We start from the raw sequence: 56596 nt of genomic DNA, 5'->3' as shown, positions 1-56596 counted from the left end.
GGTACCAGCGGCGCAGCTCGGTCGACGGGGTGACGGACTTGGGCCACTCGTCGACGCGGGCGTCCGCCTTCGCCAGGCCGCGCGGCCACAGCCGGTCGACGAGGACCCGCGTACCGTCACCGGGCTCCGGGGGCTCGTAGACCCGCCGGAGCTGGGGGTGGTGGGCAGCTCTGGTCATGCTTCCAGGCTAGGTTCGCCGCCTGCCGGTCGGTTGGTCGGTTACTCCGATGCGGCTGTCCGGTGGGTGCTCACAGGGCGCGGCGGAGGAGAGGGAGGAGGCGGTCCCAGTGGCGCCGCAGTCCGGCGGGGTCGAAGGCGTCGGTGTCGGACATGGTGAACCCGTGGACGGTGCCGGGGTAGATCTCGGAGGTGTAGTCGACCTTCGCGGCGTCCAAGGACCGGTTGAGTTCATCCAGGGCCTCAGGTGTCAGGTCGCTTTCGGCGTGGCCGAAGTGGACCTGGGCGGTGATCTTGGCGAGGGTGTCGGGCCCGGCGGCGCCCACGGGGGCGTGGAAGGCGGCGAGGGCGGCCACCTGGCCGGGGTGGGCCGCGGCGGTGCGTGTCGCCAGGAGGCCGCCAATACAGTAGCCGGTCACGGCGACCGGCCCGGCGGCGACCTCGGGCCGGGTGGTGAGGAACCTCAGGTAGGCGTCGGCGTCGCTCCGTACGCGTTCCTCGGTGTGCGCCTCGAGCAGGGGCATCAGTCGGGCTATGAGCGCGGTCCGGGCCTCTTCTCCGATGTGCTCGGGAAGGTCGACCAGCGGTGCCGGGCCGTGGCGGTAGAAGAAGTTGGGGACGAGGACGTAGTACCCGTATCCGGCCAGTTCGCGCGCCATCTCCCGCAGCACGGGCCGGATGCCGAAGCCGTCGGCGTACATCAGCACCCCCGGATGCCGCTCGCCGTCGTCGGGGAAGGCGGCGAAGGCGTCGGCTTGGCCGTCCGTGGTGGGAATCAGCAGTGTCTTGGTGGGCATGACGTCTCCTGTCGTGGTTGATGTGTCGAGCTTGTGATCAACACGACGGAGGCGGAGCACGTGCGGCGCTCAGAAGAGCACCGGGTCACCAATCCGTGTGTGGCGCAGGGCCGTCCCGGTATGCATGGCCGCGAGCCTAGCCCACCGGGATGCGGCAAGGCGAGAGACGGCTGGTCGGCAACGACCCTAGGCCGTACGCCGCTTGAACAGCACGCCCGAGGCGGCCACCGAGGCGGCGAGGATGCCCGCGCACCACGCGAGCGCCACCCACCCCGTCGAGCCCACCGGCTGCCCGAGCAGCAGTCCCCGTACCGCCTCGATGACGTGGGTGACGGGCTGGTGGGCGGCGAAGCCCTGGAGCCACGACGGCATGGTGTCGGTCGGGACGAAGGCGCTGCTCGGGTAGGGCAGGAAGCTCACGAAGAAGGTGAAGCCCCCTGCCGCTTCCGGGGACTTGACGAGCAGGCCCACCGCGGCGGACAGCCAGGAGAGTGCCGCGATGTAGGCGACCAGGAGGCCGATCGCGGCGAGCCAGGCGCCCGGGCCGGCCGAGGGGCGGAAGCCGATCGCGAAGGCGAGGGCGAAGACCAGGGCGGTGGCGATCAGGTTGCGGGCCGTGGAGGCGACGACGTGGCCCGCGAGGATGGGGGTGCCGCCGATGTCGAGGGAGCGGAAGCGGTCGATGATGCCGCCCTTGAGGTCCTCGGTGACGGCCACCGCGGTGCCGGCGGAGCCGAAGCCGGCGCACAGCAGCAGGACGCCGGGAACGACGTAGGTGACGTACTCGGTACCGGTGTCGATGGCGCCGCCGAAGAAGTACACGAAGATCAGGAGCAGCATGACCGGGAGCGCCATGGCCATGATCAGGGCGTCGACGTTGCGGCGACTGAGCCGGACGGAGCGCCCGGCCATGATGAGTGCGTCAGACATGGTTGGGCTCCCGGTGCGCGGGCTTCGTGAGGGTCAGGAAGACGTCGTCGAGGGTGGCCGTGTGCAGCGAGAACCGTTCGATCGCCGTGCCGTCGGGGTCCAACGCGTCGAGCAGCGCCCGCACCTGGGGCGCGCCGCCGTCGGTGGGGAAGCCCAGGGTGCGGGTCTCGGGCTCGCTGTACGCCGCTCGGGGTGCCAGGCGCAGATAGGCGGCCGGGTCGGCCAGGACGACGTCGAGGCGGTGGCCGGCGACGCGGCTCTTCAGTTCCTCGGAGGTGCCCTGGGCGACCAGCTCGCCGCCGTGCAGCACGGCGATACGGTCCGCCAACCGGTCGGCCTCCTCCAGGTACTGGGTGGTCAGGAAGACCGTCGTGCCTCGCGCCGCCAGCTCGCGCACCACGCTCCACAGTTCCTGGCGGCCGCGCGGGTCGAGGCCCGTCGTGGGCTCGTCCAGGAAGACCACGTCGGGTTGACCCACGAGGGATGCGGCCAGGTCGAGGCGGCGCCGCATGCCGCCCGAGTACGTCTTGACCAGACGGTCGGTGGCGGCGGCGAGGTCGAAGCGGTCGAGGAGTTCAGCGGCGCGGGCGCGTGCGGCGGCGCGGGACGTGCGGGCGGGGCCGGAGGTACGGGCGAGGCGGGCCATCATCCGAAGGTTCTCCGCGGCGGTCTGCATCTCGTCGACCGCTGCGAACTGGCCGGTGAGGCTGATCGCGCGGCGGGCGCGGGCCCGCTCGGTGCGCACGTCGTACCCGGCCACCTTGGCGGTGCCCGCGTCGGCCTCGGTGAGCGTGGCCAGGATGCGCACGATGGTGGTCTTGCCCGCGCCGTTCGGGCCGAGCAGGGCGTGCACGGTGCCGCGGGGCACCGTCAGGTCGAGGCCCCGCAGGACCTCGCGCTTTCCGTAGGTCTTGCGGAGGCCGACGGCCTCGATGGCGGGTGGTGCGTCGGGCATGGCCTCGCCTCTCCACGATTGCCTACTGCGTACGGGATACGCATTTCTGTGTAAGGGTTACGCAGAATAGGATGTGCGTCAAGGCCGGAGGCCCGAGGAGCAGCCCCGGGTGCGCGGAGGGGCCGGGTGCGGAGAGGGAGGCGGCGAGGATGGCGGCGGCGGACGAGGACACTGGACTGCCCGCGAGCCTCGCGACGGCCTGGGGCTTCAAGGCCCGCCCCTCGAAGGGGCCGAAGCCCGGCCTCAGCCTGGACCGCATCGTGGCCGCGGCGGTGGGCGTCGCGGCCGCCGAGGGCGTCGGGGCAGTGTCGATGGGACGCGTCGCCAAGGAGTTGGGCGTCTCGCCGATGTCGCTCTACCGGTACGTCGGCGCCAAGGACGAGCTCTACATCCTGATGCAGGAGGCGGTCACGCCCCCGCCACCCGAACCGCTGCCCGACGGGGCGGGGTGGCGCGCGCGGCTGACCCGGTGGGCGCGGGCGCAGCGCGCGGTCTTCCACGAGAACCTGTGGCTGTTGCGGATCCCGATCTCCGGGCCGCCCGCGAGCCCGAAGTCGGTGGCGTGGATGGAGTACGGCCTCGCGGCCCTCGACGGCACCGGGCTCGACGAGGGCACGAAACTCGGCGTGATCATGCTGGTCGGCGGCTATGTGCGCAACGAGGCGACGCTGATGTCCGACCTGGACGCCGCGTTCACGGCGAGCGGCCACGCCCCCGACGAGGTCATGCGCCGCTACCAGCGCACCCTCGCCGCTCTCACCGACCCCGAACGCCACCCGTCCGTCACGCGCGTCCTCGCATCCGGGGCCCTGGACCAGGCGGACGAGCCGGACGCGGACTTCGAGTTCGGACTCGCAGTCGTACTCGACGGGGTGGCGGCGCTGATCGCACGCTGCGGCTAGGGCCTGTCCGGCGGATCTTGCCCCTGCCCAGGGCCGTAGGATCAGCTGATAGGGCATCCGGGCTGGGGGTGCTGGAGGGGTGTCAGGTATGTGGGCAGTGGGGGGCGCGGCAGGCCGGCGGGCCGTTATTGCCGAATCCGACCGTGAACAGTGGGACTCTGAGCCGCTCGAACGAGTTGGCCCTCTCCTGTTCGGCGTGAGCCTGGCTGACGCGATCGCTGTGATGCAAGCGTGGGGTTACACCTCCGATGCCTCGCCGATGGGGAACTTCGGTCCGCTCGAGCAGGTGCGCGCACAGTTCCGTAAGGCAGACGCATGTGCCGGCCGAGTGGATGTTGTGGCCTACTTCGTCGACTCCATCGGTTTGACCTGCGTCGTTGTGGACGCTCGGACGGGTCCGCAGGTGACCCTGGAGGGCATTCGGCTGGTAGGCCGGAAGCCTTCTGAGCTCGCGCACGAGATCAGTGCACACCTGGAGGAACTCGGCAAGGCCATCGAGATCACCCCGGAGGGCGAGCTCAGCTCTCCGGAGTGGGGAATGGTGCCGCGTGCCCAGCGAGCCGGCGATGTCCTTCTGACGCGCGCGGTGTTCGGCAGGCCCAACTCCTGGGCCAACACCATGTTCGACTGCATTCCGGCTGATGAATGGGTGGGGCACCGTGTAGTCGGTTCCTTCGGGTAGACCAGAGTCCTTCGGGTGTCTATGGCTTGAGTCGGCGACGGACCGAGGCGATGGTGACCGTGCCGTGGAAGACGTAGGCGAGTTTGGTGTGGACTCGCTCGGGGCTGTCGCCAGCAAGCGATGAGCAGGGCAGCGGCGCTGTCCGGGCCGACGCCACGGACTTCCAGCAAGTCCGGCGTGCTGTCTTCGACGGCTTGGGCTACCCGCTTGTTGAGATCGTCGATCTCTGGCCAGTACGCAGCGGAGTGGACCGCGACGAAACTCCGCTGGGGTCTCGCCGCCGGCGCGGCCGCGCGAATCCCAAGCTGGCGCAGTGCCTCTGGCGTCGCCACCGCCACCACCCCGAGGCGGGAGCCGGCCTCCCGGTACGTGGCCGACGACGCACGAAACGTGTACCTCCAGCACGGCGGCCGCCGCGCCAGCTCCCTGGAGGAGGTCCGGTTCACGGAGATCGAGCACCTGGAGTTCGGGTTGTAGCAGCCCGCGCCCCGGTCACCCTCAAGCCGCCGCGCCCGCCCCGCCCATATTGGCGCGCCCCTGTCGAGCATGCAGCCTGAAGCCCCGGCTGAGGGCGGCGCCAACGAGACGTCAAGGACATGTTTACGGCACTCGTGTCTGATCGAGCGGACCCACACGCTGTCGGCGACCAGCACGTGACCACAGGCAAGGGGGGACTGTGCTCCGGATTCATTTCAGCAGTGCCGATCTCGGACGGCTTCGGCTGGCTGCGCAACCGGACGTGATGTGGGAGACCATCCTGAGTCTTCACCAACTCGTCCTACCGGACCCCTTCTTCGCGCCCTGGAACCGTCTCGCCCGCAAGGCGCTGGTGGACACGGGAGCGGGCCGGGACGTGCACCTCCTGACGACGCTCGCCCCCATCAGCTCCTACTTCCCCGACTTCCTGACGCCACCGGGACACAGCACCGACTTTGACGGCGCCGTCGATGAGGTGCTGTCCACCGACAGGGGGCGCCTGCGCCCCGAGATCGACAGACTCGCGGCCTCGCACTCGCGTCCGCCGGCATGGCTTGACGACATCGGCGCCGGACGCCCTCGTGCCCTGCGCCGGCTCGGTAGCGCCTTGCGCCGCTATCACGCCACCGTCCTGGCCCCGTACGCCCCCGAAGGAGCGGAGCGCGCCGGTCGCGAGGCGACCCGCCATGCACAGCGGACCCTCGAGCAGGGCGGCGAAGCCCTGTTGAGCGGCTTAGGGCCGGGTTTGCGCTGGCGGCCGCCGGTCCTGGAAGTGGTCTATCCGGTGGACCAGACGCTCGAGCTCGACGGGCGTGGTCTGCTGTTGGTTCCCAGCTTCTTCTGCCACAACCATCCGATCGCGTTCGCGGATCCCGGACTGCCACCCGTCCTCGTCTACCCCGTCGCCCGTAGTCCGCTCTGGATTCCACGGGCGGCGAATGGCGAACCGAACGGCCAAGGACTTGACGATCTGATCGGCCCGACCCGCGCCGCCGCGCTGCGTTTCCTCGACACCGGCCACAGCACCACCACACTCGCGGCCAGCCTGTGTACGTCCATCGCCACGGCCAGTCGTCACGCCGCCGTGCTACGCCGAGCGGGTCTGGTGGCCACCGAGCGTCTGGGCTCCTCCGTCGTGCATACGCGTACGGCCCTGGGGACGGCGCTGGTGCACGGCGGCTGACCACGAGAGAACCCGGCGGCGGGCGCGGCGCAAGCCTTTTGCAGCCGAGCGTAAAGGGTTCGGCCCCGCGCCCGGAATACGTAGCGTCTCTCTCAGGACACCCCGGCCCCGGGTACGGAGAAGGGCAGCGGGCGTCTGAAGCTCGCGTCGGCAGCAGTCGCCTCCCGGCAGACGGCCGCCGCTAGTTCGGGATCGATTCAAGAGGATTTCCGACACCGGAAGGAAGAATGAGAGACATGACATTGGCATTAGCGTGGTCCCTGCGGAAGAGCGCGGTGGCGGCCGGCATGACGGCGATGGTGGCGATCGCGCCCGTGCTCGCCGCGACCGATGCTCAGGCGCTGGGCAACAACCGTTCGGTCTCGCGCAGCTGCGGCACCAACTATGTGTCCAGCGGCTTCACGGGAAGCTACAGCTGGGCGCAGACCACGAAGTCGTCGGGGGACTGCGCCGGCCGGCTCAGCGCGGCCCTGGTGCGGAGCGACGGGTACTGGACGACGCGCAAGTACGGCTCCAGCAGCTCCGCGTACGCCACCAACACCTCCACCAGCTCCGCGAGGAACGGCTTGCACTGGGGCTGCGACTCCTGCAACGTCACCTACTCCTGACACATGCGTAGGGCGACGATCATCGTCGCGGTGATTCTGGCCGCCGTTTCGGGCTGCGCTCCGGCAGGCTCGAGCGGTGGCCAGGACAACCCCGGCGACATACCTCTGCCCGGACAGGAATGGGCTCTGAAGGACGGAATGGTCACAGCCGCCGAATACCGTACGGCGATGGGTCGGTTCGTCGCCTGCGTCGAGGACGCCGGGTACCCCGTCAGCGATCCCGTGCTCAGCCCGGCGGACAACCTCACGTTGATCTACACCATCACTCCCAGCGGGGAGCCGGAGGTTTACAACGCGGCCGTACAGACCTGCAATCTTGCCCACCTGTCCATTGTCGAGCCCACATTCGTCGAGGCGAATTCCCAGGTTATGGACGAACCGCTGACGGCGGCAATCAGTGACTGCCTGCAACGGCGGGGCGTGACGCTGACGACCAGGGAACGGAACCTCGCCGATTTCGCCGATGCGGCCAAGGAGGAGGCGAAGGTCGTCGACTGCGTGACAGGAGAATGGGCGAAGGTCTATCCCACGCTGCCGGCCGAGGTGCCACTTCGTTTCTGAGAGGGCGTTCGAAGGAGGCATGCCGGCTGACGCCGCCGTGGACGCTCCCCCTGAACTCATCCCGATAGGAGTTCCTCCTCCGATACGACCGGGGGCAGCGGTTCACAGGCCGAGTGCCAGGCAGGGGGGAGGGCGGCGACGCCCGTGCGAGCGGCGATCACCCCGCCCGCGACAGCGCGGGTGGTGTCGATGTCGCCGCGCCCTGCGACCGTGGACCACAGGCCCTCGTGGAGGTCGTCGAGGCGCCCCGCCGCGCCCCACAGGGCGTAGGGGACGGTATCGGGCCCGGACATCCTGTAGCCGGAGCCCAGTACCTCCGCGGCATGCCGGACCGAGGTGCGTGCCGACAATCCGGGCCGCGACCCGCACTCCCTTGAGTAGCATGACGTTTCGTACCGCGCACGAGAGAGCGTTCTGCGCAACGGCGTCCGGTCGGGTCGCCCACCGCGTCAAGGGCTTCCCGGAGATGCGGCGGGAACCGGCCGCCAGGTGGGGGGAGTTGAGCTGTGACCCGTGACCCGTCCGTGGCCGAGCAGCTCCCCGACGATACGCGCGAGGGCGTGCGTGAGCGGACTCCCAAGGGCGCGGCCGGCTCGATCCGGTCCGTGGACCGCGCGGTCAGCGTGCTGGAGATCCTCGCGCGCCACGGCGAGGCCGGTGTCACCGACATCGCCGACGAGCTGGACGTGCACAAGTCGACGGCGTTCCGGCTGCTCGGGGCGCTGGAGAACCGGGGCCTGGTCGCGCAGGCGCAGGACCGCGGCAAGTACTTCCTGGGGGCCGGTGTCCTGCGCCTGGCGGGGGCGGCGGCCGTCCGGCTGGACATCTCGCAGGAGGGCGCGCCGGTCTGCCGGGAGCTCGCCGACGAGCTGGGCGAGACGGTCAACATCGCGGTGCTGGACGACGACGCGGCCGTCAACATCACGCAGGCACGCGGTCCCGCGGCCGTCACGGCGCAGAACTGGCTGGGCAGGCGCACCCCGCTGCACGCCACCTCCAGCGGCAAGGTGCTCCTCGCCCACCTGCCGGCGACCCTGCGCGAGGGGCTGCTGGCGCGGGCGCTGCCGCGGTTCACCGAGCACACGGTGACCAGCTCCGGGAGGCTGCGCGCCGAGCTGGAGGCGGTGCGCCGGCAGGGGTTCGCCCTCGTCACGGAGGAGCTGGAGCTCGGGCTGAACGCCGTGGCCGCGCCGGTACGGGCGCACGACGGCAGGGTCATCGGCGCGCTGAGCGTGTCGGGGCCGGCGTACCGGCTGGAGCGGGGCCGGCTGCCGGAGCTGGCGCGGCGCACGGTGACGGCGGCCGACGAGCTGTCCCGGCGCATGGGGTACGGCTTCTGAGCCCTGAAACCGGCGCGGCACCCGATGCTTTTGCGCGCCGTTCGCCCCGGCCTCTTGACGGTCTGTCGGCGCCGTTCCCAGTATGTTCCTCGCCGCGCAACCCATCGCGCACTGTGCAACAGCAGAGGAGTGCTGTCGTGCCCCCTGAGCCCTCGGATCCCTCAGATCCCTCAGATCCCTCAGAGCCTCCTCAACCCCACGAGGTCCGTGCCGTCGTCGCCGTGAAGAAGGGCGCGCCCGCCGGCGTACGCGCCGAACGGGTCGTCACCACGGGCACCTTCAGCCTCGACGGCGAGACCTTCGACGTCGACACCAACGTGTGGCTCGTCGGCGACGACGACGAGGTGCTCGTCATCGACGCCGCGCACGACGCCCGGGCGATCGCGGCCGCCGTCGGGGGCCGCCGGGTCACCGCCATCGTGTGCACGCACGGCCATGACGACCACATCGGCGCGGCGCCCGCCCTCGCGCACGCCACCGGGGCGCCCGTCCTGCTGCACGCCGCCGACCGGGCGCTGTGGGACACGGTGCACCCGCAGCGCGCGCCGGACGGCGCGCTGCGCGACGGGCAGCGGCTGCTGGTCGCCGGGGTCGCGGCGCGGGTGCTGCACACCCCGGGTCACACCTGGGGCAGCTGCGTGGTCCATGTGCCTTTCCTGGACGCGGTGTTCACCGGAGACACCCTGTTCCACGGCGGGCCGGGCGCGACCGGCCGCTCGTACTCCGACCGGGCGACGATCATGGCGTCCCTCCGCAGGAGGCTGCTACCCCTGTCCGGCGCCACCGTCGTGCACACCGGGCACGGCCGCGACACCACGATCGCCGCCGAGCGGCCGCACGTCCCGGCAGTCGTCTGACACCCCCAACTCCTAGGAGGGGCATGTCCAGCACGTCACCCGCCCACCCCCGAGTCGTCGTCATCGGCGCCGGCATCGTCGGCTGCTCCCTCGCCGACGAACTGACCGCCCGCGGCTGGACCGACGTCACCGTCCTGGAGCAGGGGCCGCTCCCCGCCCCCGGCGGCTCGACCTCCCACGCGCCCGGGCTGGTCTTCCAGACCAACCCGTCCAAGACGCTCACCGGGTTCGCCGCGTACACCGTCGAGAAGTTCGGCGCCCTGGAGGCCGACGGGACGCCCTGCTTCGACTGGGTCGGCGGCCTGGAGCTGGCCACCACCGAGGAGCGCCTCGCCGAGCTGCACCGCAGGGCCGGGCTCGCCGCCTCCTGGGGCGTGCGCGGCGAGGTGGTCCCGGCGTCCCGCTGCAAGGAGCTGTGGCCGCTGCTCGACGAGACGAAGGTCCTCGGCGGGTTCCACACACCCGACGACGGGCTCGCCCGCGCCGTCCTCGCCTGCCGCGCGCAGACGGCGCGCGCCGAGCGGCGCGGCGCCCGCTTCCTCGGCCGGCACACCGTGACGGGCATCGAGCGCGAGAACGGCCGGGTCTCCGCCGTCGTCACCGACCGGGGCACCTTCCCGGCCGACCACGTCGTGTCGGCGGCCGGTTTCTGGGGCCCGGTCATCGGCCGGATGGCGGGCGTCGACGTGCCGCTCCTGCCCCTCGCCCACCAGTACGCGCGCACCAGGCCCCTGCCCGCCCTGGCCGGCGCGCGCGCCGAGGCCTCCCGGCCGATCCTGCGCTTCCAGGACCGCGACCTGTACGTGCGCGAGCACGCGGACCGGCTCGGCATCGGCAGCTACGCGCACCGGCCGATGCCCGTCGACCCCTTCACCGTCCCGGCGTACGACGACGCGCCGGTCATGCCCTCGTCGTTCCCCTTCACGCCCGACGACTTCGCGCCGAGCTGGGCGGACTGCCGGTGGCTGCTGCCCGCCCTCGCGGACAGCGCGATCGAGGAGGGCTTCAACGGGGTCTTCTCCTTCACGCCCGACGGCATGCCGCTCCTCGGTGAGTCGCGCGCGCTGCGCGGCTTCTGGCTCGCCGAGGCGGTGTGGGTCACGCACGCGGCGGGCGCCGCGAAGGCGGTCGCCGAGTGGATGGTCGACGGGCGGCCGGCGGCCGACGTCCACGAGTGCGACCTCACCCGCTTCGAGGAGGCGCAGCGCTCCCCCGCGTACGTGGAGGAGCGCGGCGCCCGGCAGTTCGTCGAGGTGTACGACGTCATCCACCCGCTGCAGCCGGCGGAGCAGCCGCGGCCGCTACGCGTGAGCCCCTTCCACGAGCGGCAACGGCAGCTCGGCGCGTACTTCCTGGAGGGCGGCGGCTGGGAGCGCCCGCACTGGTACGAGGCCAACGCCCCGCTCGCCGCGACGATGGAGCTCCCCGAGCGGGACGCCTGGTCGGCGCGGTACTGGTCGCCGATCGCGGCCGCCGAGGCGCGGGTGACGCGCGAACGGGTCGCGCTGTACGACATGACGCCGCTGCGGCGCCTGGAGGTCTCCGGGCCCGGCGCGCTCGCCTTCCTCCAGCGCATGACGACCAACAACCTCGCCAAGAAGCCGGGCGCGGTGACGTACACGCTGCTCCTGGACGAGACCGGCGGCATCCGCTCCGACCTCACCGTGGCGCGGCTCGCGGAGGACCGGTTCCAGATCGGGGCCAACAGCCCGGCCGACGAGGACTGGCTGCTGCGGCACGCCCCCGGTGACATACGGATCCGCGACCTCACCTCCGGCACCTGCTGCGTCGGCGTGTGGGGCCCGCTCGCCCGGGACCTCGTGCAGCCGCTGACCCGCGACGACTTCTCCCACCGGGGCTTCGGCTACTTCCGCGCCAAGCGGGCGTACGTCGGGCACGTCCCGGTGACGGCGATGCGTCTGAGTTACGTCGGCGAGCTGGGCTGGGAGCTGTACACCAGCGCCGACCTGGGGCTGCGGCTCTGGGACACGCTGTGGGAGGCCGGGCAGGAGCACGGCGTCGTCGCCGCCGGGCGGTCCGCGTTCACCAGCCTGCGCCTGGAGAAGGGCTACCGGGCCTGGGGCGTCGACATGACCGACGAGCACACCCCGTACGAGGCGGGGCTCGGTTTCGCCGTGCGCATGGACAAGGGCGACTTCATCGGGCGCGAGGCCCTGAAACGCGCGGGTGCACCCCGCAGGAGGCTCACCGCGCTGCTCCTCGACGACCCGGCGGCCGTCGTCCTCGGCAAGGAGCCGGTGTACGTCGACGGGGCCCCGGCCGGATACGTGACGAGCGCCGCGTACGGCTACACGCTCGGCCGCTGCGTCGCGTACGCCTGGCTGCCCCCGCTCGCGGCGGGCACGGCCGTGCACGTGGAGTACCTCGGACAGAAGGTGCCGGCGACGGTCGCGGAAGAGCCGCTGTTCGACCCGGAGATGAGCCGTATCCGCCGCTGAGCCCGAGGAGACCGGGATGTCACCCACCTTCGACGTGATCGTGGTCGGCCTCGGCGGCATGGGCAGCGCCGCCGCCCACCACCTGTCCGCGCGCGGGGCCCGCGTACTGGGCCTGGAGAGGTTCGGACCCGTCCACGCCAGGGGTTCCAGCCACGGCGGTTCGCGCATCACGCGCCAGTCGTACTTCGAGGACCCCGCCTACGTACCGCTGCTGCTGCGCGCGTACGAGCTCTACGAGCGGCTGGAGCGCGACACCGGACGGGACATCGCGACCCTGTGCGGCGGGCTGATGCTGGGCCGCCCCGGGGCGCGTACCGTCGCGGGCTCGCGGCTCTCGGCCGAGCGGTGGGGCCTGCCGCACGAGATGCTCGACGCCAAGGAGATCCGCCGCCGCTTCCCGACGCTGACGCCGGGCGAGGACGACGTGGCGCTGTACGAGGCGCGGGCCGGGCTGCTGCGGCCCGAGAACACCGTCGCGGCCCATCTGGGGCTGGCCGGCCACGCAGGCGCCGAGCTCCACTTCGAGGAGCCGCTGCTGCGGTGGGAGCCGTACCGTGACGGCGTACGCGTCCACACCGCCGAGGACACGTACACGGCGGGGCAGTTGGTGATGTGCCCGGGCGCGTGGGCGCCCGGGCTGCTCACGGACCTCGGGGTGCCGTTCAGGATCGAGCGGCAGGTCATGTACTGGTTCCGGCCGCGCGGCGCCGCCGAAGCGTTCCTGCCCGAGAACCACCCCGTCTACATCTGGGAGGACGCGGAAGGCGTCCAGATCTACGGCTTCCCGGCGATCGACGGGCCGGAGCTCGGCGCCAAGGTGGCGTTCTTCCGCAAAGGCACCGTCTGCACGCCGGAGACCGTCGAGCGGACCGTGCACGACCACGAGGTCGCGGCCATGGCCGAGCAGGCGGGGCGTCTCCTGCCGGACCTGCCGGGCCGCTTCCTCAAGGCCGCGACCTGCATGTACTCCAACACGCCCGACGAGCACTTCGTGATCGCGCGCCACCCCCGGCACCCGGAGTCGGTGACCGTCGCCTGCGGCTTCTCCGGGCACGGGTTCAAGTTCGTGCCCGTCGTCGGCGAGATCCTCGCCGATCTGGCGCTGACCGGCGCCACCGCGCACCCGATCGAGCTCTTCGACCCCCGGCGTCTCGCCACGATGTCCTAGGAGCCCGCCGTGCCCCCGACACCCCTCTCCCCCAGCCTGATCGCCACCCTGCCCGGCGCCTCCTACACCGACCCGGACGTCTTCCGGCGGGAGCAGGAGCGGCTCTTCGAAGCGATGTGGTTCTGCGCGGTGCGCAGCGCGGACCTCGAGAGACCGGGCGCCTTCCGGACCGTCCAGGTCGGCCGCGAAAGCGTGATCGTCACCCGGAACCGGGCCGGCGAGCTGCGCGCGTTCCTCAACGTCTGCCGCCACCGGGGCGCCCGCCTCTGCCTGGAGGAGTCCGGCGACGTGCGCCGCACCCTCCGGTGCGCGTACCACGCGTGGACGTACGACCTGGACGGCAGACTGGTGGCCGCGCCGCACCTGGCGAGGATGCCGGACATCGACCGCGTCGCGTACGGCCTGGTGACCGTGCACCTGCGCGAGTGGCTGGGCTACGCCTGGGTGTGCCTGGCCGGCGAGCCGCCGTCCTTCGAGGAGACCGTGATCGGCGCGGCGGTGGAGCGGCTCGGCGACGCCGCCTCCATCGAGCGGTACCGCACCGAGGAGCTCGCGCTCGGCCGCCGCATCACGTACGACGTGAAGGCGAACTGGAAGCTGATCGTCGAGAACTTCATGGAGTGCTACCACTGCGCGACGATCCACCCGGAACTCGTCGGGGTGCTGCCGGAGTTCGCCGGGGGCTACGCCGCGCAGTACTACGTCGGCCACGGTGCCGCCTTCGGCGAGGACGTCAAAGGCTTCACGGTCGACGGCGGCGAGGGGTTCGGCACCCTGCCCGAGGTCACCCCGGAGCAGGACCGGCGGTACTACGCGATCACCGTGAAGCCGACGGTCTTCGTCAACCTGGTCCCGGACCACGTGATCCTGCACCGGATGTTCCCGCTGGCCGAGGACCGCACGGTCGTCGAGTGCGACTGGCTGTACGCGCCCGAGGTCGTGGCCTCCGGCGCGGACGTGTCCGCGTCGGTGGAGCTGTTCCACCGGGTGAATCTGCAGGACTTCGCGGTGTGCGAACGCACCCAGCCGGCGATGGCGTCGCGCGCCTACCGCGACGGCGGCGTCCTCGTCCCGAGCGAGCACCACATCTCCCTCTTCCACGCCTGGCTGCTGGAGAAGACGGGGGGCTCCGGTGCCTGACCTGCCCACCGGCGGCGCGGACGACGACGCCGCACTCGCGGAGTTCGGCTACCGCGCGGGACTCACGCGTACCCTCGGCTCGTTCCACACCTTCGCCGCCGGCATCTCGTACATCTCCATCCTCACCGGCACCTTCCAGCTCTTCTACTTCGGTTACGCGAGCGGCGGGCCCGCCTACTGGTGGTCCTGGCCGATGGTGTTCGCCGGCCAGTTCATGGTGGCGCTGTGCTTCGCGGAGCTCGCGGCCCGCCATCCGGTGGCCGGGTCCATCTACAACTGGGCCAAGCGGCTGGGCAATCCGCACATCGGCTGGCTCGCCGGGTGGATGATGCTCATCGCCTCCATCGTGTCGATCGCGGCCGTGGCCCTCGCCTACCAGCTGACGCTGCCGCGCATCTCGTCGGCGTTCCAGTTCGTGGGCGACGGGACGGGCAGGTACGACGTGGCGGCCAACGCGGTCCTGCTCGCCGCCGTCCTCATCCTCTTCACCACCCTCGTCAACGCCTTCGGCGTGAAGCTGATGGCGCGGATCAACACCGCGGGCGTCTTCCTCGAACTGATCGCCACGGTGGTGCTGATCGCGCTGCTCGCGGTCAACGTCGTACGCGGCCCGCAGGTCGTGACCGAGACGGCCGGGACCGGCGCGGGGCAGCCCTTCGGCTACCTCGGCGCGTTCCTCATCGCCTCGCTCGCCTCCGCTTACGTCATGTACGGCTTCGACACGGCCGCGTCGCTGGGCGAGGAGTCGCTCGACCCGTCGCGCAACGCGCCCCGGGCCGTGCTCCGGGCGATCGTCGCCTCCTTCGTGCTGGGCGGGCTGGTGCTGCTGCTGGCGCTGATGAGCGTGTCGAGCCTGCGGGGCGAGAAGCTGTCGACGGAGGGGCTCCAGTACGTGGTGCTGGACGTGCTCGGGCCGACGGCCGGCAAGGCGATGCTGTGGTGCGTGCTCGTCGCCGTCACGGTGTGCGCGCTCGCCGTGCACACGGCGGCCGTCCGGCTCGCCTTCGCGATGGCCCGGGACACCAACCTCCCGGCGTCCGCGCGGCTGGCGAAGGTGAGCCCGCGCTTCGGTACGCCGGTGCTGCCGACCGTGCTCATCGGGGTGCTGGCGCTGGCGGTGCTGCTCGTCAACATCCGCCAACCGCAGATCTTCACGGTGGTCACCGGCATCGGCATCGTCATGATCTACCTGGCCTATCTGCTGGTGACGGGGCCGATGCTGGTGGCGCGGCTGCGCGGCCGGTGGCAGCCGGCCGAGGGGAGGTTCTCGCTCGGCCGCTGGGGCCTGCCGGTGAACGTCCTCGCCGTGCTGTGGGGCGCGGCGATGACCCTCAACCTGATCTGGCCGCGCGCCGCCGTCTACAACGCGACCGCGCCGTACCACTGGTACCTGCGGTGGGGCGCGGTGCTGTTCGTCGGGGCCATCGCCGCGGGCGGCTTCGCCTACTACTGGTGCGTCCAGCGGCACCGTACGGGCGTCCTGGCGGAGCACGCCGCCGACCGACCGCAGGTGTCCGCGGCGCCGAAGGAGGCCACGCTCTCATGACCGCTCCCCTGCCCGGCCAGGAGTTCGACTACGTCGTCGTCGGCGGCGGTACGGCGGGCAGCGTCGTCGCCGCCCGGCTCAGCGAGGACCCGTCCGTCACGGTGTGCCTCCTGGAGGCGGGCCCGAGCGACGTCGGCGACGAGGACGTCCTGCGCCTGGAGCGCTGGATGGGCCTGCTGGAGTCCGGCTACGACTGGGACTACCCCGTCGAGCCGCAGGAGCGCGGCAACAGCTTCCTGCGCCACGCCCGCGCCAAGGTCCTCGGCGGCTGCTCCTCGCACAACTCGTGCATCGCCTTCTGGGCCCCGGCGGAGGACCTGGACGACTGGGCGGCGGCGGGCTGCCGGGGCTGGGGCGCGGCGGACCTCTTCCCGCTCTACCGGCGCCTGGAGAACAACGACGCCCCCGGCGACCACCACGGCCGTACGGGCCCGGTGAGACTGCGCACCCTCAAGGGCGGCGACCCGTGCGGCGCGGCGCTGCTGGAGGCGTGCGCGCAGGCGGGCATCCCGACGACCCCGTTCAACACGGGGCGGACGGTGGTGCGGGGCGCGGGCTGGTTCCAGGTCAACGCCGACGAGGACAACATCCGCCAGTCGTCGTCCGTGGCGTACCTGCACCCGGTCATGGGCAAGCGGCCCAACCTGGAGGTACGCACCGGGGTGCGGGCCAGGAAGCTGGTCTTCGAGGGCCACCGCTGCGCCGGCGCCGCCTACCTGGACCCGGACCTGGTCCACACCCGTACCGTACGGGCCCGGCGCGAGGTCGTCGTCTCGTGCGGAGCCATCGACTCGCCGAAGCTGCTCATGCTGTCGGGCATCGGCCCGGCGGAGCACCTGCGGGAGGTGGGCGTGGAGGTGCTGGTCGACGCGCCGGGGGTCGGGGCGAACCTCCAGGACCATCCGGAGGGCGTGATCATGTGGGAGGCGAAGCGGGCGATGCCGGCCGCGTCCACGCAGTGGTGGGAGGCGGGCGTCTTCTACGACACCGAGCCGGGTCTGGACCGGCCGGACCTGATGTTCCACTACGGCGCGGTGCCCTTCGACCTCCACACCGTCCGCCAGGGCTACCCGACGTCCGAGAACGCCTTCTGCCTCACGCCCAACGTGACCCGGGCCCGCTCGCGGGGCACCGTGCGGCTGCGGTCCCGCGACTTCCGGGACAAGCCGAGGGTCGACCCCCGCTACTTCACGCACGAGCACGACGTGCGGGTGATGACGTACGGGCTGAGGCTCGCCCGCCGCATCGCCGCCCAGCCGGCACTGGCGGGGTGGGCGGGCGCCGAGCTGGCGCCGGGGCCGGACGTCCGCGGCGACGACGAGCTGCTCGCCTACATCCGCGCGACCCACAACACCGTCTACCACCCCGCCTGCACCGTGCGGATGGGTGCGGCGGGCGACCCGCTGGCCCCGCTCGACGCCCGGCTGCGGGTGAAGGGCGTGGCGGGGCTGCGGGTCGCCGACGGCTCGGTCATGCCGGACCTGGTGACGGTCAATCCGTGCGTCACGACGATGGCGATCGGCGAGAAGTGCGCGGACCTGCTCAGGGAAGACCGCTGAGGGGTCCGGGGGGTCCCGTGGTCAGGCGCGCTGCCACACCACGGGGGCCGCCGCGGGGTTCCAGCCGGACTGCGCCTGGTGCGACTGGATGCAGCGGTAGGTGACGCCGTCGTAGGTGACCTGGTCACCGGGCGCGTACACCTTGCCGGCGGCCCAGGTGCCGCCCGACTTGCCGGCCTCGCCCGGCTGGCTGGCGGTGGTCTTCAGCGTCAGCCCGTAGGCCTGGAGGATCGGGTTGATGGGCTGGTGGTAGGTGGTGCCGCCCGAGGTGCAGTTCCCGGAGCCGCCGGAGGTGACGCCCTGGGCCTGGCTGCCGGAGAGGTACGCGCCGCCCGAGTCGCCGGGCTCGGCGCACACGGTGGTGCGGGTCATGCCCGTGACGGTGCCCTGGGGGTAGGTGACGCTGGTGCTGTGCTGCTCGACGGTGCCGCAGTGCCAGCCGGTGGTGGAGCCCGAGCGGCAGATGGAGGCGCCGACGAGGGCCTCGGTGGAGCCGGTGACCTCGACGTTCTTCTCGGCCTCGCCCTTGACGTACGGGGTCCCGGTCCAGTCGGCGTTCGTGGCCACCCACGCCATGTCGTTCTCGGGGAACTTGGAGGCTTTGAAGGCGCCCTGGGCGGCCTTGTTGTGGCCGGTGGTCTCGTTCCCCTCCTTGCCGCAGTGCCCGGCGGTGGCGAAGCCCTGCTGGGTGCCGGAGGTGACCGAGAAGCCGATGGAGCAGCGGGCGGCGCCGATGTAGTACGCGTCACCGCCGCGCAGGTCGTGCGCCAGGGGCTGCGGCCGCTCGTCCGTGGTCCGTACGCGCACCAGGGCGCGGTCGAGACCGGAGGCGGTGAGGAGCGCCTCCGCGGCGGCGGCCTCGGCGGCCTCCAGCGTCACCGTGTTCGTGCGCACGTCGACGTACCAGACGGGCGCGTCGAGCGTCCTGGTAGTCGTGGCGGCCTGGTCCAGCTTGGCCTTGGCGGCTTCGAGCTCGGCGAGCCCGTACCGTACGACCTCGGCCTCGGCCCCGCCGGCCTTGATGGTGGCGACGTCGGCGGAGTCCGTGGTGGCGACGGTGACGGTGGCGGAGGTGGCGCCGCGTACCCAGGCGCCCGCGAAGCGCGTGCCGAGCGCGGCGCGCAGGCGGCCCGCGATGGCCCCGGCCTCGGCCTCGTTGACCAGGCGCGCGCGGGCCTGCGCGTCGGTGAGGCCGAGGTCGCGCTGGAGGGCGCGGAGCACTTCGGGCGAGGGTCTGTCGGCGCCGAGGAGCGCGGCGGCCGACTGGACAGTGGAGGAGGGTCCGGCGGGTGGCGTGGGCGTTTCGGACGCGACCGCGGCGGGCAGCCCGGTCAGCACGAGCGCGCCGGCCGCGACGAGGGCGGCGGTGCACGCGGCTGTGGCGTGTCGGTGGAGCATCAGGTGTCACCTCGGTTTCGGTGGGGGAAAGGCCCGATCCGTAGGTGTTGCCGAAAGCCCCGCAGGAAATGTCGGGTTGTCGGTTGATTAGGTGGTACGGGAGACACGGGCCCGCCATGCGGCGTAACCGCCGCGCGCCCGCGGCCCCGGAACGGCCGGGTGCGTCCCGGGGGGATGGCGCGGTGGCGGGCGCGCGGCGGGAGCGGGGACCCGCGCGCGGCCCCTCGTACGAGTGAGCAGGCCCTCCGGGGCGGGGCTCAGGGGGTGCTCAGTTCGTAGAAGCCCCGGCCGAAGGTGGCGGCGACGAGCCGGTGGTTGCGGGGGTCGTACTCGATGTCGTCGACGGGGACCCGGGGCATGCCGCGGCCGAGCCGCAGCCAGTGGCCCCGGCCGGAGGGGCTGGTGAACACGCCCTGGTCGGTGCCGATGTGGAGGGCGCCGCCGCGGGCGACGACCAGGTCGTTGACGGGCGCGGCCGGGAGGTTCCCGGACAGGTCCCGCCAGTGGCGGCCGCCGTCGGTGGAGGCGTATACGTGCGGCAGCGGGGAGCCCGCGCGGTAGCCGGAGTGGGTGGTCCAGACGCGGTCGGGGTCGGCCGGGTCGACGACCACGCGGGTCACCCACGGCCGGCCCTCGGCGAGCTTGGTCCAGGTCGCTCCGAGGTCCCGGGTGACCCAGACGCGGCCGTCGTCGGTGCCCGCGTACAGGGTGCGTCCGTCGTTCGCGGGGGCCAGGGAGGTGATGGTGCCGTAATTGGGGTAGGCGGGGTCGGTGCCGGGGCCGCCGGACAGGTCGGGGCTGATGGGGCGCCAGGTCGCGCCGCCGTCGGTGGAGCGGTTGACGACCTCGGAACCGTAGTACAGGATCCGCGGGTCGCGCGGGTCGAAGACGACGGGCGTGAACCAGTTGCGCCGCTTGAAGGTGGTCTTGTCGGCGAAGTACGTGAGGGTGTCGCCGCCGTCGGTGGAGCGGAAGCAGTTGCCGTACTGGTAGCAGGCGAAGACGTTGTCGCGGTCGGTGGGGTTGATGAGGTTCTCCTCGCCGTCGCCGCCGAGGTACTCGTTGAAGCCGTCGCCGTCCCCGCCCCACGACCGCAGGGAGCCGTTGTCCTGGGCGCCGCCGGAGATCCGGGTGACGTCCTGCGGGGTGATGGCGGCGCTGTACAGCTGGGTGTACGGCTCGTGCCGGGCCTTGACCCAGCCCCCGTCGCCGTCGGTGTCGGAGCGGTAGACGCCGCCGTCGTTGCCCAGGTAGACGCGGCCGGGCCGGCGCGGGTCCCACACCATGGCGTGGTGGTCGACGTGGATGCTCGTGTCGTCGCCGGTCCAGGTGGAGCCGCCGTCCTTCGTCGTCATCAGCGCGACCCCGGCGACGTGGACGTGGTCGGCGTCGCGCGGGTCGGCCCACACCTTGCCGAACCACCAGCCGAAGCTGGACTGCGACGCGGCGAGCGCCGGGTCGTCCGGAGTACGGGTCCAGGTGTCGCCGCCGTCGTCGGAGGCGTAGAAGCCCTCGAAGGCGCCGCCGGCCTTGTTGACGAGCGCGTAGAGGCGGTCGCCCGCGACGGCGAGGCCGATGCGCCCCACGTCGGGGCCGCGGGCGGGCAGGCCGCCCGCCAGGCGCTGCCAGGTCCGGCCGCCGTCGTCGGAGCGGAAGACGCCCGAGCCGACCCCGCCGTAGGTGCGCAGGTCGGGGCGGCGGCGGTGGTCCCACATCACGGCGTACAGGCGGTCGCCGTCGACGGTGATCTCGGTGGCGCCGGTGTACTCGGTCTCCCCGGCGAGGATGCGCTGCCAGGTGTCGCCGCCGTCATCGGAGCGGTAGACGCCGCGGTCTCCGCCGCCGTTGTAGAGCGAGCCGGCCGCGGCCACGTAGACGCGCCGCGGGTTGGCGGGGTCGACGGTGATGGCGCTGATCGCGCCCGAGTCGCGCAGGCCGACGGGGCTCCAGTGGGCCCCGCCGTCGGTGGAGCGGTACAGCCCCGTGCCCTCGTAGGTGATGCTCCCACCGCCGGGGTTGGGTTCGCCGGTGCCAGCGTAGAGGGTGCCGTCCGGGGCGGTGGCGACCGCGCCCATCGCCTGCGTCCAGTCGTCGGGCCACACGGAGTGGAAGGTCCGCCCGGCGTCGGTGGAGCGCCACAGCCCGCCGCTGGCGGCGGCCGCGTACACGGTGTCGGCGCGGGTCGGGTCGAGCGCGAGCGAGACGATCCGGCCGCCGATGTCGGTCGGCCCGACGGCCTTCCAGCGCCCACCCACAGCGGGCAGCCGGCGCGCCTGCTGCGCGGCGAGGTCGTGGGCGTGGCGCGGCATCGCCTGCCCGGGCAGGGTCTTCTGCTGGTACCGGTACTCCGCGGGCGCGGACGGCCCGCGCACCGGCCGGTACGCGTCGGGCGGGCCGGGTGGCGCGGCGGTGGCGGGGGCCGTGCTCGGCGCCGTGAGGACGGCGGCTCCGGCCACCACGGCGAGGACGAACGACAGCAGGCGTCTGCGCATGAGCACCCTCTCGTTTGCCACGACCACTTCAAACGGCGACGACGTTACGAGAGGGGCGGGGCGAGGAGTAGGGCGCGTGTCGGCCTTTGTGACCCGAGAGGCGCAGGAAGCGGTCCGTTACGGCAACGGCCGCGCGATCGCGGCCAGTTCGGCGCCGGAGGCGACGGTCAGGCCGTGCATGCCGTAGAAGACGCGGCCGGTCGCCGGGGCGAGAACGTCGCTGTCGCGGCCGTCGGCCGGGTCGGTGATCCGGCCGATGACCTGGCCCTCCGTCACGTCGTCCCCGGCGGTGAAGGCGGGGTACCACAGGCCGGTGGTCTGCGCGGCGACGGCTCCGGCCCAGACCCATTCCGTTGCGGGCGCCGTGCTCGTCGGTGGCGGCCCGTCCAGCGCACGCGCCTCGCGCAGCAGCGCGTACAGGCCCTCGACCAGGCGGTGTGCGGTGGCCGGGTCGCGCTCGCCGAGCCGGCCGGTCTCGACGAGGACCGCCGGAACGCCCCGGCGGGCGGCGGCCGCGTGGCTGTTGCCGCCGCTCGCGTCCCGGCCGAGGATCACGTCCTCGACCCCGAGGGCGTGGGCCAGCGCGCGGGTCTTCGCGTCGAGGACCGGATCGCCGGTGAGCCGGTAGCCGACGAAGTCGCGCAGCGTCTCGTCGATGCCGCCGGAGTGCAGGTCGACGTACGCGTCCGCGCCACTGACGAGGTGTGCGGTGTGCCAGGCCGCCAGCCGCTCGGTGGGGCCGCCCCGCGCGTCGCCGGGGAAGACCCGGTTGATGTTCACGCCGTCGAGCGGGGAGACGCCGAGGCGTCCGTGGTACACGGCCGGCGGGTTGGCGACCGGGCAGACGAGTACCTGCCCGGTGACCTCGGCGGGGTCGAGCAGCGCCGCGAGCCGGGTGGCCGCGTCGATGCCGGTGAACTCTCCCCCGTGCATGCCCGCCGTGATCACCACGCGCGGGCCCGGACGCGCACCGTTCACCAGGGTCACCGGGATGTCCACGGTCACCGTGGAGAGGTCCGCCGCCACCGGGCCACGGGCCTTGGTACCGGGCTCGGCGCGCAGCGGGCCGAGGGTCCAGGTGGACGTCATGGTCGCGCTCCCGGGGCTAGGGGGTGTCTTGTGGGGCCGAGCAGCTCGCGTGTGCGTGGATGGAGGCCGGCCGGCTCGTACAGGTCGGACGCGGGCACCGTCTCCACGATCCGGCCGTCGTGCAGGACCGCCACCCGGTGGGCGAAGTGGCGTACGACGGCGAGGTCGTGGCAGATGAGGAGGTACGCGAGTCCCAGCCGGTCCTGGAGGTCGGCGAGGAGATTCAGGATCCCCGCCCGCACGGACGGGTCGAGCGCGGACAGCGGCTCGTCGAGCACGAGCAGGCGCGGCTCGCTCGCCAGGGCCCGGGCGATGCCGACGCGTTGGCACTGGCCGCCGGACAGCTCGTGCGGCAGCCGGTCGCCGAGCCGGGGGTCGAGCCCCACCGTCTCCAACAGGTCGGCCACCCGGCGCGGGCCGGTCCCGGCGTCCCACCGCCCCTGGACGCGCAGCGGTTCGGCCACCGCGTCGCGCACGCGCAGGCGCGGGCTCAGCGAGCCGTACGGGTCCTGGAACACCGGCTGGAACGCGGGGCGCAGGGGCCGCAGCGCGGTCTCGTCGAGCGCGGTCAGTTCGCGCCCGTCGAACCACACCTCGCCCCCGTCGGGCCGGCGCAGCATGAGGACCGCGGCCGCCGTGCTGGACTTCCCGGAGCCCGAGGCGCCGATCAGCGCCAGGGTCTCCCCGGCGGACACCTCGAAGGAGACCCGGTCGACCGCGAGCACCGGCGCGGAGCGCCGCGTACGGCCGCGGTGGCGGACCGTCAGGTCCCGTACGGCGAGCAAGGCGCTCATGCGGCACCCCTCTCCCGGCGCAGGTCCCGCGCGAGGGTGGGCACGTCGGGGGTGTCCTGCCACCGGTGGCAGGAGACCAGGTGTCCGGCCTCGCCGACCGCGACGGGCTCCGGTTCACGCGTACGGCACCGTTCGTGCCCCGCCGCCAGGGGGCAGCGCGGGGCGAAGGCGCAGCCGGTGAGGTGCGCGAGCTCCGCCGGTGAGGGCGGGGCGCCGCCGATGGCGGGGAGCCTGCGGTCCGTGACCGGCTCGTCGGGTGGCAGGGAGGCGAGCAGCCCGGCGGTGTACGGGGCGCGCGGCCGCGTGAGCACCCGCTCGACCGGGCCGGACTCCACGGGCCGCCCGGCGTACAGCACCAGGACCCGGTCGGCGTGCGCGGCGACGACGGAGAGGTCGTGCGTGACCAGCACCATCGCCGCGCCGGTGGCTTCCCGCAGCGACGCGAGGACGCCGAGGACCTGTTCCTGTACGGCGGGGTCGAGGGCGGTGGTCGGCTCGTCGGCGACGACGAGCTCAGGTTCGTTGATCATGGCCATCGCGATGACGGCACGCTGCCGCATCCCGCCGGAGTACTCGTGCGGGTACGCCTTCGCCCGCCGGTCCGCGTCCGGGATGCCCACGCGGTCCAGGGCGGCGACCGCCGCGGCCCGCGCCCGGCGCCGGTCGAGTCCGCGCACCGAGCGCACGGCCGCGGCCAGTTGGTCGCCGACGGTGTGGGCGGGGCTGAGCACCCCGAGCGCGTCCTGCGGTACGAGGGCGATGTGCCGCCCCCGGAGCCCGGCGTACGGCGACCGCGGCGCGCCGAGGAGCTCCCGGTCGCGCAGGCGGACGCTGCCGGTGACGCGCGCGGTGTGCGGTGCCATGCCGAGGAGGGTGCGGGCGGTGAGGGACTTGCCCGCCCCCGACTCGCCGACCAGGGCGAGCACTTCGCCCTCCCGTACGTCGAAGGACACCCCGCGGACGGCGGCCACGGCGGGGAACTCGACGCACAGGTCGCGCACGGAGAGCAGGACGGGGCGGCCGGTCATGATGCCACCGCCCCGGCACGTCGTACGGCCGCCGTGGTCCCGGAGAAGCCCGTCGCGGAGGAGAGCGAGACCGCGAAGCCGGCCAGCAGGGCCAGGGCGCCCGCCGGGGCGAGGGCCGCCCAGGGAGCGCGCTCGACGTACGCCCGCGACTCGTCGAGGAGCAGTCCCCATTCGGGGGCGGGTGCCTGGGCACCGAGGCCCAGGAAGCCGAGCGAGGCGAGGGCCAGGGCGATCCCGGGCAGCCGCAGCACCGCGTGGCGGGCCACGGGCCCGGCCACGGCGGGCAGGACGTGCCGGGTCAGGATCCAGCGCGGCGTGGCGCCGATCGCCTTCTGGGCGGTGAGGAATCCGCTCGCCCGGACCTCCTCGACCAGGGCGGAGGCGTGCGCGGCCAGCGGTGGCCAGGAGACCGACGCGACGGCGACGGACGCACCGGCCGTGCCGGGGCCGAGGGCCGCGGCGACGAGGATGCCGACGATGACGGGCGGCAGGGCGTTGGCGATGTCGGCCACCCCGGCGGACAGGGCCGGCAGGAAGCCGATCGCGACGGCGAAGAGGTAGCTGATCAGGCACACCGCCAGCGCCACGCCGACGGTCGCCGCGGCGCCGTGCCCGAGCCGCGCGAGCACGTCCCGGCCGAGCCCGTCGGTGCCGAACGGGTGCGCCCCGGAGGGGGCGGCCAGCCGCGCCGTGACGTCGACGGCGTACGGGTCGCGCAGCAGGCCCCACCCGACGACCGCCAGCAGGACGCCCGCGAGCACCACGGGCACGGCCCGCGCCGCCCGGCCCGCCGGGGCCCGCGGCGGGGCCGGCAGCGCGAGGGCGGCGTCCCGCAGGCCGGGCCCGAGGAGCCGTACGCGTACGAGGTGGGCGACGGCGCCGGCCGCGAGGCCGAGCAGGAGCAGGGCGAGGACGGCGCCCTGAAGCAGCGGCAGGTCCTGGGCCTTGGCGGCGCCGAGGGCCGTACGGCCGATGCCGGGCACCGCGAAGACGGTCTCCACGGCGACCGCGCCGCCGGTCAGCCCGACCGCGACCAGGCCGAACTGCGGCGCGATCGCGGGCACGGCCCGGCGCAGCGCCCCACACGCCAGGCGCCGCGCGGAGACGCCCGACGCCCGCCACAGCTCCACCCAGCGCTCGCCGAACACGGCGGGCAGCGCGTCGTCCACGAGCCGGCCGAGCAGCCCGCCGGCGGGCAGCCCCATGGCGAGCGCGGGCAGCACCATGGACGACGGGCCCTGCCAGCCGGACGTCGGCAGCAGGCCCAGCCAGACGCCGGCGACGATCAGACCGACCGTCGCGAGCAGGAACTCGGGCACGGAGGCGAGCATCGCGGCGGCCGCTCCCCCGGAGCCGCGGCGTCGTGTGCCGCGCGCCCCGCGTACCACCGTCGCCGTGCAGAGCACGGCGGCCACCAGCAGCGCCACGGCCAGCGACGCGCCCATCAGCCCCAGCGACACGCCGAGTCCGGAGGCGACCGACGGCAGCACGTCGGTGCCGGAGACCCAGGAGGTGCCGAGGTCACCACGGAGCAGCCCGCCCGCCCAGCGCCCCAGCAGGGTCAGCGGCCCCGAGCCGAGGCGCAGGTCGTCGCGGATGGCGGCCAGAGCCTCCTCGGTCGGCTCCTGTTCGGCGGAGCGGGCGCGCAGCACGCTGAGGGCCGCGTCCCTGCCGGACAGCCACGGCAGCAGCCCGAGGGTGACGAGGACGGCGGCGAGCGCGGCCGTCCGGGCGAGCGCGGTCTTCATGCCGCCGCTCACCTGACGTACGTGCCGGGGGTGACCAGCAGGCGCTCGCGGGGGTCCTTCGCCGAGTCCACGACGTGCGGGGCGTCGCCCTGGACGACTCGCTCGTGCAGCATCGGGATCGCGGCGTCGGTGTTGAGGACCGCGGTCTCCGCGGCCAGGATCGCGGAGCGGCGCGCGGCGCCGGCGGGCGCCTTCGCCGCCTTCTCCAGCGCCTTGTCGACGCTCGGGTCGGCGAGCTGGGAGAGGTTGAAGGAGCCGTCGCTCGCGAAGTCGCTGTAGAGGTACGCGGCGGGATCGCCGGAGTCGAGGACGGTGGCCCGGGACAGGATGAAGGCGTCGAACTTCCCGGCGAGGGCGTCGGATTCGATGGCGGCGTACTCGCGTATCTCCAGCTTCACCGTGAAACCGGCTTTCTGGAGCTGCTGCTGGAGCGCGGCGGCCACCTCGGGGAGCTCGGCGCGGTCGGTGAAGGTGCCGAGCGTGACGGTCCTGCCCGCCGGGTTCGCCGGCGTGGCGGGGCGGGTGCGGCCGGCGCGCTCCTTCGCCCAGGGGATGGCGGGGCCGAGCAGGCCGTCGGCGACGTCCGCGCGGCCCTCGTACACGCCGTCGACGAGGGGCCGCGCGTCGATGGCCGTACGGGCGGCGGCGCGCAGCGCGGGGTCGGTGAAGGCGCCGCGGCGGGTGTTGAGGTAGAGGGTGTTGGTGCGCGGCATGGGCACTTCGGTGATCTGGTCCTCGTCGAGCAGGGCCGCCTGCGAGACCGGCACGGACTCGACGATGTCGGCCTCACCGCTGCGCAGCGCGGCCGCGCGTGCCGTGCCGTCCGGTACGAACCGCACGTCGATGCCCGCTGCCTTGGGCCTGCCGCCCCAGTAGTCGTCGTTGCGGTCGAGCGTGGCGGAGCTGGTTCCGTTCACGCGCTTGAGGACGAAGGCGCCGGTGCCGGCGCCGACGGGGTTCACCGTCCTGCCCCGGTACGCCTTGGCGGCGAGGATCGACAGCTGCGGTGAGGAGAGCCGCTGCGGAAGCAGGGGGTCCGCCGCCGCGGTGGTGACCGTGACGGTGTCGCCCTCGGCGGTGACGGTGAGGTCGACGCCGTCGAGGATGCGGGGCTTCGGCGCGGCCTGGGAGGCCTTGGTGAGCGAGCGCACCACGTCCTCGGCGGTGAGGGCGCTGCCGTCGTGGAAGGTCACGTCCGAGCGGAGGGTGAAGGACCAGGCTCGGTCGCCCGCCCGCCGCCACGTCTCGGCGAGGGCGGGCCGCGGGTCGCCGTTGGCGTCGAGGGTGACCAGCGTCTCGGCGGTGCTCCACCGAGACAGCTTGAAGGCGTCGTCACTGAGCGGCGAGAGGCCCGAGCGCGGCGGTTGCATCATCACCACCCGGATGCGCTTGTCCCCGCTTCCGGCCCCGCCGGACGCGGCGCCGGGTGCGAAGCAACCCGTCGTCAGGAGCAGGGCGGAGCCAATCGCCACGGAGAGGAGGGGCAGGGACTTACGGGTGTGCACGGGACTTTTCCATCTCCGTCGGACCGGGTGACGTACAGAACGCAGAACCGGACCCTAGCAGATGATAATCATATTCAACTATCTCGTGCCGCCCCACCGGAAACGCGCCACGATGACAGCCCTTTGACGCCATCCAGCAGCGAATGGCGCCATAACCCCTTCTCATGGCGCCACAGTGGTGCCACTATGGCGTCCATGGACCTGACCCCCTACGTCGACCACCTCCGCCGGGAGCTCGCGGTCGCCGCGAACGCCGGCGGGGACGAGGCCCGCGCCCTGGCCGAGCGGCTCACCGCGCCCCTGGAGTCGGCCGCCCGGCTGACCCTGCTGAACGCGCTCTCCGCCGCCTCGGACGAGATCACCCGCGAGCTGGCCCCGGGCTCGGTGGACGTCCGCCTGCGGGGGCTCGACCCCGAGTTCGTGGTGACGGCACCGCCCGCCGCCGAGCTCCCCGGGGAGGAGGAGGCCAACCTGGCGCCACCGATGGCACCACCAGTGGCACCAGTGGCGCCAATGGCGCCAATGGCGCCAATGGCGCCAATGGCGTCCTCCCCGGGGGACGGCGAGGAAGGAGGGGGCACGGCCCGGATCAACTTCCGGCTCCCGGCGCCGCTGAAGGCCCGGGTCGAGGAGGCGGCCGGCCGCGAGGGCCTGTCGGTCAACGCCTGGCTCGTCCGGGCCGTGGCCCTCGCCCTCGAACCGGACTCCGGACCGGACCGGCCGGCCGCCCGTACCCCCCGCCGCGGCCAGAGCTACCGGGGCTGGGTCCGCTAGCCGGAGCCCCTCGCCTCCCCCTTCACGCGTACCGCACCACCTGCGGAAACACCTTCCAGAGCCAAGAGGACGGACCAGCCATGCCTTCTTACGACACCTCCGGGCCCATCACGGCGGTCCTCGAGTTCGACGTCGGCGAGGTGCGGCTCACCGCGAGCAAGCGCGGGGACACGGTCGTCGAGGTGCTGCCGAGCAACGGCGCCGACGACGCCGACGTACGGGCCGCGCAGCAGACCGAGGTCACGTATGCGGACGGCACCCTCTCCCTCAGAGGACCCAAGAGGCGCTCCCTGTTCGGCAGGAGCGGATCGATCGACGTGATCATCGAGCTGCCGGCCGGATCACGCGTCCGCGGCACCTCCCCCATCGGCGACTACACCGGCGAGGGACCGCTCGGCGAGTGCCGCATCAAGACCTCGCTCGGCGACATCCGGCTCGACGAGGCGTCCACCGTGAACCTGCGGACCGAACACGGCCGCATCCGCGTCGACCGGGCGGTGGGCGATGCCGAGATCCGCGGGGCCGGCCGCGTCGAGATCGGCGAGATCGTGGGAGCGGCGACCGTCAGGAACGGAAACGGCGAGACCGAGATCGGCGAGATCACCGGCGAGCTGAAGGCCAACTCCTCCAACGGCCGCATCACGGTCGGCATCGCGCACGCCTCCGTCGAGGCCAAGTCCGCCAACGGAGCGATCAGCGTGCAGCAGGTGGCGCGCGGCGTGATCGACCTCCACACCGCCGTCGGCGACGTGGAGGTCGGCGTCCGCGCCGCCACGGCGGCCTGGCTGGACGTCAGCTGCAAGGTCGGCGCGGTCCGCAACGCGCTCGGCGCCGCCGAAGGGCCCGGCGCCTCCGACGAGACCGTCGAGATCCATGCCCGTACCGGCGTCGGCGACATCGTCATCCGACGCGCCTGACCCCTCGGAAAGCACCCTCGGAAAGACACCCTCTTCCCTGCACCCGTCACGGAGGCCACACCATGCAGCACGAACCGTCCGCCCGACCCGACGCCACGGACGCCACCGACCCCGTCACCCTGTCCACACAACGCACTGCCCGCTGCCCCTTCGACCCGCCGGCCGGACTCGCGGAGGTGCGCGAGGAGAGGCCGCTGGCCCGGATGACCTACCCCGACGGGCACGTCGGCTGGCTCGCCACCGGATACTCCGCGGTCCGCTCGATCCTGGGCGACCCGCGCTTCAGCTCGCGGTACGAGCTGATGCACTACCCCTTCCCCGGCGGGCCCGAGGGCCCCCTGCCGCCCGCGCCCGTCGGCGACATGACCGGCATGGACGCCCCCGAGCACACCCGCTTCCGGCGGCTGCTGATGGGCAAGTTCACCGTCCGCCGCATGCGCCTGCTCACCGAGCGGGTGCAGGAGATCACCGCCGAGCACCTGGACGCGATGGAGCGCAAGGGGCCGGGCACCGACCTGGTCGAGGCGTACGCCCGTCCCATCCCCGCACTGATGATCTGCGAGCTCCTCGGTGTGCCCTACGCCGACCGGGAGCGCTTCCAGCAGCACGCCGACACGATCATGACCCAGGACGTGACGCCCGAGGAACGGTACGCCGCCTTCGTCGGACTCCAGGAGTACATGGGCGAGTTGGTCACCGCCAAGCGCGCCACCCCCTCCGACGACCTGCTCGGCGACCTGGCCCAGGACTCGGACCTCACCGACGAGGAGCTGGTCGGCATCGGGGGCTTCCTCCTCGCCGCCGGGCTCGACACCACCGCGAACATGATCGCCCACGGTACGTTCGCGCTGCTCACCAACCCGGCCCAGGCCGAGGCCCTGCGCACGGATCGCGATCTCGCCCCGCGGGCCGTCGAAGAACTGCTGCGCTACCTGACGGTCGCCCACACCACCGTGAAGACCGCGCTGGAGGACGTCGAGCTGGACGGCCTCACGATAGCGGCCGGCGACACCGTCACCCTCTCCCTCGAAGCCGCCAACCGGGACCCGGAGAAGTTCCCCGACCCGGACGCCCTCGACCTGCGCCGCGCGGCCACCGGACACCTGGGCTTCGGACACGGCATCCACCAGTGCCTGGGCCAGCAACTGGCCCGTGTCGAACTGACGGTGGCCCTGCCCGCGCTGCTGAGGCGGTTCCCCACCCTGCGCCTCGACGTGCCGGCCGAAGAGGTGCCGCTGCGCACCGACATGAACATCTACGGAGTGCACCGGCTGCCGGTCACCTGGGACGCGCCCTGAGGGGCCCCACACCACGCGAGCAGCACAAGTGTGTGCCCAGGCCATAGTCCCCTGGAGAGCGGGCTCCATAGCCTGTGCGCCCGCACCTCAGGCGCACAGGTGGAGACCCCATGAAAAAGATCGTCGCAGTGTCAGGACTCGCGTTCACTCTGGTCAGCGGCGTCTCGCCGCCCGCCGCACCCATCGCGCCCACCGCGGCCGCAGCGCCCGCCCCCGCGGTGTGCGGCGATCTGCTCGGGCTGCGGATCCCCGCCTCCTCGATCGGTCTGCCCACCACGGGCGGCGAGGTGACCGCCGCGCAACCGGTCCCCGCGGCCGGCAGCGGTGCCGCCGCGACCGGCGCCTACTGCCGTGTGGACGCCGCCATCCACCCGGTGGATCCGCGGGCCCCCGACGTCAGGATGCGGGTCGCCCTGCCCGAGCGGTGGAACGGGAAGGCGATGATGTTCGGCGGCGGGGGCTACGACGGGACCATCCCCGATGTCACCGGAAACGTCCCGTTCGGCCCGACCGACCGGCCCCGCCCGCTGAGCCGCGGGTACGCCACCTTCGCGAGCGACTCCGGACACCAGGCCGCACCCGGCTTCAAGCCGACCCCCTCGCTGGACGGGTCCTTCGGCGTCAACGACGAAGCGGTACGCAATTTCGCCGGCGACGCCCTGAAGAAGACCAGCGACACCGCGCGCTTCCTCATGCGCGCGCACTACAAGAGTGGTGCTCCCGTGCACAGCTACTTCGCCGGCGGATCGAGCGGCGGGCGGGAGGCGCTCGCCGTGGCCCAGCGCTGGCCCACGGACTTCGACGGCGTCATCGCCGCCTACCCGGCCTGGAACGCCGCGAGCCTCGACCTCTTCTTCGGCTACGAAGCGCAGGTCCTCTCCCGGCCCGGAGCCTTCCTCGGCACCGCCGAGCAGCAGCTGCTGCACCGCGCCGTGGTCGCGGCCTGCGACGGCGACGACGGTCTCCGCGACGGCGTCGTCTCCCACGAACGCGGCTGCCACTTCAACCCGCGCACGTTGCGCTGCCCGCAGGACCTGGACACCGCGGACACCTGTCTTTCGGACGCCCAGATCCGCGCCGTAGCGGCCCTGTCCTCGCCGCTGCGCTGGCGCTACCGCCTCGCCAGCGGCGAGACCGGCTACCCCGGCTTCCCCTTCCTCTCCGGTGCCGACATGTCGACGCCCCTGCTGGGCATGGGCTCCGAGCCGCCCGGCCACCCGATGCCGAAGAACAGCGGTTACGGCGTGCAGTTCTGGGACCAGTGGGTGCGGTACTTCGTCACCCGCGACCCCGCGTACGACTCCCTGGCCCTGGACCCCCGCCGCCCCGGCGCCTGGCAGCAGCGCATCAGCGAGCTCTCGGCGCAGCAGGACGTCAACAACCCCGACCTGCGCCCCTTCGCCGAGGCCGGCGGCAAGCTGCTCATGCTGCACGGCACGGCGGACGAGCTCGTCAGCCACCGCTCCACGGTCGACTACTTCCACCGCGTACAGAAGCGCATGGGCAAGCACGCCACCCGCGACTTCGCCCGGCTCTACCTCGTGCCCGGCGCCAACCACGTCAACATCGACGCCTCCTTCGCGGCGAGCTGGGACTCGCTGAGCGCCCTGGAGCAGTGGGTGGAGAAGGGCACCGCTCCCCTGCGGCCGGTCGTCAGCGACGCCAACCCCGCGGCGAACGGCCGGACCCGGCCGCTGTGCGCCTACCCGTCCTGGCCGCGGTTCACGGGCACCGCAAGCCCCGACTCCGCGGACGGTTTCACCTGCTCCCCCACGCCCTGACGCGCAGAACACCGGTGATCCGAGCCCTTCGTGGCCCGCCCCCGGTGTTCCGCTCGCCCGTGTCACTCCGGATCCTTCCGGATGCCGTGCCCGGTGCTCCCCGCACTACCTTGTCGACGCCCGCCAGACCGACCCGTCCGGAGCCCGGGGAGCAGCGATGTCGACGACCGCCACCACCCAACGCCCCACCGCCACCGCCACCGCCCTCGGACATCGGGAGCGCGAGGTGCTCGCCGCCGTCGGCTGCGGCCTGCGGGACGACGAGATCGCCGGCGCCCTGGGCCTCCGCGAGGACGCCGTGGCCGCACACCTCGCGCGGATCCTCGCGAAGCTCGGACTGCGCGACCGGGCCGCCGCCATCGTCCACGCCTTCGACTGCGGCCTGGTCGCCCCCGGGCGCGGCCCCCGCACACCGTCGGTGCGACCGGTGCCGCGGGCCGCCGCCGGCGAGGCGGCCGGGCCGACGGTACGGATCTCCTTGCTCGGACCGCTGCAGGCGTGGCGGGACGGTCGGCCCCTGGACCTGGGGCACCCGCGCCAGCAAGCCGTACTGGCGACGCTGGCCCTGTGCCCGGAGCGCGGGCTCAGTCAGCAGGAACTCCTCGACGACGTGTGGGGCATGGAACCGCCGGCCGCGAACGTGGTGCCGGTGTACGTCTACCGGTTGCGCAAGGCCCTGCGCGGCGGGGACGGCCCGGATGCGGTCATCGAGTACGCCCGGCGTGGCTACCGGCTGGTCCCCGGGGCGGTCGACGTGGACGTGGCGCGTCTGGAGAAACTGGTCACCGCCATCGGGACGGCCGATCAGGCGGGTGAACCGGCCGAGGCGGTCCGCCTGTGCGCCGAGGCGCTGGAGCTGTTCCGCGGGGGGCCGCTGGCGGGTCTGCCCGGGCCGCTCGCCGAACTGGAGCGGCTGCGGCTCACCGAGCGCCGGCTCTACCTCGTGCAGCGGAAGGTGGAGGGGCAGCTGCGGCTGGGCCAGGACGCGGAGGCGATCGCCGAGCTGTTCGCCCTGTCCGCGGCGCACCCCCTGAACGAGCCGTTGGCCGCCCTGCTGATGCGGGCGCTGTACCGCAACGGCCGCCAGGCCGACGCGCTGGCCGTGTTCGACCGCGCCCGCCGCCGTCTCGCCGACGACCTGGGCGTTCCTCCGAGCCGGATGCTGCGGGGGACGCACCAGATGATCCTGCGCGGCGACGAATCCGGCCTCGGACTCATCCCCTCCCCCTCGGCCGCGCGCCTCTCGCGGGGTCCGCGAACGGCGCAGGCGCGTCACCACCTGCCGGCAGCCGGTCCTCCCGGCCGATGACAGATGGTGAAGCATGCGGCTACGCGCCCGGCCCGCGAGTCTCCGTGGTCACCAGGAGGCGGGGTGCCAGGCGCCGTTGTACCACTCCTCGTTGGCGCTGTCGTTGTGGTGGTCCATGTTGAAGTCGTGGGGGTAGTTCTTGACGTGGTTGTTCGGGTAGGTCCAGATGCCGGCGGACTCGTCGCAGACGTAGTCCCAGTGGCAGATCGTCTTGACCGGCACGTCGCCGAAGAACCGGTCGGCGCCGGCGAGCGGGGCGCCGACGAAGCCGCCGAACGGCACGGCTCCGCCGTTGGCCCCGGGAGGACCCTGTCGCTTGGGGTCCGAGATGAGGATGGCGTTGACGTTCTTGAACGTCTGCCAGTTCTCGGTGACCCAGATGTGCACCACCGCCGCGCCCAGTGAGTACCCGCCCATCTTGACGTGCTGCCCCGGGCACGCGGCGCGCTGGTCGCGTACGAGCCGGTTCAGCTCGTTGACGCCCGCCCGGGCGCTCGCGCCGTTGGGGATCTGGGTGGGATACCCCACGTGCTGCTGGATGTTGCCGGTGAAGCCGTCGTTGTTCCACGAGCTTCCCGTGCCGCCGACGACGATCGTGTAGGTGCCCTCACACGGAGCCGCCGCTTGCGCCGTGGATCCCTGTGCCACCGAGAGCCCGGCCGTCAGCACGAGACCCGCCAACGCGGCCGCGAACCTTTTCGCCCGCATTCGATCCTCCCCATGTAGTCGGCCTCCGCGCCCGCTCTTCCGATGCGGTACGCGGTCGGCCGCGGTTACCGGACGACCTTGGCAGCAGCCGATGACATCCCGATGAAACGCGCACGGCCCGGGTGGAGGGGACGGCTCCGGCACCAACGCGGCGGGGACGCGGGCCGGTTCCATCGGTATTTCATCGGCGCCCTCTACCGTCGGCCGCCCGCCGCCGGTGAAGAAGCATCGGCCGGTCGGCTGGACTCCGCGTACCGCACCCCGCACCCCCACTCCGTAACGGAAAGGCACACCGTGGCAAGAACCGGCTTATACCGCGTGTTCACCGTGTTCACCAGACTGGCCGTCCTGGCCGGCATATGGGCGTTGGTCCTCGGGATGACCGCCTCGGCCGCCGTCGCCCGCCCCGGGCCCGTCCCGGACCCGGGCGACGACCGGTCCGGCGTCTCCCGGTACTTCAGTGGCCCACAGGGCTTCGCCATTCCGACCGTGCCGTGTGATCCGGCCGGCCCGTCGGCCACCGACGGCGTCATGGCCGATCAGCTCAACCCGCAGCTGCGCGCGAAGATGGCCGGCTACCTGAACGCCTACAAGATGTCCTGCGCGCGGATGGTCACGCAGGCGGTGAAGGACCGGGGGCTCAACCCGAGGGCCGCGGCGATCGCCATCGCCACGATCATCGTCGAGAGCAGCATGAACAACTACTCCCAGGCCGTCGACCACACCAGCCTCGGGCTGTTCCAGCAGCAGGACTGGTGGGGCACCCGGGAGCAGCGCCTGAACCCGACCTACGCCACCAACGCCTTCCTCGACGCGATGGAACGGCAGTACCCGGGCGGCTCGTGGAACAACGTGGCGATCGGCGACGTGTGCTGGAACGTCCAGCGCCCGAGGGAGGACCTGCGCCACCTGTACGGGATCGAGGCGGACGACGCGATAGTCATCGCCAACGCGCTGTGGTCCGGCACGGGCGGCGGCCCCAAGCACCCGTACGCCTCCGGCCGGGTGGTGTCCGGGCGGTCCGCGGACGGGCGGCTGGAGGCCTTCGCCGCGGGTGAGGACGGCGTGTACCACGCGTGGCAGACGACGGTGAACGGCGCCTGGTCGCAGTGGCGGTTCGCGGGCGGACCGCGCGACGCGGAGCTGGCGGTGGCGTCCAACGCGGACGGCAGGCTGGAGCTGTTCGCGCTGTCGGACAGCACGTTCGAGCACATGTGGCAGACCGGGCCCAGTGCGGGCTGGTCCGCGTGGGAGAACTTCGGCACCGGCGGGTACCGACTGGCGGCGGGCAACAACGCCGACGGCCGTATCGAGGTGTTCGCCTCCAACGCCAACGGCGTCTTCCACCGCTGGCAGACCGCGCCCAGCGGCGGCTGGGCCGCCTGGGCAGGCGTCGGCGGCGGCCCGGCCAACGCGCGCCTCGCCATGGAGACCGCACCCGATGGACGACTCGAGGTCTTCGCGCTGTCGGACGCGACGTTCGGGCACCTGTACCAGACCGGCGTCAACGGCGGCTGGTCCGCCTGGGAGAACTTCGGCGGCGGCGGACACGACGTCGCCACCGGCTACAACCAGGACGGCAGGCTCGAGGTGTTCGCCTCCAACGCCAACGGCGTGTTCCACCGCTGGCAGACCAGCCCGACCTCGTGGTCGGAGTGGACGGGCACCGGCGGGCTCGCCAACGCCGAGCTGACCACCTCGCGGTCGGTCGACGGCCGGGTCGAGGTGTTCGCGATCAACGCCGCCGGCGCGAGCCACGCCTGGCAGACCGCCCCCAACGCGGCGTACGCGCCGTGGGAGACCTTCGGTGGCGGCGGCAGCGAGATCGGGGCGGCCAACAACGCCGACGGCCGTATCGAGGTGTTCGGTACCAGCCACGCGGGTGTCTACCACCGGTGGCAGACCGGGTTCGCCACGTGGTCGGAATGGGGCTGGCTGAACGATTCCGGCCCCGCGGTCGACTAGGACCTGTCCGGTCGATCAAGTTCGAAGCCAGATAGCGATGGCTGCTGCTGTGGCGGTGCCAAGGAACACGTAGAGGCGCTTGTCGTATCGCGTGGCAACCGCCCGGGACTGCTTCAGACGGTTGATCACACGTTCGACGGTGTTGCGCTTCTTGTACCGCTCCTCGACGAATCCTGGTGGCTGTCCGCCACGTGGGCCTTTGCGCAGGCGGGCGGCCTGGCTGTCAGTCTTCTCCGGAATGGTGGCGGATACCCCGCCGCCGCAGGTACTCGCGGATGGGGCCGTTGCTGTAGGCCTTGTCGGCCGCGAGGCTGTCGGGCTTCTTGCGTGGTCGTCCCGGGCCAGGTCTGGGCACTCGGATCTTCTCCAGGACCGGCTTGAACTGGGTGCAGTCCGCCCGCTGACCTGGAGTGACGATCAGGGACAGCGGGCGGCAGCGGCCGTCCACGCTCAGGTGGAGCTTGCTGGTGAACCCGCCGCGCGAACGGCCCAGACCCTCGCCTCCAGCACCACCTCCACCAGGCGGGCGACGAGACCCCGCCACGGCGTCTCGTCCTGGTGTTCCACTGCTTCGGCCCCCTTTGATCCCGGGGCCGGAGGCGAGACGGTGCGGGCGCCGGCCGCATGCTGGACAGGTCCTAGTTACGCCGCGCGGGGGAGAAGGGATGAAACCGCAGGCCGATGTGGGTAACCGCCCCATCGACGAGCCTGGTTCACATGCCGAAAGTGAATGTATTACCCCATGTGCCGCGCTGGGCCCGGCTCGCCGCGGTGGGCGCCGCATTGACCAACGTGCCCTCGGCGCTTTGGCGGGTGGCCATTGCCGTCGGTGTCCCTGTCGGGCTGGCGCAATCCGAATACGATCAGATGGGGGCGCCTGGCCTGGGATCGTTGGTCCTCGTCGGCCTCAGTCTGATCTCCGAGGTCTTCGCGTTCCTCACCCTTGGGCTGGTGCAGAGCTGGGGCGAGACATGGCCGCGTTGGATCCCCTGTCTACGCGGACGCCGAGTCCCAGTCATGCTGGGGACCGGCGTGGCGGGGCTCGGCGCGCTGGCCACGACTGTCTTTGGCGCACTGTTCGTCTACACGTCGCTCAACGCAGACATGGAAGCCACCACCTGGGGCATGTGGCTGCTCAACATCGTCTACGCACCGTTGCTCTTCTGGGGTCCGCTGCTGGGCGCGGTCACAGTGCACTACTACCGGCGCCGGATGGCTGCCTCTCCCGCACCGGTGTGAAGGCCGGATGCTGTCGAGTGCCGGCGTACGTCTTACGTCTGGACGCGGCCAGTCCCCCCTAGGCTTCAGCGCGTCGCAGAGAGGCAGGCGTACGCCCGATGAAGTCCCGCGCAGTACGGGTGAGGTGGGCCTGGTCGGCGAAGCCTGCGGTGGCTGCGGCCAGGGCGGCGGTCGAGTGCGGCAGGTCGTTGATCGCGGTGCGGAGCCGGCCCCATCGGCGTAAGCGCGCAAGCGTGATGCCCAGGTCCTGCCGGGCCAGGGCGCGCAGCCGGGGGGCGGACAGACCGACCTCCATGGCGATGGAGGTGATGGGGATGTCCGGATCGTGCCACGTGCACAGATGGACGGCGTGGGCGACTCTCGGGTCGAGTGGGGAGGGGCGCCCGGCGAGTGTCCGTAGCTCGGCGTATCCGGCGGCCAGGTCCACGCAGGTGCCGGGGCCGTCGGAATCAGGGGTGCCGAGCGCGGCGAGCAGGCGGCGGACCTCGCCTGCACCGAGCCGTATCGGCCCCGGTCGGGAGGGCAGCAGCCAGGAGTCGACGAACAGGGCGATGTAGGGAGAGGTCGCCCCACAGGTGTGGGCCAGCTGGGGCGGAACGACGAGCCCGGGCGCCGCCACCATGGGCCGCCCCGGCTGTAGGAGTTCGGCGTGGCCGCCGATCGGCAGCACGGCTTTCCACGCGGGCAGCCGGTGCTGGGCGACACGGAACGGGCGGGACTCGGCGAACATCGTCGCCTCGGGGCCGGAGGCGAAGACGATGCGGCGATCGTTTTGTTCAAGTGCCCAGGCACGAGGTGAACGGATCATCGTGCCATGCACGTTATCGCTTCGGTTGCCTTGGCGATGTTCCTGGCCGGCACCGGGGTCGCGCACTTTCTGGCCCCCGGTTACTTCCGCATGCTGGTACCCGCATGGCTCGGCCGGGAGCGGCTCATCGTCGCCGTCAGTGGCGCGGCGGAGGTCGTGGTGGGTGCGCTGGTGCTGGTTCCGAGCGGCAGGCAGGTGGGGGCCTGGTCCGCCGCCGTCCTGATCGCCTGTTACTTGGTGTCCCACGTGGACGCGCTGCGCCGCGCGCGCCCGGACCGGCCCAAGCTGCTGGAGCGGCCGGTCGGTGCGGTGGCTCGGCTGGCGGTGAACGTCCTGTACATCGCCTGGGCGGTCGCCGTAGCCAGATCCGCGGCCTGACGCCGATGCGCGGCAACCGATCGTCCGAGGCGGCGCCGAAGCCGCCCGCAGTCCGAAGTCTTGAAGTCTTGAAGTCTTGAAGGAAGTCATGCCATGAGTCATCGCATCGTCGTCGTGGGCGCCGGTTACGCCGGTCTGCTGGCGGCCAAGCGCCTCGCCCGCACGCTGCGCCACAGCGATGTCACCATCACCCTGGTCAACGCCTCGGACAGGTTCATCGAACGGGTCCGGCTCCACCAGCTGGCCACCGGGCAGCGACTGGCGGCCCTGCCGCTGCGGCAACAGCTCGGCGGCGCATCCGTCCAGCTGGTCGTCGGACGCGTGACCGCGATCGACACCACTGGCCGGACCGTGTGTATGGACGTAGAGCCCCGCGTGATCGGCTATGACACCCTGGTGTACGCGGTGGGCAGCCAGGCACGGCTCGACGATGTCCCGGGGGCGGTTGAGCACGCATACGCTGTCGCCGATCTCGAGCAGGCGACACGATTGCGGCACAGGATTGCCGAGATCGCGTCAGGCGGCACTGTCGCGGTGGTCGGCGCAGGGCTGACCGGACTGGAAACCGCCTCGGAACTGGCCGAGAGTTACCCCGCGCTGCGAGTTCGGCTGTTCACCAGTGCCGATGATGTGGGATCCGGTCTCGCGCCGCGCTCCCAGACCCACCTGCGGCGCGCTCTCAACCGGCTGGGCGTCTCGGTTCATCCGAAGACCCTGGTCCGAGCGGTGCGGGAGGACGGCTTGGACACCCGCTACAACGCGCCGTTCGCCGCTGACGCAGTCGTGTGGACCACCGGATTCAAGGCACCGGAGCTGGCGCGCGCGGCGGGAATCGCGACGGATGAGAGCGGCCGGATGCTCGTCGACGCCACCCTGCGCTCGGTCTCGCACCCTGACGTGTACGCCGTCGGCGACGCGGCGGCCGCGATGTCGGTGGGCGGAGCACCAAGCCGAATGTCCTGCCAGGCAGCCCTGCCCATGGGCCGTGGTGTAGCCGACGTCATTGCAGCTCGGCTGACAGGCCGGGAACCCGGGCCCGTCCGGATCGGTTACACCTTCACCAACATCAGCCTTGGCCGGCGTGACGGTGTCGTCCAGTTCACTCACGCCGACGACCGTCCGCGCAGGTGCGTCCTGACAGGACGCCCCGCGGCGACCTTCAAGGAGGCTGTGGTGCGAAGCACAGTACGGTCCGGGCCGCGTGGTGAGCCGGGGCAGTGACGAGTCGGATCCCGCACGAGCTGTCAGTGACCAGTTGAAACCCCAATGGGCGGCCAGTTGGCAGGGATCCAACTGGCCACAGACGGCCACTCCGTGTTGACACTCATGGGGCAGGCGGGACGCGGTCCGAGAGGCGAGGGCCTGGGCCGCTCGCGCGGCGGGTTCACCAGCAACCTCCACCTGAGTGCGGACGGCCGCTGACGTGGCCGGATGGACAGGCCAGGGCTCTGTCGAGCCTGTCCATCCACCCGTCCGCCTCGTCCTCGGACGCATAGTCCGCATCCATGATCCGCTGCACGAGCGCGACCGCTTCAGTCCGGCTCATCCCCACGGCACCCATCACGCCCTCCCTCGGCGCCAGCCTAACGAGCAGCCTGATCGACCGGACAAGTCCTAGGTGCCGTCCGGCAGGGCCCTGTCCGGTCGGTCAGGGCCCTGCCGGGTCGTTCAGGAGGCGAAGGACCTCTCCAGCCGGGGAATCAGGTCCCGGAGGTCCTCTTCCCAGCAGCCGGCGTTGTGGCCGCCGTTGCACTGGGTGCCCCAGCCGGAACCGTCGCCGTAGTTGACGTAGTAGTAGGACATGCCCAGGGCGTCCATGGCGGCCTTGACGTTCTTGGCCGCGCCCGCGACCCAGAACTCGGGTTCGAGGGGCGATCCGCCTCCGTCGCCCACGTAGACGGAGACCCCCACTCCGCCCTTGGCGAGCCTGTCCATGTGCTGGGACGGGTCGACCTCGTTCCACCGCCAGTCGGCGTTGAACACCGGGTAGGGCGAGCCGAACGCGGCGTCGCTGTCCACAGCGGGCTTGTACGGGGAGTCGTTGGGGTCACAGGCTCCGGACGCCGAGCCGCAGATCGCGCCGGCCGCGTCGATGAGGGAGGCGACGACGGCCAGCCGCAGGTCCATGGACCTGACCGACAGGTCGATGTCTCCCGACAGGGAGGCGGTGTGGCTGAACAGGTCGGGACGGACCTGGGCGTAGTGGAAGGCCCCGAACCCGCCCATGGAGACGCCGGCGATGGCCCGCGCCTTCTTGGTGGCGATGGTCCGCAGGTTCGCGTCGATGAACGGGATCACCTGCTTGAGGTGGAAGTTCTCCCAGTTCTGGGCACCGGCCGCGGTCTTCTGGTTGAGCCAGTTGGCGTACCAGCCGCGAGCGCCGCCGTCCGGGATGACGGTGATCATCGAGTCGGACATGCCCAGGGCCGGGTAGTTCTGCTGGACCGGGTCGTCGGGCGAGCCGTGCAGGAAGTACAGCACCGGATAGCGCCTGGCGGGGTCGTCGTAGTAGCCGCGAGGCAGAATGATCTTGATGTGCTGCTCGCCCGCGACCTCGGGTGTGGTCACGGTGAGGTGGAAGGTGGTGGCGGTCCCCGTCGGCGTGCCGACCTGGGTCAGGCCGAACCCGTTCCGCATCGGTGGCGGCGCGGTGCCGCCGTCGGCGGCCCCGGCCGAACCCGTCGGCGCGACCACGGCCACGGCGGCGAGCATCCACGCCACCGCCAGTCGCCACCAGTTCGCTCTCCTCGTCACGGTGTGCCCCTCATGGGTTGTTTGGCTTGGTCATCGGCATGGTCGTCGGCTTGGTCAGTCCAGGACCTTGGTGCGCAGTTCCGGTGACGCCGCGATCTGTTCCTCGGTGAACCGCTCGGTCACCCACTGGCCGGCCGAGAACAGCTTGGTCTGGTCGGCGTAGTGCGGCGAGTTCGGGTTGGCCGACTGGGAGTAGGCCATGACGGAGTACGCCTCGGGCGGGCCGTCGGAGGTGAACCGCACCTGCTGGATAAAGCTGGACCCGAAGACGATGTCCAGCTGTCCGTCGACCTGGCCGGGCGTGATCACGTTCAGCACGCCCAGTTGGTGCAAGGAGCCGTGGATCGGGATCTGTTCACCGCCACGGGTGACCTTCTGGACGTCCGACAGCGGGGCGTTCAGTGGAATGCCCGCCGTGCGCAGCGCGTGCACCGCCCGGACGAGGGCGTCGCGGACGGCGGAGTTGCCGGAGTCCAGCGAGTTGGGCGTGTGGACCGGGTCCTTGGGGTCGAAGGCGACCCGCCACGGCAGTTTGTCGATCGACTGCCCGCCGAGCAGGCGGACCCAGTAGTTCGCGAACAGCCAGGATCCCCTGCTGTCCGCTGTGTAGTCGTGGGTCTTCCAGGCGTCCAGGATCGGGCAGGCCTCGCTCACGTTGACCAGGTTGCCGTCCACCAGGACGAGCCCGAAGGGTGTGTTCCGGCAGGCCGTCACGGTGGCGTTGAGGGCCAGGTCGGCCGCCCTGCTGTTGTCGGCGAAGAGCAGCTTCCCCATGGTCTGCGGTGTGAAGCCCTTGCCCGGCAGGCCGTCGGTGCCGTTGATCCGGTTCCGTGCGGTCAGGATCAGCTCCTGGGTGCGCAGCGACCGGGGCGTCACCGTGTCGCCCATCACCTGGGGGAAGGACAGCGGCTGCTCGGGGTTGGCCAGCCAGGCGCTGTCGTTGGCGTTGCCCACGAAGTCGGACCGGATCAGGCGGGGCTGCTGGTGCGGGTCCATGAGGCCCGGCGCGACCGCGTTGGGGTCGTCGGGCCAGTCGCACGCGCTGCGCTTGCCGTCGAAGATGGAGACGGGCGGCACGTTCGACGGCCGCAGCCCCGGGTTGAACAGCAGCTGACCGGTCATGGTGAGGCACGACCGGGCGTGCTCGTCGGTGATGTTCGGGGTGGCCTGGATGTCCGCGTACAGCGCGTTGCCCTTGCGGTCGGAGGCGACGGTGTTGAAGAAGGGGACGCCCTGCGTGGTCTCCAGGGTGTTCACCACGTCGTGGACGTCCTTGGCCTGGTCGAGGCGGAACCAGGTGTTCAGCGCCCGCAGGTTGTGCATGTTCACATCGCGCACCGCGTGCGCGCTGACCACCCAGGGCAGCGGGACGCCCTGCACCGAGGTGGTGATCGGGCCGTAACGGGTGGACCACAGCGTCCTGGTGACCCTGCCGAGGGTGCCGTCCGCGTTCCGTACGTCGACGCCGACCTGCTGCGAGGTCATCTGCTCCCACGCGCCGTCGACCAGGTACTTGGTCGGGTTCAGCGGATCGACCTGCACGTCGAACAGCCCGAACGGAGCTACGGTGGCGACCGTGTGGCTCCAGGCGACGTTCTCGTTGTAACCGATGTTCACCGCCGGGAATCCGAGCAGGCTCGCTCCGGAGACGTTGACCTTCCCCGGGATCGTCAGCTGGCTCTGCCACATCCGGTTCTTGCCCTGCCACGGAAAGTGCGGGTTGGCCAGCAGCATGCCGGTGCCCCCGGACACGCCCTGCGAGCCCACCGCCAACGCGTTGCTGCCCATGCCCTGTTGACGGCTCACCGTCATCGCGTCGCGTATCTTCTTCGCGGTCTCGGCGGGTGAGGAGGCGCGCGGCGCCGCGGCCCGGGCTCCCCGAGACGCGGCTCCCGCGGCCGGGGCGCCCGGGGGTGCGGCGTTCACCTGGCCGTCGAGCAGCGCATCGGCGCTGCCCATGATGATCTCGGCGTGCGCGTGCCGGTAGACGTCCAGTTCCGTGATGGGCCGTACCCAGGCCGCGCCGCGGCAGGCCGGGTCGGAGAGGTCGTTCACGCCCGTCTCGGACAGGTACCTGTTGTATCCCTGGACGTACCCGCGGATGGCCTCCTTGACCTCCGGCTCCGGCCCGTTGGGGGCCGGCTGGTCGAGCAGCCGTTCCACCACGCGGTTGTCCTTGATCCGCTGGAAGTACAGGTCGCTGTTGAGGTTGGACGTGGTGTTCTGGTCCTGGCCGGGGCTCGCCCTGCCGTCGGGACCCAGATAGCGGGACCTCTGGGCGTTGACCATCAGATAGGTGTCCGCCAGCGTGCAGATGTTGTCCTTGGCCGCCGCGTATCCGTAGCCGGTTCCCAGGTCCTCCCAGTTGGAGGCGATGATGTGCGGTATCCCGTACTCGGTGTAACGGATCGTCGGCCTGTCCGGCCCCGGTCCGGCGGCGGCCGCTCCCGTGGCCGCCGAACCGGTGGCCGCCATCGTGCTCACCACCGCCACCGCGGCCGTGACCGCCACCGGCAGCCTCGATCCGCGTCTCCTCCACGCCATCGCTCCGTCCTTCCCTTGTCGGCGGGCCGTCGCCCGAACGCGGCCACGCTAAGGAGGAGCGATGAAATCCCGATGATGCCGCCGGTGCACGGTGTGGCGAGATGACGCCATGAAGCGACGGTTCCTAGCCGAAGTGCGCCCGCCTGTCAGTCCGTCATCTTCCGGGGTCCCCCGGCGCCCGCTCGTTGCTACCTTCCCTACCTCCCGGCCGCTCGGCCTCATGGGTAAGGAGGGTTTCGTGCTTCGTGGTCTTTCCCGACGCGCACAGGCCTGTGTTCTCGCGGCGACAGCCGCCCTGCTGCTGCCCCTGGCACCCGCGCCGGCGGCCGCGGCTCCGGCCGCCGCTGCCACCGCGGCCTGTCCGGCCGCCGGTTTCGTGTCCCAGCACTTCCACAGCCGTCACAACGGCGTCGACATCGCCAACGACGTCGGGACGCCGATCTACGCCGTGGGCGACGGCGAGGTGACCATCTCCGGCTACACCGGGGACTACGGCCAGTGGATCCGCGTCCAGCACCCGGACGGAAGGATCTCCGAGTACGGGCACATGTCCCGGCGGGACGTCTCCGTCGGCGACCACGTCGTGGCCGGCCAGCAGATCGCCCTGATGGGCTCCGAGGGCAACTCCACCGGGCCCCACCTCCATCTGCGGATCTGGGGAGACCGGTCCGCCACGTACGGCATCGACCCCGAGGACTACCTCGCGGAGCGTGGCGTCGTCCTGCCCTGCACCCCGGGCAGCGGCCCGCGGCCCCGGCCGCTGGTGTATCCGGCGGAGTCGGGCCGGGTCGTGTCGGCGCGGTCGGCGGACGGGCGCCTCGAGGTGTTCGCCGCGGGAGCCGACGGCGTCCACCACGCCTGGCAGCGGGAAGCCAACGGCGACTGGTCGGCCTGGGAAGCCCTCGGCGGGCCCGGCAACGCGGAACTCGCGCTCGCGCCCAACGCCGACGGCCGCCTGGAGCTGTTCGCCCTCAACGGGAACACCTTCCAGCACCGCTGGCAGACGAGCCCGTCCGGCGGCTGGTCGGCCTGGGAGACCTTCGGCGGTGGCGGCCGGGACACCGCGGCCGGTGTCAACGCCGACGGCCGCATCGAGGTCTACGCGTCCGGCCCGGTCGGGCTGTTCCACAAGTACCAAGTCGCGCCGAACGGCGGCTGGTCGGAGTGGGAGCCCACGGGCGGCGGCCCCGCCGACAGCCGCGTGGAGATGGGGAAGGCACCCGACGGACGCCTGGAGGTCTTCGCCCTCAACGGCAGCACCTTCGAGCACCGGTACCAGACGGCTCCCAACGGCGGCTGGTCCCCGTGGGGTACTTTCGGCGGCGGCGGACGCGACCTGACCGTCGACCACAACGCCGACGGACGTCTGGAGGTCTTCGCGTCCGGCCCGGTCGGCGTGTTCCACAAGTACCAGACCAGCCCTGCCAGTTGGTCCGACTGGGAGCCCACCGGCGGCCCCGCCGACGCGCAGCTCACCAGCGAACGCACCCCCGACGGCCGCGTCGAGGTCTTCGCCATGAACGGCGGCACCGCCATGCACATGTGGCAGAGCGCCGTCAACGCCCCCTACAGCGACTGGGCGGCCTTCGGGACCGGCGGCACCGAAGTCACCGCCGCCGCCAACGCCGACGGCCGCATGGAGATCTTCGGCACCAGCCACGCCGGCACCTTCCACCGATGGCAGACCGGCTTCGCCACCTGGTCCGCCTGGACGTGGGTCAACGACACCGCAGGCCCCACCCTCGACTGACCGTCTCCGAACGCCCCACACACACGGCCCCTGGCCGGCCGCGCCCGTACGGCACGGCCGGCCACGCGGCCCCTCTGGAGGGACTCGTGCTTCCGATCAGCCGACGGAGCCTGCTGCGCGGTGCCGCCGGGGCGGGCGCGCTCCCGTTCCTGGGCGCCGGCCCGGCCGTCGCCACGGCCCCGGGCGCCATCACGCCACCGTACTGGGTCGGCGCGGGCCCCTTCGCGTACGTCTACGATCCGTCCGGCCCCGCCGGCCCGCGCTACCTCAACGACCACACGCTGATCAAGGCTCAGGGCCGCTGGCACGTGTTCGGCATCGTCGGGGACAGCGCGCCGCGCGGCGAGGCCCCGGACAGTGCGGCGGAGATCGCCTTCGCCCACGCCTCCGCGTCGAGCCCGTACGGGCCGTGGACCACCCACGCCGACGCGCTCACCGTCGACCCGTCCTACTTCGGCGAGGAACACCTGTGGGCGCCGCACGTCGTCGAGGCCGGCGGCAGGTTCTGGATGTTCTACGCCGCGGGCGGAGAGCGTGGTGCCGCGATCAACCTCGCCACGTCGACCGACCTGTTCACCTGGACCCGCGAACCGTCCGGCCCGCTGTTCCGGGGGCTCGCGGCGCGTGACCCCATGGTGCTGCGGGTCGGCGGCGAGTGGGTCATGTACTACACGGAGCTCTCGGCCGCGGGCGGCCACCATGTCGTGGCCTGCCGGCGGTCCGCCGACCTGTTGCACTGGAGCGAGCCGGGCGTCGCGTTCACCGACGCGAGCACGGACGCGACCGTCTCGGTCACCGAGTCGCCGTGCGTCGTCGAACGGGACGGCTGGTACTACCTGTTCATCGGCCCGCGCAACGGCTACGAGGGCACCGACGTCCTAGCGTCGCGGGACCCGTTCCGCTTCGAGCTCGCCGGGTACGCGGGGCACGTGCCCGGGCACGCCGTCGAGGTGGTCGGCGACGGGGAGGCGTGGTACGCCACCGCCGCGGGCTGGTTCCGGAACGGGCTGTACGTGGCGCCCCTGCACTGGCGGGACACGCCACCGCCGTGGCAGAGCCCCGACAATCCCGCGGCCGCCCGCGATGTGGACGGCCGTCTCACGGTGTTCGCGCTCGACGCCACCGACCGCTCGATGCTGCGGCGCGTCCAGACCGACCCGTACGCGGATGCCTGGTCGGAGTGGGAGCCCTTCGGCGGACCGGCCGGCGCGGTTCCCGCACTCGGCCGCAACGCCGACGGCAGGCTCGAGGTGTTCTCGCTCGCCCCGGGCGGCGTCAACCTGCACCACCGGGTGCAGCGGCCGGACGGCGGCTGGCACGCCTGGGAGGAGTTCGGCGGCCCGGCCGGCGCCGCCCCTGCCGTGGCCCGTGACGCCGACGGCTGGCTGGAGGTCTTCGCGCTCGGCCCGGGCGGCGCGTCCGTCGCGCGGCGACGGCAGGGGGCACCCGGGTCCCTCGCCTGGGGCCCGTGGGAGCCCGGCTTCAGTGGGACGGCGGGCGCGCCACCGGCGGTCGCGGCGAACGCGGACGGCCGGCTGGAGGTGTTCACCCTGTCGCCCGGCGGCGCCGGGATCCACCACCGTTGGCAGGAGGCTCCCGGTGGCCCCTGGACGGCGGCGTGGCACCGGTTCGGCACCGCGGCCGGCGCCGCGCCGCGGGTGGCCAGGGACGGCAGCGGCAGGCTCACCGTCGCCGCGATCGGACCGTCGGGCGTGGGGACTTTCGTCCGGCGGCAGGTGGTGCCGAGCGGCGGCTGGGGCGAGTGGCTGCCGCTGTTCGGCTGGAGCGCGGCCGCCCCGGCTCTCGCCACCAACGCCGACGGCCGGCTGGAGGCGTTCTCCCTGTCGCCGGGCGGCGCCCGACTGAGCCACCGCTGGCAGGTGGCTCCCGGTGGGGACTGGCATCCGGGCGGCGAGTTCGGCGAGCCCGGCATGAGGCTCGCCGCCACGCCCACGGCCGCGCTCGACTCCTCCGGGCGGCTGCACGTCTTCGCCGTCACCGTCGCGGGCAGGATACGGACCCGCGTCCAGGACCGGCCGAGCGGCGGATGGCGCCCCTGGGCGGCCTTCGGCGAGCGCGCGGTCGCGCCTCTCGTGTCGGGCGCTCCCGCCGGCTGAGCGAGTGGCCGAAGTACGCCGGTGAACCCCTGATCGATGAGTATCGTTCGCCTCGTCCGGAAAGTCTGACGAGGGGAACGGGGGCAGCGGTGAGCGGGGTAGTCGTCCATCTGCCGCAGGGGAACGGTGGCGCCGACGGCGGCGAACCGCGCGGTGAGGCGGTGACGTTACGGCTCGGTCCCGGCCAGGTCGCCCGCTTCGGACGGGGTTCCACAGCGGTTCCCGTCGAGCTGCGCCTCGCGGATCCGGCGATCTCCCGGCTCGCCGGGGAGATCCGCGTGACGGACGACCACTGGCAGCTGACGAACCACAGCACCACCCACAGCTACCTCGTGGAGAATCCGGAGGGAGCGGGGGAATACCTGAGGGTCGCGCCGCGCCGGGTCGGGGCGCCCATCCCGTTCGAGTTCTCCCGCGTGGTGCTGCCCACCCGCGGTGACGTCACCATCTCCTTCCAGGTGTTCGCCCCCGACCACCTCTATCTGGACCCGGACGCCATGGGCGTTCCGTGGGGAACCAGCACGGTGACCGCGTACTCCCTGGACGAGACGGCCACGTACTTCCTCGTGCTCGTCGCGCTGTGCGAACCGCGCCTGCGTGACCAGTCCCGCGTGGCGGTCCCCACGACCCCCCAGATCGTCGAGCGGCTCCGGGGGCACGTCACCTGCGGCGCGCTGACCGCACGGGCGGTCAGCTCGCACATCGACTACCTCGCCGAGGAGAAGCTGCGCATGGGTGCCCCGGAGACCCACGAACCCGGCAAGGGTGATCGCCGCAACGGCAAACGGGAGGAGATCGTCGGGCTCGCGCTCCGGTTCGGGCTCGTACGGGAAGAGCACCTCGCGCTGCTGCCGCCCCTGACGGGGGCCGGCGGGCGGGAGCGGCCGGCCGCACGATGACAGCGCCGCACAGAGTGGGAGACACCGCGGAGTACGACCGGAGCGAGCTGCTCCCGCCCGGGTACCGGGTGGGCAACTGGGTGGTCACCCGGCTGATCGGGTCCGGAGGCTGGTCCACCGTCTACGCGGCGAGGCCGGCCGACGAGCATCCGGGCGGCACCGGCGGGCTCCCCGCGGGCGGGGCCCCGGTCCCCACCGACGTCGCGCTCAAGATCATGCCGACCGCCGGGCTGGCGCCGCGGCAGGCGCGCAGGATCGTGGAGTCCGCCCGCCGCGAGGTGGAGCTCGGGCGCAGGGCCGGGCATCCCCGGCTGATCGGCCTGTTGGAGTCGTTCGTCCTCGCCGCACCCGACCGCCCTTCCCTGGAGGGCGCGTTGGTGCTGGTCATGGAACGGGCCGTCGGCAGTCTGCGGGAACTCGTCGACGCGGGGGTGCCCGAGGCCGATCGCGCCCGGCTCGTCGCGGGAATCTGCGAGGGGCTCGCCCATCTCCACCGGTCGGGCTGGGTCCACGCGGATCTCAAGCCGGAGAACGTCCTGCTGGGCGAGAACGGTTCCGTGAAGCTGTCGGACTTCGGCCTCGCCACCGAGCTGACGGGCACGCACGGCTACGCGCCGCCGATGGGCACCCTGGACTACCTGCCGCCCGAGCGCTGGAGGGCGCCCCTCGGCGAACTCGGTGTGCAGGTCCGGCCGACGGCCGACATCTGGGCCCTGGGCATCGTCGTCCACGAGGTGTTCGCGTCGGGGGAATCACCGTTCCCCGGGGCCACGCCCATGGCGCGGGGCGCCGCCGTCCAGGAGTACGGCGAGGGGCGCGCCCCGCTGCGCATGGACCACGCCGTGCCGCCGTTCTGGCGGGCGCTGATCGCCGACTGCCTCGCTCCGACCCACGCGGCGCGCGCCCCCCACACCGCCGAGAGCCTGCTCGCGCGCATCACCGCCCGGCAGGAGGAGGGGCCCGAGGCGGGGGCGGGGCGGCGGCGGGACCGGGCCCGCGCCGCCGTCCTCGCCACCGCGCTGTGCGGGATCGCCGGCGCGACCCTGTGCTCGGACGCGGTTCGGGCGGGCTCGTCCACACCGCCCGGCCGTGCGGGCGCGACGGTCGGCACGGTCCGGGTGTTCAACGCGGAGCGGGGCTGCCAGGACCGGGTCGACCGGGACCCGCAGTGCAGTCTGGGCCTGGCGATCGATCCCGTGCGGCCCTACACCGCGGGCAACGTCGTCCCGACGAGGGTGTGGCACGGCGACGTCCTCACGGCGGACTGCGAAGTGCGCGACGGGCAGCCCATCATCGACGAGGAGGACCTGCGGTCCACCCACTGGTTCCGCGTCCGCCTCCCGCCCGGCTCCACACCCCCCGCGGCCTGGCTGCCCGCCGTACGCACCAGGGACCGGCCGCCCCTGCCGGAGTGCCCGCACGCCGCGGCCGTGCGCTGACACGGGAAGACCCCCGTTCATGTGTTCACCGTTTCACTCCTGGGTGGGCGTTCCCATGAAATGGTCCGGACCCACCGGATGGATGGTCTCCGGTCAGCGGGAGGCCTCAGGCCTCTGTGTCGGCGATGCGGCGTCCGACCCTGGCCGCCGTCTCCCTGAGCCAGATGTGGGCGGCGTCGTGGGTATGGACGGGGTGCCACCACAGGGCTTCGCGCAGCGGGACGGCTTCGTAGGGCGGGTCGAGGACGCGTACGGCGGCGAGGGGGGCGAGCATGCGGGCGAGGCGGGCCTGGACGAGGGCGATGCGGCGGGTGCCTGCGACGAGCGCGGGCAGGGCGTGGAAGCTGTCGACGGAGACCTCGACACGCGGTTCGATGCCGAGCATGCCGAGCTGGCGCACGGCGGGGGCGTCATAGGTGCGCTGGTAGGTGACCCAGGGCAGGCGGGCGAGGTCCTGGCGGGTGAGGCGGTCCTCGACGCTGGGGTGGTCGTCGGCGACGACGAAGACCCAGCGGTCGTCGTAGAGGTCGGTGGCGGGGAAGTCGCTGATGACGCCGTGGGGCATCAGGAGGCCGTCCGTGGCGCTGAGGAGGCTCGCGGTGTCGTCGACGACGGTGAGGGGGGTGCGGGTGAAGCGCAGTCGGATGCCCGGGGCCTCTTCGTGGAGGACGCGGGCCAGTTCGACACCGAAGACGTCGACGGCGTAGTCGGAGGCGAGGATGCGGAACTCGCGGGTCTCGGTGGCCGGGTCGAAGGACGCCTGGCTGGTGAAGAGGCGTTCCAGCACGTCGTACGCGGTGGCGGTGCGGTCCAGCAACACCTGCCCGAGGGCGGTCAGTTCGTACTGGCTTCCCTCCCGGGAGAGGAGTTCGTCGCCGAAGTGGCGGCGCAGGCGGGCCAGGGCGGCGCTCATCGCGGGCTGGCTGAGTCCGACGCGTTGTCCGGCTTTGGTGACGTTGCGCTCCTCGAGGAGGGCGCGGAGCGCGACGACGAGGTTGAGGTCGAGGCGGGCGAGGTTCACGACGCGGAGTCCCCTCTCGGGACGATATGAGCACGCAAGCACGCACTATTTGCTTCGTCGATCATAGGGATCCACAGAATCTATTTCCCTGATTGCTTGGTGCGGGTCCAGATTGGGCCCAACGCAATCAGGAGGACATGTCGGTGAAACCTGAATCCGCTTCCGCGCTCTTCTCCGGGCCTTTCGCCCTCGGCACCCTTTCGGCAGCCGAAGGCCCCGCCTTCCCCGCCCTCGTCGACTCCGAGGGGCAGGTCCAGGACCTGCGGACGGCGCTGGCCGACCCGGCGCTGACGATGCGGGACCTGCTGGAGCGGTGGCCCGCGGTCCTTCCCCGGCTGCGGGAGCTCGCGGCCGGTGCGGGAGCCGTCCGGCGCCCGCTGTCGGACTTCCAGATCCTCGCCCCGGTCGAACCGCGGCAGGTCTTCCAGTCGGGCGCCAACTACCGGCAGCACGTCATCGACCTGCATGTCGCCCACCGGGCGCCGGGCGACGAGCGCTCCGAGGAGGAACGCCGGGCCGAGGCGGCCGACATCATGGACCGGCGGGCCGCCGAGGACCTGCCGTACGTCTTCATCGGCCTGCCGAGCGCGGTGACCGGACCGTACGACGACGTCACGCTGCCGGCCTGGGCCGAGAAGCCGGACTGGGAGCTGGAGCTGGCCGCGGTGATCGGCCGGCCGGCCTACCGGGTGTCTGCCGAGGAGGCGTTGGAGTACGTCGCGGGTTACACGATCGCCAACGACCTGACCGACCGGGCGACGGTGTTCCGCCGGGACATGCCGCAGATCGGGACGGACTGGCTGCGTAGCAAGAACGCGCCCGGGTTCACCCCGCTGGGCCCGTGGATCGTGCCGGCCGAGTCCGTCGGCGACACGGGCGACCTGCGCCTGACGCTGAGGCTGAACGGCGAGGTCATGCAGGACGAGTCCACCAAGGACATGATCTTCGGGGTGGCGCGCATGGTGGCGTACGCCTCCCGGACCGCCCGGCTGCTGCCCGGGGACCTCGTGCTCACCGGCTCCCCCGCCGGCAACGGCATGCACTGGGGCCGGCTGCTGCGCGACGGCGACGTCATGGACGCCTCGATCACCGGCCTCGGCGCGCAGCGCACGCGATGTGTCGCGGAGGAGGCGTGAACCGCGCCGACCCCGAGGCCGCGATCGCCCGGGCCGCCGAGAAGTGCTCCAACTGGGGCCGCTGGGGCGAGGACGACCGCCTGGGGACCGTGAACTTCCTCGACGAGGCCAAGCGCCGCGAAGGCGCGGCGCTCGTCCGCCGCGGCGTCAGCTTCTCCCTCTCCCAGCGCTTCGACATCGACGGCCCGCAGAAGGGCTGGCGGCGGCGGACGAACCCGGTCCACACCATGCTCGACACGGGTACGGACGCGGCCCTGGGCAACCAAGGCCTCCCCCACGGCATCGGCGGCGCCGACGACGTGATCGCGATGCCGCTGCAGTGCTCGACCCAGTGGGACGGCCTGGGGCACATCTTCGACCACGGCAAGGCCTGGAACGGACGCCCGGCCGAACAGGTCGTCACCTCCGACGGCGACCAAGTCACCGGCATCGAGCACATGGCCCCGCACATCGCCGGGCGCGCCGTGCTCCTCGACATCGGCCGGACGGCCGGTCAGGACGGTGAACTGCCGGACGGTTTCGCGATCACCGAGGAGCACCTGACGGCCGCCGCCGAGGCCCACGGCGTCACCGTCGGGCGCGGCGACATCGTGCTCGTCCGCACCGGCCAGCTGACCCGGGTCCGCCGGGACGGCTGGGGCGACTACGCCGGCGGCGCCGCTCCGGGCCTGTCGTTCAGCACGGCGTCCTGGCTGCACGGCAGCGAGATCGCCGCGATCGCCACGGACACGTGGGGCTTCGAGGTGCGGCCCAACGAGTTCGACCACGCCTTCCAGCCGCTCCACCAGGTCGTCATCCCGCACATCGGGCTGCTCGTCGGTGAGATGTGGGACTTCGAGGCCCTGGCGGAGGACTGCGCGGCCGACGGCGTGTACGCGTTCTGGCTCACCGCCGCGCCCCTGCCCATCACCGGTGCCGTCGGGTCCCCCGTCAACCCCGTCGCCGTCAAGTAGTCCCGGGCCGACAGGTCTGCGGAACAAGGGAGTTCCCCATGAGCACACCACGCAAGGTCCTGGTCATCGGCGGCGGGGCGGCCGGCAACGCCGCCGCGATCCTGCTGAGCCGCGCCGGGATCGGCGTCGACCTCGTCGAGGCGAAGGACGACTGGAACGCCACCGCCGGCTCCGGCATCACCCTCCAGGGCAACGCCCTGCGCGTCCTGCGCGAACTCGGCGTCTGGGAGCGGGTGAAGAGGTCCGGCTTCCCCTTCGGGTCGGTCGGGATCACCGCGCCCGACGGTACCGTCCTGCACGTCCAGCGCGACCTGCGCACCGGCGGCGACGATCTTCCGGCCACGGTCGGCATGCAGCGTCCTCTGTTGCAGCGGATCCTGATCGACGCCGTCCGCGCCGGTGGCACGACCGTCCGCCTGGGGACCACCGCCACCGTCCTGGACCAGGACGCGACCGGCGTCTCCGTCCGGCTGAGCGACGGCACCGAACACCGCTACGACCTGGTGATCGCCGCCGACGGACTGAGCTCGGCCACCCGCGCGCGGATCGGGATCGCCGACCGGCCCGAACCGACCGGCATGGCCATCTGGCGCGCCGCCGCCCCGCGGCCCGCGGGCGTCGAGCGCACCGACCTCGCCTACGGCGGACCGTCGTTCATCGCCGGCTACTGCCCCACCAGCGACACCACCCTCTACGCGTACGTCGTCGAGAGGAACCGCGACCGCGCCTCCCTGCCCGCCGGGTCGTACGCCGAGGAGATGCGCCGGATCGCCTCCGCCTACGGAGGCGCCTGGCCCGCCATCACCGCCGCGATCACCGACCCGGCGCAGGTCAACTACACGTGGTTCGACCGGCTGCTGGTCGAGGGCTCGTGGCACCGCGGCCGGGTCGTCCTGGTCGGGGACGCAGCCCACTGCTGCCCGCCCACCCTCGCGCAGGGTGCGGCGCTGTCCCTGGAGGACGCCTGGGTCCTCGCCGGGATGCTCACCGCCGCCGACGAGTGGGACGGGGACCTGCTCCAGGCCTACTACGAGCGGCGGATCGCCCGGGTCCGCCCGGTCGTGGAGGCGTCCGTCCGCATCGGCCAGTGGCAGCTCGACGGAGTCCGCGACGCCGACGTACCGGGGCTGATGGCCCGCACCATGACCATGCTGCGGGAGCTGCCGTGAGCGCGCCGACCCCGGCCTCCGTTCCGGTTCCGTCGGGTGCACCGACCGTGGACGTCCACGCGCACGTCCTGCTGCCGCAGATCGACGCCCTCGTCGCGGGCCTTCCCGGGCACGCCGAGGCCAGGGAACTCGATGCCCGCCGCAACGGCCCCGCCGCGCTCGCCGTCAGCGGCGCCATGGTCCGCGACCGGATCCCCGCCCTGACCGACCCGGCCGTCCGGCTCGCCCGGATGGACGCACAGGGCGTCGACGTACAGCTGGTGAGTCCCTCGCCGTCGCACTACCACTACTGGGCCGACGCGCACCCGGCCGAGAAGGTCTGCCGGCTGGCCAACGAGGCGACCGCCGCACACTGTGCAGCGGCGCCGCACCGCCTGCGCGGCCTGGGCCTGGTCCCGCTCCAGCACCCGGAACAGTGCGTCGCCGCCCTCGACCACGCCCTGGAGCAGGGGCTGGCCGGGGTGGAGATCTCCAGCCACGCCCCTGGCCGGGAACTTTCCGACCCCGCGTACGAGCCCCTGTGGACGCGTGCGGAGGCGGCGGGGGCGATCGTCTTCCTCCACCCGTTCGGTTGCACGCTCGACGAGCGCCTCGACCAGTGGTATCTGTCCAACACCGTGGGCCAGCCGGCCGAGAACGCCGTCGCCCTCTCCCACCTGATCTTCTCCGGCGTCCTCGACCGGCACCCCGGGCTGAAGATCGTCGCCGCCCACGGCGGCGGCTACCTGCCCACCCACATCGGACGCGGCGACCACGCCTGGCGCGCCCGCGCCGACGCGTCGGCCGGCTGCGCGCAGCCGCCGAGCAGCTACCTCCGACGCCTGTACTTCGACTCCCTCGTGCACGACCCCCGCGTCCTGCGGGCGCTGGTCGAGGCAGCCGGCGCCGACCGGGTGCTGCTCGGCTCGGACTTCCCCTTCGACATGGGCTGCGACGACCCCGTCGGCGCACTGCGGGCAGCGGACCTGTCCGGGACCGACTTCCACGCCGTCCGCGGCGGCAACGCCGCCGCCCTGCTCCACCTCTCCCCCGCCTGAGGAGGCACACCCCGCGATGAACAACCGCCTGCTCACCCACCTGCGGCACGTCGACCTCGCCGTGCCCGACTACGACAAGCAGCTCGACTTCTACGCCGGCGTGTGGGGCCTGACCAAGGTCGCCGAGGACTCCGGCATCTCCTTCCTCGCCGCCGAGGGCAGCCCGGAGCAGTACGTCGTCCGGCTGCGCAAGGCCGACGAGAAGCGCCTCGACCTGGTCTCGTACGGGGCGGCTTCCGCCGCCGACGTGGACACGCTCGCCGAGCGGCTCCTGGCCGGCGGCGTGCGGCTGATCTCGCGGCCCGGCACCGTCGACACCCCCGGCGGCGGCTACGGCTTCCGGTTCTTCGACGTCGACGGCCGCACCATCGAGGTCTCCGCCGACGTCCAGGTCCGCAAGCACCGCAAGATCGAGGAGAAGGAAGCCGTCCCGGTCAAGCTCTCCCACGTCGTCCTCAACTCCCCGGACCTCGACCGCACCCGCGCCTGGTACGAGCGGCACCTCGGCTTCCGGCTGTCCGACACCCTCAGCTCGCCCCACATGGGCGAGGTCATGCACTTCATGCGGATCAGCACCCAGCACCACTCCATGGCCCTCGCCAAGGGCCCGCACACCTCCCTGCACCACGTCTCCTTCGAGATGCGCGGCCTCGACGAGTACATGCGCGGCTCGGGCCGGGTGATGCGGGCCGGGTTCAGGAAGGTCTGGGGCCCGGGCCGGCACATGGCCGGCGACAACACCTTCACCTACTTCCTCGACCCGCACGGCAACACCGTCGAGTACACCACCGAGCTGGAGGAGCTCGACGAGGACACCTGGCACCCCCACGTCTACGACTTCTCCCAACCCGAGGTCACCGACCAGTGGGGCACCGCCAACCCGATGAACGAACTCGTCGCCAAGGAGTCCTTCAACGACCCCGACCGCGGCTGCTTCGTCGCCCCGCCGGTGTAGGGCCCGGCGCGTCCCGCTCCCCGGGGACGCGGCAGGCGGTGTCCCGCCCTGACTCCCGCCGCCGCGTCCTCGGCCACGGTTCGCGGCCGGGCGCCCGCCCTGAGCCGGTTGTGCCTCTCCGTCCAGGGCGTCCCCGGCCGCGTGGCCGACTTCTCTCCTCATCCCCTTGGAGCCGCACCATGCGCTTCGCCGCTTTCGAGTACCGGCACCGGCCGCGTGTCGCCGTCGTGGAGCACGACGGCACGCTGTT

General features: G+C 72.4%; 48 protein-coding genes and 3 pseudogenes (2 of these 51 only partly in view). 32 read left to right on the top strand and 19 right to left on the bottom strand.

The features are described 5' to 3' along the window. The 4 genes from ACIRNI_RS16990 to ACIRNI_RS16975 all read right to left on the bottom strand — a co-directional run. Positions 1-178, bottom strand: the 5' portion of a protein-coding gene (locus ACIRNI_RS16990; RefSeq protein ID WP_403552184.1) for a DUF488 domain-containing protein. 188 nt of this gene lie to the left of the window's left edge; only the first 178 of its 366 coding nucleotides appear in the window; it begins with the start codon at positions 176-178; its stop codon lies beyond the left edge, outside the window. Positions 179-248: 70 nt separating this feature from the next. Continuing rightward, positions 249-974 carry a dienelactone hydrolase family protein gene (locus ACIRNI_RS16985; RefSeq protein WP_403552183.1) on the bottom strand — a complete coding sequence of 242 codons (726 nt, stop codon included), beginning with the start codon at positions 972-974 and terminating at the stop codon, positions 249-251. A 186-nt stretch (positions 975-1160) separates the two neighbouring features. Continuing rightward, positions 1161-1904, bottom strand: coding sequence for an ABC transporter permease (locus ACIRNI_RS16980; RefSeq protein ID WP_403552182.1), 744 nt, complete (start codon positions 1902-1904; stop codon positions 1161-1163). Further along, the gene (locus ACIRNI_RS16975) at positions 1897-2859 is read right to left on the bottom strand and encodes an ATP-binding cassette domain-containing protein (RefSeq protein ID WP_403552181.1); all 963 of its coding nucleotides are present in this window, start codon (positions 2857-2859) and stop codon (positions 1897-1899) included. Before ACIRNI_RS16975 ends, ACIRNI_RS16980 begins: the two co-directional genes overlap by 8 nt. A 149-nt stretch (positions 2860-3008) precedes the next feature. On the opposite strand from ACIRNI_RS16975, the gene ACIRNI_RS16970 reads away from it, so the two are divergent. The 6 genes and pseudogenes from ACIRNI_RS16970 (at position 3009) to ACIRNI_RS16945 (ending at position 7272) form a co-directional block, all read left to right on the top strand. Further along, positions 3009-3761 (top strand): TetR/AcrR family transcriptional regulator, encoded by a 753-nt coding sequence (locus tag ACIRNI_RS16970; protein ID WP_403552180.1) that lies wholly within the window; start codon positions 3009-3011, stop codon positions 3759-3761. A 196-nt stretch (positions 3762-3957) separates the two neighbouring features. Continuing rightward, positions 3958-4443 (top strand): hypothetical protein, encoded by a 486-nt coding sequence (locus ACIRNI_RS16965; protein WP_403552179.1) that lies wholly within the window; start codon positions 3958-3960, stop codon positions 4441-4443. Positions 4444-4833: 390 nt separating this feature from the next. Further along, positions 4834-4920 (top strand): annotated as a pseudogene (locus ACIRNI_RS16960) (XRE family transcriptional regulator); the annotation flags it as partial. 199 nt (positions 4921-5119) lie between these two features. Beyond that, positions 5120-6103 carry a transcriptional regulator gene (locus ACIRNI_RS16955; protein WP_403552178.1) on the top strand — a complete coding sequence of 328 codons (984 nt, stop codon included), beginning with the start codon at positions 5120-5122 and terminating at the stop codon, positions 6101-6103. A gap of 236 nt (positions 6104-6339) precedes the next feature. Continuing rightward, on the top strand, positions 6340-6711 hold the full coding sequence (locus tag ACIRNI_RS16950) for a hypothetical protein (RefSeq protein WP_403552177.1): 372 nt from the start codon (positions 6340-6342) through the stop codon (positions 6709-6711). 3 nt (positions 6712-6714) lie between these two features. Further along, positions 6715-7272, top strand: a complete 558-nt coding sequence (locus ACIRNI_RS16945) for a hypothetical protein (protein WP_403552176.1) — start codon at positions 6715-6717, stop codon at positions 7270-7272. Positions 7273-7328: 56 nt separating this feature from the next. On the opposite strand, the gene ACIRNI_RS16940 is transcribed toward ACIRNI_RS16945, so the two are convergent. Next, positions 7329-7622, bottom strand: a complete 294-nt coding sequence (locus tag ACIRNI_RS16940; protein ID WP_403552175.1) for an ADP-ribosylglycohydrolase family protein — start codon at positions 7620-7622, stop codon at positions 7329-7331. Between the two features lie 246 nt (positions 7623-7868). On the opposite strand from ACIRNI_RS16940, the gene ACIRNI_RS16935 reads away from it, so the two are divergent. The 7 genes from ACIRNI_RS16935 to ACIRNI_RS16905 all read left to right on the top strand — a co-directional run bounded on the left by ACIRNI_RS16935 (position 7869) and on the right by ACIRNI_RS16905 (position 17341). Continuing rightward, positions 7869-8612, top strand: a complete 744-nt coding sequence (locus tag ACIRNI_RS16935) for an IclR family transcriptional regulator (protein ID WP_403552218.1) — start codon at positions 7869-7871, stop codon at positions 8610-8612. Positions 8613-8833: 221 nt separating this feature from the next. After that, a complete protein-coding gene (locus ACIRNI_RS16930; protein WP_403552174.1) occupies positions 8834-9469 on the top strand; it encodes an MBL fold metallo-hydrolase in 636 nt (211 codons plus the stop codon). Positions 9470-9492: 23 nt separating this feature from the next. Further along, positions 9493-11928, top strand: a complete 2436-nt coding sequence (locus tag ACIRNI_RS16925) for an FAD-dependent oxidoreductase (RefSeq protein WP_403552173.1) — start codon at positions 9493-9495, stop codon at positions 11926-11928. Positions 11929-11944: 16 nt separating this feature from the next. Beyond that, positions 11945-13096, top strand: a complete 1152-nt coding sequence (gene solA, locus ACIRNI_RS16920; protein WP_403552172.1) for an N-methyl-L-tryptophan oxidase — start codon at positions 11945-11947, stop codon at positions 13094-13096. Between the two features lie 9 nt (positions 13097-13105). Further along, positions 13106-14236, top strand: a complete 1131-nt coding sequence (locus ACIRNI_RS16915) for an aromatic ring-hydroxylating dioxygenase subunit alpha (RefSeq protein WP_403552171.1) — start codon at positions 13106-13108, stop codon at positions 14234-14236. Beyond that, positions 14229-15782 (top strand): APC family permease, encoded by a 1554-nt coding sequence (locus ACIRNI_RS16910; protein ID WP_403552170.1) that lies wholly within the window; start codon positions 14229-14231, stop codon positions 15780-15782. Before ACIRNI_RS16915 ends, ACIRNI_RS16910 begins: the two co-directional genes overlap by 8 nt. After that, entirely contained in the window at positions 15779-17341 is a 1563-nt protein-coding gene (locus ACIRNI_RS16905; RefSeq protein WP_403552169.1) for a GMC family oxidoreductase, read from the top strand. The genes ACIRNI_RS16910 and ACIRNI_RS16905 overlap by 4 nt, the downstream gene beginning before the upstream one ends. A 21-nt stretch (positions 17342-17362) precedes the next feature. On the opposite strand, the gene ACIRNI_RS16900 is transcribed toward ACIRNI_RS16905, so the two are convergent. From ACIRNI_RS16900 to ACIRNI_RS16870, 7 genes are all read right to left on the bottom strand, one after another. After that, entirely contained in the window at positions 17363-18739 is a 1377-nt protein-coding gene (locus ACIRNI_RS16900; protein WP_403552168.1) for an alpha-lytic protease prodomain-containing protein, read from the bottom strand. 257 nt (positions 18740-18996) lie between these two features. Then, positions 18997-21231: a WD40/YVTN/BNR-like repeat-containing protein gene (locus tag ACIRNI_RS16895; protein ID WP_403552167.1), complete on the bottom strand. Its 2235-nt coding sequence runs from the start codon at positions 21229-21231 to the stop codon at positions 18997-18999. 117 nt (positions 21232-21348) lie between these two features. Continuing rightward, complete coding sequence (locus ACIRNI_RS16890; RefSeq protein ID WP_403552166.1) at positions 21349-22320, bottom strand: succinylglutamate desuccinylase/aspartoacylase family protein; 972 nt, start codon at positions 22318-22320, stop codon at positions 21349-21351. Then, positions 22317-23114 carry an ATP-binding cassette domain-containing protein gene (locus ACIRNI_RS16885; protein WP_403552165.1) on the bottom strand — a complete coding sequence of 266 codons (798 nt, stop codon included), beginning with the start codon at positions 23112-23114 and terminating at the stop codon, positions 22317-22319. The genes ACIRNI_RS16890 and ACIRNI_RS16885 overlap by 4 nt, the downstream gene beginning before the upstream one ends. Further along, entirely contained in the window at positions 23111-24142 is a 1032-nt protein-coding gene (locus tag ACIRNI_RS16880; protein WP_403552164.1) for an ABC transporter ATP-binding protein, read from the bottom strand. Before ACIRNI_RS16880 ends, ACIRNI_RS16885 begins: the two co-directional genes overlap by 4 nt. Beyond that, entirely contained in the window at positions 24139-25890 is a 1752-nt protein-coding gene (locus tag ACIRNI_RS16875) for an ABC transporter permease subunit (protein WP_403552163.1), read from the bottom strand. The genes ACIRNI_RS16880 and ACIRNI_RS16875 overlap by 4 nt, the downstream gene beginning before the upstream one ends. An 8-nt stretch (positions 25891-25898) precedes the next feature. Beyond that, positions 25899-27395: an ABC transporter substrate-binding protein gene (locus ACIRNI_RS16870; protein ID WP_403552162.1), complete on the bottom strand. Its 1497-nt coding sequence runs from the start codon at positions 27393-27395 to the stop codon at positions 25899-25901. A 195-nt stretch (positions 27396-27590) separates the two neighbouring features. Between ACIRNI_RS16870 and ACIRNI_RS16865 the strand changes: the two genes are divergently transcribed. The 5 genes from ACIRNI_RS16865 (at position 27591) to ACIRNI_RS16845 (ending at position 33474) form a co-directional block, all read left to right on the top strand. Next, positions 27591-28169, top strand: coding sequence for a hypothetical protein (locus ACIRNI_RS16865; RefSeq protein ID WP_403552161.1), 579 nt, complete (start codon positions 27591-27593; stop codon positions 28167-28169). Positions 28170-28249: 80 nt separating this feature from the next. Continuing rightward, entirely contained in the window at positions 28250-29086 is an 837-nt protein-coding gene (locus ACIRNI_RS16860) for a DUF4097 family beta strand repeat-containing protein (protein ID WP_403552160.1), read from the top strand. A gap of 62 nt (positions 29087-29148) precedes the next feature. Continuing rightward, complete coding sequence (locus ACIRNI_RS16855; protein ID WP_403552159.1) at positions 29149-30384, top strand: cytochrome P450; 1236 nt, start codon at positions 29149-29151, stop codon at positions 30382-30384. Between the two features lie 128 nt (positions 30385-30512). After that, positions 30513-32165 (top strand): tannase/feruloyl esterase family alpha/beta hydrolase, encoded by a 1653-nt coding sequence (locus ACIRNI_RS16850; RefSeq protein WP_403552158.1) that lies wholly within the window; start codon positions 30513-30515, stop codon positions 32163-32165. A gap of 157 nt (positions 32166-32322) precedes the next feature. After that, entirely contained in the window at positions 32323-33474 is a 1152-nt protein-coding gene (locus ACIRNI_RS16845) for a BTAD domain-containing putative transcriptional regulator (protein ID WP_403552157.1), read from the top strand. Positions 33475-33522: 48 nt separating this feature from the next. Here the strand turns inward: ACIRNI_RS16845 and ACIRNI_RS16840 are convergent, their stop codons facing one another. After that, complete coding sequence (locus ACIRNI_RS16840) at positions 33523-34182, bottom strand: cutinase family protein (protein ID WP_403552156.1); 660 nt, start codon at positions 34180-34182, stop codon at positions 33523-33525. A gap of 294 nt (positions 34183-34476) precedes the next feature. On the opposite strand from ACIRNI_RS16840, the gene ACIRNI_RS16835 reads away from it, so the two are divergent. Continuing rightward, positions 34477-36147, top strand: coding sequence for a peptidase M23 (locus ACIRNI_RS16835; RefSeq protein ID WP_403552155.1), 1671 nt, complete (start codon positions 34477-34479; stop codon positions 36145-36147). A 15-nt stretch (positions 36148-36162) separates the two neighbouring features. Here the strand turns inward: ACIRNI_RS16835 and ACIRNI_RS16830 are convergent. Then, positions 36163-36646 (bottom strand): annotated as a pseudogene (locus ACIRNI_RS16830) (IS5 family transposase); the annotation flags it as partial. Between the two features lie 218 nt (positions 36647-36864). Between ACIRNI_RS16830 and ACIRNI_RS16825 the strand changes: the two are divergent. Then, positions 36865-37386 carry a hypothetical protein gene (locus ACIRNI_RS16825; RefSeq protein WP_403552154.1) on the top strand — a complete coding sequence of 174 codons (522 nt, stop codon included), beginning with the start codon at positions 36865-36867 and terminating at the stop codon, positions 37384-37386. A 58-nt stretch (positions 37387-37444) separates the two neighbouring features. On the opposite strand, the gene ACIRNI_RS16820 is transcribed toward ACIRNI_RS16825, so the two are convergent. Beyond that, complete coding sequence (locus ACIRNI_RS16820) at positions 37445-38194, bottom strand: helix-turn-helix domain-containing protein (RefSeq protein WP_403552153.1); 750 nt, start codon at positions 38192-38194, stop codon at positions 37445-37447. 6 nt (positions 38195-38200) lie between these two features. On the opposite strand from ACIRNI_RS16820, the gene ACIRNI_RS16815 reads away from it, so the two are divergent. Continuing rightward, complete coding sequence (locus ACIRNI_RS16815) at positions 38201-38572, top strand: MauE/DoxX family redox-associated membrane protein (protein WP_403552152.1); 372 nt, start codon at positions 38201-38203, stop codon at positions 38570-38572. Between the two features lie 93 nt (positions 38573-38665). After that, positions 38666-39793: an NAD(P)/FAD-dependent oxidoreductase gene (locus ACIRNI_RS16810; protein WP_403552151.1), complete on the top strand. Its 1128-nt coding sequence runs from the start codon at positions 38666-38668 to the stop codon at positions 39791-39793. Positions 39794-39989: 196 nt separating this feature from the next. Here the strand turns inward: ACIRNI_RS16810 and ACIRNI_RS16805 are convergent. The 3 genes and pseudogenes from ACIRNI_RS16805 to ACIRNI_RS16795 all read right to left on the bottom strand — a co-directional run. Beyond that, a pseudogene (locus ACIRNI_RS16805) lies at positions 39990-40133 on the bottom strand (e9imm peptide); the annotation flags it as partial. A gap of 107 nt (positions 40134-40240) precedes the next feature. Next, entirely contained in the window at positions 40241-41284 is a 1044-nt protein-coding gene (locus ACIRNI_RS16800) for an alpha/beta hydrolase (protein WP_403552217.1), read from the bottom strand. A gap of 96 nt (positions 41285-41380) precedes the next feature. After that, the gene (locus ACIRNI_RS16795) at positions 41381-43870 is read right to left on the bottom strand and encodes a penicillin acylase family protein (RefSeq protein ID WP_403552150.1); all 2490 of its coding nucleotides are present in this window, start codon (positions 43868-43870) and stop codon (positions 41381-41383) included. Positions 43871-44108: 238 nt separating this feature from the next. On the opposite strand from ACIRNI_RS16795, the gene ACIRNI_RS16790 reads away from it, so the two are divergent. The 4 genes from ACIRNI_RS16790 (at position 44109) to ACIRNI_RS16775 (ending at position 50075) form a co-directional block, all read left to right on the top strand. Next, positions 44109-45620 (top strand): peptidoglycan DD-metalloendopeptidase family protein, encoded by a 1512-nt coding sequence (locus tag ACIRNI_RS16790; RefSeq protein ID WP_403552149.1) that lies wholly within the window; start codon positions 44109-44111, stop codon positions 45618-45620. An 86-nt stretch (positions 45621-45706) separates the two neighbouring features. Then, positions 45707-47737 (top strand): family 43 glycosylhydrolase, encoded by a 2031-nt coding sequence (locus ACIRNI_RS16785; protein ID WP_403552148.1) that lies wholly within the window; start codon positions 45707-45709, stop codon positions 47735-47737. An 89-nt stretch (positions 47738-47826) separates the two neighbouring features. Then, positions 47827-48636, top strand: a complete 810-nt coding sequence (locus tag ACIRNI_RS16780) for a serine/threonine protein kinase (RefSeq protein ID WP_403552147.1) — start codon at positions 47827-47829, stop codon at positions 48634-48636. Beyond that, positions 48633-50075 (top strand): serine/threonine-protein kinase, encoded by a 1443-nt coding sequence (locus tag ACIRNI_RS16775; protein ID WP_403552146.1) that lies wholly within the window; start codon positions 48633-48635, stop codon positions 50073-50075. The genes ACIRNI_RS16780 and ACIRNI_RS16775 overlap by 4 nt, the downstream gene beginning before the upstream one ends. Positions 50076-50181: 106 nt before the next feature. Here the strand turns inward: ACIRNI_RS16775 and ACIRNI_RS16770 are convergent, their stop codons facing one another. Next, positions 50182-51096, bottom strand: a complete 915-nt coding sequence (locus ACIRNI_RS16770; RefSeq protein ID WP_403552145.1) for a LysR family transcriptional regulator — start codon at positions 51094-51096, stop codon at positions 50182-50184. A gap of 137 nt (positions 51097-51233) precedes the next feature. Here ACIRNI_RS16770 and ACIRNI_RS16765 point away from each other — a divergent pair, with 137 nt between their 5' ends. From ACIRNI_RS16765 to ACIRNI_RS16740, 6 genes are all read left to right on the top strand, one after another. Beyond that, a complete protein-coding gene (locus ACIRNI_RS16765) occupies positions 51234-52232 on the top strand; it encodes a fumarylacetoacetate hydrolase family protein (RefSeq protein ID WP_403552144.1) in 999 nt (332 codons plus the stop codon). Beyond that, positions 52229-53185 carry a cyclase family protein gene (locus ACIRNI_RS16760; protein ID WP_403552143.1) on the top strand — a complete coding sequence of 319 codons (957 nt, stop codon included), beginning with the start codon at positions 52229-52231 and terminating at the stop codon, positions 53183-53185. Before ACIRNI_RS16765 ends, ACIRNI_RS16760 begins: the two co-directional genes overlap by 4 nt. 38 nt (positions 53186-53223) lie before the next feature. Beyond that, positions 53224-54354: an FAD-dependent oxidoreductase gene (locus ACIRNI_RS16755; RefSeq protein WP_403552142.1), complete on the top strand. Its 1131-nt coding sequence runs from the start codon at positions 53224-53226 to the stop codon at positions 54352-54354. After that, positions 54351-55391 carry an amidohydrolase family protein gene (locus ACIRNI_RS16750; protein ID WP_403552141.1) on the top strand — a complete coding sequence of 347 codons (1041 nt, stop codon included), beginning with the start codon at positions 54351-54353 and terminating at the stop codon, positions 55389-55391. Before ACIRNI_RS16755 ends, ACIRNI_RS16750 begins: the two co-directional genes overlap by 4 nt. Before the next feature lie 16 nt (positions 55392-55407). Beyond that, the gene (locus tag ACIRNI_RS16745) at positions 55408-56346 is read left to right on the top strand and encodes a VOC family protein (RefSeq protein WP_403552140.1); all 939 of its coding nucleotides are present in this window, start codon (positions 55408-55410) and stop codon (positions 56344-56346) included. A gap of 179 nt (positions 56347-56525) precedes the next feature. Further along, a protein-coding gene (locus ACIRNI_RS16740; protein WP_403552139.1) for a fumarylacetoacetate hydrolase family protein crosses the window boundary here: on the top strand, positions 56526-56596 show its start. The gene runs 901 nt beyond the window's last position; the window shows 71 of its 972 coding nt (coding positions 1-71); its start codon is at positions 56526-56528; its stop codon lies off the right edge, out of view.

The sequence above is a fragment of the Streptomyces sp. NPDC093546 genome (assembly GCF_044765045.1).
Lineage (GTDB): Bacteria > Actinomycetota > Actinomycetes > Streptomycetales > Streptomycetaceae > Streptomyces.
The sequence above is the reverse complement of the archived record's forward strand: the minus strand, read 5'-3'. Positions and strand labels throughout refer to the sequence as shown.

Bases quoted from the DNA above. Each gene is read 5' to 3' on its own strand.
- ACIRNI_RS16795 (WP_403552150.1), bottom strand. From the start codon at position 43,870: ATGGCGTGGAGGAGACGCGGATCGAGGCTGCCGGTGGCGGTCACGGCC.
- solA (WP_403552172.1), top strand. From the start codon at position 11,945: ATGTCACCCACCTTCGACGTGATCGTGGTCGGCCTCGGCGGCATGGGC.
- ACIRNI_RS16815 (WP_403552152.1), top strand. From the start codon at position 38,201: ATGCACGTTATCGCTTCGGTTGCCTTGGCGATGTTCCTGGCCGGCACC.
- ACIRNI_RS16985 (WP_403552183.1), bottom strand. From the start codon at position 974: ATGCCCACCAAGACACTGCTGATTCCCACCACGGACGGCCAAGCCGAC.
- ACIRNI_RS16845 (WP_403552157.1), top strand. From the start codon at position 32,323: ATGTCGACGACCGCCACCACCCAACGCCCCACCGCCACCGCCACCGCC.
- ACIRNI_RS16775 (WP_403552146.1), top strand. From the start codon at position 48,633: ATGACAGCGCCGCACAGAGTGGGAGACACCGCGGAGTACGACCGGAGC.
- ACIRNI_RS16970 (WP_403552180.1), top strand. From the start codon at position 3,009: ATGGCGGCGGCGGACGAGGACACTGGACTGCCCGCGAGCCTCGCGACG.
- ACIRNI_RS16895 (WP_403552167.1), bottom strand. From the start codon at position 21,231: ATGCGCAGACGCCTGCTGTCGTTCGTCCTCGCCGTGGTGGCCGGAGCC.
- ACIRNI_RS16855 (WP_403552159.1), top strand. From the start codon at position 29,149: ATGCAGCACGAACCGTCCGCCCGACCCGACGCCACGGACGCCACCGAC.
- ACIRNI_RS16950 (WP_403552177.1), top strand. From the start codon at position 6,340: ATGACATTGGCATTAGCGTGGTCCCTGCGGAAGAGCGCGGTGGCGGCC.
- ACIRNI_RS16840 (WP_403552156.1), bottom strand. From the start codon at position 34,182: ATGCGGGCGAAAAGGTTCGCGGCCGCGTTGGCGGGTCTCGTGCTGACG.
- ACIRNI_RS16820 (WP_403552153.1), bottom strand. From the start codon at position 38,194: ATGATCCGTTCACCTCGTGCCTGGGCACTTGAACAAAACGATCGCCGC.
- ACIRNI_RS16980 (WP_403552182.1), bottom strand. From the start codon at position 1,904: ATGTCTGACGCACTCATCATGGCCGGGCGCTCCGTCCGGCTCAGTCGC.
- ACIRNI_RS16865 (WP_403552161.1), top strand. From the start codon at position 27,591: ATGGACCTGACCCCCTACGTCGACCACCTCCGCCGGGAGCTCGCGGTC.
- ACIRNI_RS16825 (WP_403552154.1), top strand. From the start codon at position 36,865: ATGCCGAAAGTGAATGTATTACCCCATGTGCCGCGCTGGGCCCGGCTC.
- ACIRNI_RS16885 (WP_403552165.1), bottom strand. From the start codon at position 23,114: ATGAGCGCCTTGCTCGCCGTACGGGACCTGACGGTCCGCCACCGCGGC.
- ACIRNI_RS16880 (WP_403552164.1), bottom strand. From the start codon at position 24,142: ATGACCGGCCGCCCCGTCCTGCTCTCCGTGCGCGACCTGTGCGTCGAG.
- ACIRNI_RS16860 (WP_403552160.1), top strand. From the start codon at position 28,250: ATGCCTTCTTACGACACCTCCGGGCCCATCACGGCGGTCCTCGAGTTC.
- ACIRNI_RS16875 (WP_403552163.1), bottom strand. From the start codon at position 25,890: ATGAAGACCGCGCTCGCCCGGACGGCCGCGCTCGCCGCCGTCCTCGTC.
- ACIRNI_RS16945 (WP_403552176.1), top strand. From the start codon at position 6,715: ATGCGTAGGGCGACGATCATCGTCGCGGTGATTCTGGCCGCCGTTTCG.
- ACIRNI_RS16745 (WP_403552140.1), top strand. From the start codon at position 55,408: ATGAACAACCGCCTGCTCACCCACCTGCGGCACGTCGACCTCGCCGTG.
- ACIRNI_RS16905 (WP_403552169.1), top strand. From the start codon at position 15,779: ATGACCGCTCCCCTGCCCGGCCAGGAGTTCGACTACGTCGTCGTCGGC.
- ACIRNI_RS16755 (WP_403552142.1), top strand. From the start codon at position 53,224: ATGAGCACACCACGCAAGGTCCTGGTCATCGGCGGCGGGGCGGCCGGC.
- ACIRNI_RS16800 (WP_403552217.1), bottom strand. From the start codon at position 41,284: ATGCTCGCCGCCGTGGCCGTGGTCGCGCCGACGGGTTCGGCCGGGGCC.
- ACIRNI_RS16810 (WP_403552151.1), top strand. From the start codon at position 38,666: ATGAGTCATCGCATCGTCGTCGTGGGCGCCGGTTACGCCGGTCTGCTG.
- ACIRNI_RS16765 (WP_403552144.1), top strand. From the start codon at position 51,234: ATGTCGGTGAAACCTGAATCCGCTTCCGCGCTCTTCTCCGGGCCTTTC.
- ACIRNI_RS16975 (WP_403552181.1), bottom strand. From the start codon at position 2,859: ATGCCCGACGCACCACCCGCCATCGAGGCCGTCGGCCTCCGCAAGACC.
- ACIRNI_RS16890 (WP_403552166.1), bottom strand. From the start codon at position 22,320: ATGACGTCCACCTGGACCCTCGGCCCGCTGCGCGCCGAGCCCGGTACC.
- ACIRNI_RS16900 (WP_403552168.1), bottom strand. From the start codon at position 18,739: ATGCTCCACCGACACGCCACAGCCGCGTGCACCGCCGCCCTCGTCGCG.
- ACIRNI_RS16925 (WP_403552173.1), top strand. From the start codon at position 9,493: ATGTCCAGCACGTCACCCGCCCACCCCCGAGTCGTCGTCATCGGCGCC.